The 56,260-nt window shown below is 58.9% G+C and carries 60 protein-coding genes (2 of these 60 only partly in view); 36 read left to right on the top strand and 24 right to left on the bottom strand.

Annotation, left to right across the window (positions count from 1 at the left end; all coding sequences use genetic code 11):
- Positions 1-423: the start of a choice-of-anchor I family protein gene (locus NLU14_RS04055; protein WP_275704896.1), read on the bottom strand. 1,281 nt of this gene lie to the left of the window's left edge; only the first 423 of its 1,704 coding nucleotides appear in the window; it begins with the start codon at positions 421-423; its stop codon lies beyond the left edge, outside the window.
- Between the two features lie 163 nt (positions 424-586).
- Positions 587-1,060 carry a Dps family protein gene (locus NLU14_RS04050; protein WP_275704895.1) on the bottom strand — a complete coding sequence of 158 codons (474 nt, stop codon included), beginning with the start codon at positions 1,058-1,060 and terminating at the stop codon, positions 587-589.
- Positions 1,061-1,282: 222 nt separating this feature from the next.
- On the opposite strand from NLU14_RS04050, the gene NLU14_RS04045 reads away from it, so the two are divergent.
- Positions 1,283-1,582 carry a DUF2061 domain-containing protein gene (locus tag NLU14_RS04045; protein WP_275704894.1) on the top strand — a complete coding sequence of 100 codons (300 nt, stop codon included), beginning with the start codon at positions 1,283-1,285 and terminating at the stop codon, positions 1,580-1,582.
- Here NLU14_RS04045 and NLU14_RS04040 read toward each other — a convergent pair.
- A complete protein-coding gene (locus NLU14_RS04040) occupies positions 1,515-2,957 on the bottom strand; it encodes a dihydrolipoyl dehydrogenase (protein WP_275704893.1) in 1,443 nt (480 codons plus the stop codon). The genes NLU14_RS04045 and NLU14_RS04040 overlap by 68 nt on opposite strands.
- A gap of 174 nt (positions 2,958-3,131) precedes the next feature.
- Here NLU14_RS04040 and NLU14_RS04035 point away from each other — a divergent pair, with 174 nt between their 5' ends.
- The gene (locus NLU14_RS04035) at positions 3,132-3,788 is read left to right on the top strand and encodes a LysE family translocator (protein ID WP_275704892.1); all 657 of its coding nucleotides are present in this window, start codon (positions 3,132-3,134) and stop codon (positions 3,786-3,788) included.
- Positions 3,789-3,951: 163 nt separating this feature from the next.
- Here the strand turns inward: NLU14_RS04035 and NLU14_RS04030 are convergent, their stop codons facing one another.
- Positions 3,952-5,010 (bottom strand): 3-deoxy-7-phosphoheptulonate synthase, encoded by a 1,059-nt coding sequence (locus tag NLU14_RS04030; RefSeq protein WP_275704891.1) that lies wholly within the window; start codon positions 5,008-5,010, stop codon positions 3,952-3,954.
- Between the two features lie 359 nt (positions 5,011-5,369).
- On the opposite strand from NLU14_RS04030, the gene NLU14_RS04025 reads away from it, so the two are divergent.
- The gene (locus NLU14_RS04025; RefSeq protein WP_275704890.1) at positions 5,370-6,155 is read left to right on the top strand and encodes a secretin N-terminal domain-containing protein; all 786 of its coding nucleotides are present in this window, start codon (positions 5,370-5,372) and stop codon (positions 6,153-6,155) included.
- Positions 6,156-6,161: 6 nt separating this feature from the next.
- Here NLU14_RS04025 and NLU14_RS04020 read toward each other — a convergent pair whose 3' ends face one another.
- Positions 6,162-6,668, bottom strand: coding sequence for a DnaJ domain-containing protein (locus NLU14_RS04020; protein WP_275704889.1), 507 nt, complete (start codon positions 6,666-6,668; stop codon positions 6,162-6,164).
- Positions 6,669-6,985: 317 nt separating this feature from the next.
- Here NLU14_RS04020 and NLU14_RS04015 point away from each other — a divergent pair, with 317 nt between their 5' ends.
- From NLU14_RS04015 to NLU14_RS03980, 8 genes are all read left to right on the top strand, one after another.
- Entirely contained in the window at positions 6,986-8,086 is a 1,101-nt protein-coding gene (locus NLU14_RS04015) for an efflux RND transporter periplasmic adaptor subunit (protein ID WP_275704888.1), read from the top strand.
- Positions 8,086-11,169: an efflux RND transporter permease subunit gene (locus tag NLU14_RS04010; protein WP_275704887.1), complete on the top strand. Its 3,084-nt coding sequence runs from the start codon at positions 8,086-8,088 to the stop codon at positions 11,167-11,169. Before NLU14_RS04015 ends, NLU14_RS04010 begins: the two co-directional genes overlap by 1 nt.
- A complete protein-coding gene (locus NLU14_RS04005) occupies positions 11,166-11,489 on the top strand; it encodes a DUF3301 domain-containing protein (RefSeq protein ID WP_275704886.1) in 324 nt (107 codons plus the stop codon). Before NLU14_RS04010 ends, NLU14_RS04005 begins: the two co-directional genes overlap by 4 nt.
- A 118-nt stretch (positions 11,490-11,607) precedes the next feature.
- Positions 11,608-11,988, top strand: coding sequence for a hypothetical protein (locus tag NLU14_RS04000; RefSeq protein WP_275704885.1), 381 nt, complete (start codon positions 11,608-11,610; stop codon positions 11,986-11,988).
- A 28-nt stretch (positions 11,989-12,016) separates the two neighbouring features.
- Positions 12,017-12,316 carry a hypothetical protein gene (locus NLU14_RS03995; RefSeq protein WP_275704884.1) on the top strand — a complete coding sequence of 100 codons (300 nt, stop codon included), beginning with the start codon at positions 12,017-12,019 and terminating at the stop codon, positions 12,314-12,316.
- A 227-nt stretch (positions 12,317-12,543) separates the two neighbouring features.
- Positions 12,544-13,293, top strand: a complete 750-nt coding sequence (locus tag NLU14_RS03990; RefSeq protein WP_275704883.1) for a substrate-binding periplasmic protein — start codon at positions 12,544-12,546, stop codon at positions 13,291-13,293.
- A 94-nt stretch (positions 13,294-13,387) separates the two neighbouring features.
- The gene (locus NLU14_RS03985) at positions 13,388-14,683 is read left to right on the top strand and encodes a pyridoxal phosphate-dependent aminotransferase (protein ID WP_275704882.1); all 1,296 of its coding nucleotides are present in this window, start codon (positions 13,388-13,390) and stop codon (positions 14,681-14,683) included.
- Between the two features lie 50 nt (positions 14,684-14,733).
- Complete coding sequence (locus NLU14_RS03980; protein WP_275704881.1) at positions 14,734-15,558, top strand: inositol monophosphatase family protein; 825 nt, start codon at positions 14,734-14,736, stop codon at positions 15,556-15,558.
- Between the two features lie 81 nt (positions 15,559-15,639).
- Here NLU14_RS03980 and slmA read toward each other — a convergent pair whose 3' ends face one another.
- The 9 genes from slmA to NLU14_RS03935 all read right to left on the bottom strand — a co-directional run bounded on the left by slmA (position 15,640) and on the right by NLU14_RS03935 (position 24,198).
- Positions 15,640-16,236, bottom strand: coding sequence for a nucleoid occlusion factor SlmA (slmA, locus tag NLU14_RS03975; protein ID WP_275704880.1), 597 nt, complete (start codon positions 16,234-16,236; stop codon positions 15,640-15,642).
- Positions 16,237-16,409: 173 nt separating this feature from the next.
- The gene (locus tag NLU14_RS03970; protein WP_275704879.1) at positions 16,410-17,219 is read right to left on the bottom strand and encodes a thiazole synthase; all 810 of its coding nucleotides are present in this window, start codon (positions 17,217-17,219) and stop codon (positions 16,410-16,412) included.
- A 62-nt stretch (positions 17,220-17,281) separates the two neighbouring features.
- Positions 17,282-17,482, bottom strand: coding sequence for a sulfur carrier protein ThiS (gene thiS / locus NLU14_RS03965; RefSeq protein WP_275704878.1), 201 nt, complete (start codon positions 17,480-17,482; stop codon positions 17,282-17,284).
- 27 nt (positions 17,483-17,509) lie between these two features.
- Positions 17,510-17,902 (bottom strand): DUF423 domain-containing protein, encoded by a 393-nt coding sequence (locus NLU14_RS03960; RefSeq protein WP_420845024.1) that lies wholly within the window; start codon positions 17,900-17,902, stop codon positions 17,510-17,512.
- On the bottom strand, positions 17,892-18,692 hold the full coding sequence (locus tag NLU14_RS03955; protein WP_275704876.1) for a symmetrical bis(5'-nucleosyl)-tetraphosphatase: 801 nt from the start codon (positions 18,690-18,692) through the stop codon (positions 17,892-17,894). Before NLU14_RS03955 ends, NLU14_RS03960 begins: the two co-directional genes overlap by 11 nt.
- Positions 18,689-19,519, bottom strand: a complete 831-nt coding sequence (gene rsmA / locus NLU14_RS03950) for a 16S rRNA (adenine(1518)-N(6)/adenine(1519)-N(6))-dimethyltransferase RsmA (RefSeq protein WP_275704875.1) — start codon at positions 19,517-19,519, stop codon at positions 18,689-18,691. The genes NLU14_RS03955 and rsmA overlap by 4 nt, the downstream gene beginning before the upstream one ends.
- Positions 19,516-20,517 carry a 4-hydroxythreonine-4-phosphate dehydrogenase PdxA gene (gene pdxA / locus NLU14_RS03945; RefSeq protein WP_275704874.1) on the bottom strand — a complete coding sequence of 334 codons (1,002 nt, stop codon included), beginning with the start codon at positions 20,515-20,517 and terminating at the stop codon, positions 19,516-19,518. Before pdxA ends, rsmA begins: the two co-directional genes overlap by 4 nt.
- Positions 20,514-21,836, bottom strand: a complete 1,323-nt coding sequence (locus NLU14_RS03940; protein ID WP_275704873.1) for a peptidylprolyl isomerase — start codon at positions 21,834-21,836, stop codon at positions 20,514-20,516. Before NLU14_RS03940 ends, pdxA begins: the two co-directional genes overlap by 4 nt.
- A 64-nt stretch (positions 21,837-21,900) precedes the next feature.
- A complete protein-coding gene (locus NLU14_RS03935; RefSeq protein WP_275705354.1) occupies positions 21,901-24,198 on the bottom strand; it encodes an LPS-assembly protein LptD in 2,298 nt (765 codons plus the stop codon).
- A 310-nt stretch (positions 24,199-24,508) separates the two neighbouring features.
- On the opposite strand from NLU14_RS03935, the gene NLU14_RS03930 reads away from it, so the two are divergent.
- The 4 genes from NLU14_RS03930 (at position 24,509) to NLU14_RS03915 (ending at position 27,376) form a co-directional block, all read left to right on the top strand.
- Positions 24,509-25,546 carry an aminoglycoside phosphotransferase family protein gene (locus NLU14_RS03930; protein ID WP_275704872.1) on the top strand — a complete coding sequence of 346 codons (1,038 nt, stop codon included), beginning with the start codon at positions 24,509-24,511 and terminating at the stop codon, positions 25,544-25,546.
- Positions 25,543-26,235, top strand: a complete 693-nt coding sequence (gene murU, locus NLU14_RS03925; protein WP_275704871.1) for an N-acetylmuramate alpha-1-phosphate uridylyltransferase MurU — start codon at positions 25,543-25,545, stop codon at positions 26,233-26,235. Before NLU14_RS03930 ends, murU begins: the two co-directional genes overlap by 4 nt.
- The gene (locus tag NLU14_RS03920; protein WP_275704869.1) at positions 26,225-26,980 is read left to right on the top strand and encodes a DnaJ domain-containing protein; all 756 of its coding nucleotides are present in this window, start codon (positions 26,225-26,227) and stop codon (positions 26,978-26,980) included. Before murU ends, NLU14_RS03920 begins: the two co-directional genes overlap by 11 nt.
- 108 nt (positions 26,981-27,088) lie before the next feature.
- Complete coding sequence (locus NLU14_RS03915) at positions 27,089-27,376, top strand: type VI secretion system PAAR protein (RefSeq protein WP_275704868.1); 288 nt, start codon at positions 27,089-27,091, stop codon at positions 27,374-27,376.
- Between the two features lie 6 nt (positions 27,377-27,382).
- Here NLU14_RS03915 and NLU14_RS03910 read toward each other — a convergent pair whose 3' ends face one another.
- Complete coding sequence (locus NLU14_RS03910; RefSeq protein ID WP_275704866.1) at positions 27,383-28,408, bottom strand: DUF3530 family protein; 1,026 nt, start codon at positions 28,406-28,408, stop codon at positions 27,383-27,385.
- A gap of 139 nt (positions 28,409-28,547) precedes the next feature.
- Between NLU14_RS03910 and rpe the strand changes: the two genes are divergently transcribed.
- The 6 genes from rpe to trpC all read left to right on the top strand — a co-directional run bounded on the left by rpe (position 28,548) and on the right by trpC (position 34,664).
- A complete protein-coding gene (gene rpe / locus NLU14_RS03905; protein WP_275704865.1) occupies positions 28,548-29,234 on the top strand; it encodes a ribulose-phosphate 3-epimerase in 687 nt (228 codons plus the stop codon).
- Complete coding sequence (locus tag NLU14_RS03900) at positions 29,231-29,920, top strand: phosphoglycolate phosphatase (protein WP_275704864.1); 690 nt, start codon at positions 29,231-29,233, stop codon at positions 29,918-29,920. The genes rpe and NLU14_RS03900 overlap by 4 nt, the downstream gene beginning before the upstream one ends.
- 177 nt (positions 29,921-30,097) lie before the next feature.
- Positions 30,098-31,585, top strand: a complete 1,488-nt coding sequence (gene trpE, locus NLU14_RS03895; protein ID WP_275704863.1) for an anthranilate synthase component I — start codon at positions 30,098-30,100, stop codon at positions 31,583-31,585.
- A 16-nt stretch (positions 31,586-31,601) separates the two neighbouring features.
- Entirely contained in the window at positions 31,602-32,180 is a 579-nt protein-coding gene (locus NLU14_RS03890) for an aminodeoxychorismate/anthranilate synthase component II (protein WP_275704862.1), read from the top strand.
- Positions 32,181-32,660: 480 nt separating this feature from the next.
- Positions 32,661-33,689: an anthranilate phosphoribosyltransferase gene (trpD, locus tag NLU14_RS03885; RefSeq protein ID WP_275704861.1), complete on the top strand. Its 1,029-nt coding sequence runs from the start codon at positions 32,661-32,663 to the stop codon at positions 33,687-33,689.
- Positions 33,690-33,851: 162 nt separating this feature from the next.
- A complete protein-coding gene (trpC, locus tag NLU14_RS03880; protein WP_275704860.1) occupies positions 33,852-34,664 on the top strand; it encodes an indole-3-glycerol phosphate synthase TrpC in 813 nt (270 codons plus the stop codon).
- Between the two features lie 140 nt (positions 34,665-34,804).
- On the opposite strand, the gene NLU14_RS03875 is transcribed toward trpC, so the two are convergent.
- The 4 genes from NLU14_RS03875 to NLU14_RS03860 all read right to left on the bottom strand — a co-directional run bounded on the left by NLU14_RS03875 (position 34,805) and on the right by NLU14_RS03860 (position 37,963).
- A complete protein-coding gene (locus NLU14_RS03875; protein ID WP_275704859.1) occupies positions 34,805-35,413 on the bottom strand; it encodes a DUF4202 domain-containing protein in 609 nt (202 codons plus the stop codon).
- A gap of 4 nt (positions 35,414-35,417) precedes the next feature.
- Complete coding sequence (locus NLU14_RS03870) at positions 35,418-36,035, bottom strand: glutathione S-transferase family protein (protein WP_275704858.1); 618 nt, start codon at positions 36,033-36,035, stop codon at positions 35,418-35,420.
- Positions 36,036-36,125: 90 nt separating this feature from the next.
- Positions 36,126-36,860 carry an alpha/beta fold hydrolase gene (locus NLU14_RS03865; RefSeq protein ID WP_275704857.1) on the bottom strand — a complete coding sequence of 245 codons (735 nt, stop codon included), beginning with the start codon at positions 36,858-36,860 and terminating at the stop codon, positions 36,126-36,128.
- A 2-nt stretch (positions 36,861-36,862) separates the two neighbouring features.
- Entirely contained in the window at positions 36,863-37,963 is a 1,101-nt protein-coding gene (locus NLU14_RS03860; RefSeq protein ID WP_275704856.1) for a M14 family zinc carboxypeptidase, read from the bottom strand.
- A gap of 299 nt (positions 37,964-38,262) precedes the next feature.
- Here NLU14_RS03860 and NLU14_RS03855 point away from each other — a divergent pair, with 299 nt between their 5' ends.
- The 4 genes from NLU14_RS03855 to NLU14_RS03840 all read left to right on the top strand — a co-directional run bounded on the left by NLU14_RS03855 (position 38,263) and on the right by NLU14_RS03840 (position 42,411).
- Complete coding sequence (locus NLU14_RS03855) at positions 38,263-39,231, top strand: ABC transporter substrate-binding protein (protein WP_275704855.1); 969 nt, start codon at positions 38,263-38,265, stop codon at positions 39,229-39,231.
- 107 nt (positions 39,232-39,338) lie between these two features.
- Positions 39,339-40,373, top strand: a complete 1,035-nt coding sequence (locus tag NLU14_RS03850) for an ABC transporter permease (RefSeq protein ID WP_275704854.1) — start codon at positions 39,339-39,341, stop codon at positions 40,371-40,373.
- 11 nt (positions 40,374-40,384) lie between these two features.
- Positions 40,385-41,443, top strand: a complete 1,059-nt coding sequence (locus NLU14_RS03845; RefSeq protein WP_275704853.1) for a quaternary amine ABC transporter ATP-binding protein — start codon at positions 40,385-40,387, stop codon at positions 41,441-41,443.
- A gap of 104 nt (positions 41,444-41,547) precedes the next feature.
- On the top strand, positions 41,548-42,411 hold the full coding sequence (locus NLU14_RS03840) for a substrate-binding periplasmic protein (protein ID WP_275704852.1): 864 nt from the start codon (positions 41,548-41,550) through the stop codon (positions 42,409-42,411).
- On the opposite strand, the gene NLU14_RS03835 is transcribed toward NLU14_RS03840, so the two are convergent.
- Positions 42,386-43,171, bottom strand: a complete 786-nt coding sequence (locus NLU14_RS03835) for an META domain-containing protein (protein WP_275704851.1) — start codon at positions 43,169-43,171, stop codon at positions 42,386-42,388. The two genes, NLU14_RS03840 and NLU14_RS03835, sit on opposite strands and share 26 nt — an antisense overlap.
- A gap of 137 nt (positions 43,172-43,308) precedes the next feature.
- Here NLU14_RS03835 and NLU14_RS03830 point away from each other — a divergent pair, with 137 nt between their 5' ends.
- Positions 43,309-44,046: a glutathione S-transferase family protein gene (locus NLU14_RS03830; protein ID WP_275704850.1), complete on the top strand. Its 738-nt coding sequence runs from the start codon at positions 43,309-43,311 to the stop codon at positions 44,044-44,046.
- Here the strand turns inward: NLU14_RS03830 and NLU14_RS03825 are convergent.
- On the bottom strand, positions 44,036-45,049 hold the full coding sequence (locus NLU14_RS03825) for an AraC family transcriptional regulator (protein WP_275704849.1): 1,014 nt from the start codon (positions 45,047-45,049) through the stop codon (positions 44,036-44,038). The genes NLU14_RS03830 and NLU14_RS03825 overlap by 11 nt on opposite strands.
- Positions 45,050-45,185: 136 nt before the next feature.
- Between NLU14_RS03825 and NLU14_RS03820 the strand changes: the two genes are divergently transcribed.
- The 7 genes from NLU14_RS03820 (at position 45,186) to NLU14_RS03790 (ending at position 51,480) form a co-directional block, all read left to right on the top strand.
- The gene (locus tag NLU14_RS03820) at positions 45,186-46,109 is read left to right on the top strand and encodes a sterol desaturase family protein (protein WP_275704848.1); all 924 of its coding nucleotides are present in this window, start codon (positions 45,186-45,188) and stop codon (positions 46,107-46,109) included.
- A gap of 52 nt (positions 46,110-46,161) precedes the next feature.
- Positions 46,162-47,082, top strand: coding sequence for an alpha/beta fold hydrolase (locus tag NLU14_RS03815; protein ID WP_275704847.1), 921 nt, complete (start codon positions 46,162-46,164; stop codon positions 47,080-47,082).
- 63 nt (positions 47,083-47,145) lie between these two features.
- On the top strand, positions 47,146-47,943 hold the full coding sequence (locus NLU14_RS03810; RefSeq protein ID WP_275704846.1) for an SDR family oxidoreductase: 798 nt from the start codon (positions 47,146-47,148) through the stop codon (positions 47,941-47,943).
- Between the two features lie 9 nt (positions 47,944-47,952).
- Positions 47,953-48,714, top strand: coding sequence for a molybdate ABC transporter substrate-binding protein (modA, locus tag NLU14_RS03805; RefSeq protein WP_275704845.1), 762 nt, complete (start codon positions 47,953-47,955; stop codon positions 48,712-48,714).
- 41 nt (positions 48,715-48,755) lie between these two features.
- A complete protein-coding gene (gene modB, locus NLU14_RS03800) occupies positions 48,756-49,436 on the top strand; it encodes a molybdate ABC transporter permease subunit (RefSeq protein ID WP_275704844.1) in 681 nt (226 codons plus the stop codon).
- Positions 49,433-50,512: a molybdenum ABC transporter ATP-binding protein gene (gene modC, locus NLU14_RS03795; RefSeq protein WP_275704843.1), complete on the top strand. Its 1,080-nt coding sequence runs from the start codon at positions 49,433-49,435 to the stop codon at positions 50,510-50,512. The genes modB and modC overlap by 4 nt, the downstream gene beginning before the upstream one ends.
- 83 nt (positions 50,513-50,595) lie before the next feature.
- A complete protein-coding gene (locus NLU14_RS03790) occupies positions 50,596-51,480 on the top strand; it encodes an alpha/beta fold hydrolase (protein WP_275704842.1) in 885 nt (294 codons plus the stop codon).
- Positions 51,481-51,483: 3 nt separating this feature from the next.
- On the opposite strand, the gene crp is transcribed toward NLU14_RS03790, so the two are convergent.
- The gene (gene crp / locus NLU14_RS03785) at positions 51,484-52,125 is read right to left on the bottom strand and encodes a cAMP-activated global transcriptional regulator CRP (protein WP_007153756.1); all 642 of its coding nucleotides are present in this window, start codon (positions 52,123-52,125) and stop codon (positions 51,484-51,486) included.
- A 236-nt stretch (positions 52,126-52,361) separates the two neighbouring features.
- On the opposite strand from crp, the gene NLU14_RS03780 reads away from it, so the two are divergent.
- The 3 genes from NLU14_RS03780 (at position 52,362) to NLU14_RS03770 (ending at position 54,773) form a co-directional block, all read left to right on the top strand.
- Entirely contained in the window at positions 52,362-52,784 is a 423-nt protein-coding gene (locus NLU14_RS03780) for an OsmC family protein (RefSeq protein ID WP_275704841.1), read from the top strand.
- A gap of 202 nt (positions 52,785-52,986) precedes the next feature.
- A complete protein-coding gene (gene speD, locus NLU14_RS03775) occupies positions 52,987-53,778 on the top strand; it encodes an adenosylmethionine decarboxylase (protein ID WP_275704840.1) in 792 nt (263 codons plus the stop codon).
- Positions 53,779-53,915: 137 nt separating this feature from the next.
- A complete protein-coding gene (locus tag NLU14_RS03770; RefSeq protein ID WP_275704839.1) occupies positions 53,916-54,773 on the top strand; it encodes a pirin family protein in 858 nt (285 codons plus the stop codon).
- A gap of 19 nt (positions 54,774-54,792) precedes the next feature.
- Here the strand turns inward: NLU14_RS03770 and NLU14_RS03765 are convergent, their stop codons facing one another.
- Together NLU14_RS03765 and NLU14_RS03760 are read right to left on the bottom strand one after the other, a co-directional pair.
- Complete coding sequence (locus NLU14_RS03765) at positions 54,793-55,659, bottom strand: phosphoribulokinase (protein WP_275704838.1); 867 nt, start codon at positions 55,657-55,659, stop codon at positions 54,793-54,795.
- Positions 55,660-55,678: 19 nt separating this feature from the next.
- On the bottom strand, positions 55,679-56,260 hold the final stretch of the coding sequence (locus NLU14_RS03760) for a DUF1631 family protein (protein WP_275704837.1). The gene runs 3,168 nt beyond the window's last position; the window shows 582 of its 3,750 coding nt (coding positions 3,169-3,750); its start codon lies beyond the right edge, outside the window; the stop codon is at positions 55,679-55,681.

Genomic DNA, 56,260 nt, shown 5'->3' with positions numbered 1-56,260 from the left:
CAGGTCGGTACTGTTATAGAACACCACCTTGCCGTTGTCCTGTTTGACGTTCGCTTCAATCGCAACCGCCACGAGGTCGTCGTAGATTGCCACACTGTTTGCAGAAGCCCCTTCGGCAGTGGCATCAATGGTACTCAATTTGACCGGCATCTCCGGGCCCTGAATGTCCAGAACATCCACTGTGGAGTCGTTGGCATTGATGACAAACAGGCGCTGGTTGGCCGGGTCGTGAGCTACGATTTCAGCTGCGCTCTCATCGAAAGCACCGCTTTCATAGGTGCCGAGAACATTCAGCTCGATCAAAGTCTGGCTGGTACCGGGCGTACCCGCACTGCCATCGTCGCCGTCGTCACCATCACAGGCAGTCAGGCCGAGAGCGGACGTTAGAATTGCTGCGGTAAGGAGTGATTTCCGAAATTCCATGCTTGCCTCTTCTTCTGTCGTTACACGTGTGGTTGTCAACGACACTTTATGGAGAAGAGGTGACAGAAATGCGTCACTTTGAAGTCAGGCATGTTTAACGAGTATTTCACGGGCAAAAAATGGCGACCTGAAGGTCGCCATTTCTTCACAGAGGCTGCCGTCCTTACTGCCCCAGATAGCTCCGGTACATCCACACCGTTTTTTCTTGCTGTGAGATGTAGTCACTCATCAGCGCCACGGTACCTTCGTCGTCAGCCTCGCCAGCCAGGTGCAACAATTCACGTTGCTTACCGATCAGCTTGGCGAAGCTTTCAACGATGTTTTCCACCGCGTCCTTGCCGTCGGCGACGTCCTTGCGCTCAGGGACTTCGGATTTCTCGATATAAGTGCTGTAGGCGTGCGCCGGGCGGTGCCCCAGTGTCAGTACCCGCTCTGCGATCTCGTCGATTTTCAGTAGCAGGTCGTCATAGAGCTCCTCGAACTTGGCATGCAGCTCGAAGAAATTATCGCCCTTGATGTTCCAGTGATAGCCACGGACGTTCATGTAGAAGATCTGGTAATTGGAGAGAAGATCGTTCAACGCGCCCGCCAGTTTCTGGGTCTTTTCAGTGTCCAAACCAATGAAGTTCTTGCTCATAACATGTCTCCTTGACAGTTATCTGAATGTACTAATTACAGTTTAACCAGGGATCATCAATAGATAAAGATTAGTTATTTAATCTTTACGATAGCTATCAGCAATCAAAATTTCCACCAATCAATAGCTGATTACTATCGAAATTCTTCATACAATTTATTTAACAACGATTATCAATTGCGGTTGAATGAAGCCTTAGTCATAACACACACGGAGCTGAGCATGAGTACCCTGAAGATGTTTCTCCATGACCATGGTTCAAAGGGTGACAACTCGTTGCTAAAGACGATCACATTTGCCATCACGCACTTCATCGTGGCATTTACCGTTGCTTATCTCCTGACCGGCGACATCCTGATAGGAAGCCTGATTGCCATGGTCGAACCGGCCATTAACACCGTCGCCTATTTCTTCCATGAAAAGATATGGGCGCGCAGGCAGCAGATTGCAAGGGCTAGCCGCCTGGACCACAATCGAGGCATTGCTCAATCGGTTGTGGGCCAATATCCAGTTTGCGATTGAGATCACGCAGGGCGGTGCGCACGCCTTCCTCAATCACCGGGTGGTAGAAGGGCATATCCAGCATTTCGCTCACCGTCATGTGCCTCTGCAGTGCCCAGGCCAGCAGGTGGCCAATATGCTCTGCTGCGGGGCCAAACATTTCCGCTCCCAGGAACAGGCCGCTCCCCCGCTCGCCGTATACATGGAGCAAGCCCTTATTGGCACCAATGACGCGGCTTCTGCCCTGCTCTTCAAACGAGACTTCGCCAACGGCATAACCTCCCTTGCACCGCTCATTGACCTCCTTGAGGGTCATGCCTACGGTGGCGATCTGCGGATCGGTAAACACAATGCCCAGCGGCACCCTGCGCAGTCCGGCCCGCACATCGGGGAATCGAGCGGCATTGTCGCCGGCAATACGCCCCTCGTCGGCTGCTTCATGAAGCAGCGGTATCTCGTTGTTGGCGTCCCCGGCGATGAAGATATGGCTGTCACCGCACTGGAGCGTGTAACGGTCGAACAATGGCGAACCATGGTCGTCCTGGGTAATGTCCGCATTCTGGATATCCAGGCTATCCACATTCGGGCGTCGACCAGTCGCTGCCAGCACGTAATCGAAGGTTTCCGTGACATCACCACGGTCGGGGTCCTTAAAGCGAATATTGACGCCGTCATCGGTTCTTTCCACAGACCGTACTTTGGAGTCCGCGTCCAGGGGGAACTCCTCATTAAAGGTTTTCAGTGCGTAGTGACGGATAGCCTCCTCCTGGAGCGGGCCAACGCCGCCGTTGACACCGAACATGCGCACACGTACACCCAGCCGGCTGAGCGCCTGCCCAAGCTCAAGGCCAATAATGCCGGGACCAAACACCGCAACGGAACCTGGCAGGTCCTCCCACTCGAAGATGTCATCATTCACCACCAGCCTGTCCTTGGCGTCCTTGAGAAAACCAGGGATGTTCGGCCGGGAACCCGTGGCAATGACCACCCGGGCGGCGGCGACTTCCACGTTATCGCCCACTACGATGCGATGGGGCGACAGGAACCGGGCCTGGCCGCGGATGCGATGCGCCTCCGGGAAGCCTTCCACCGCCTCCAGCACGAAACTCACAAACCGGTCGCGTTCCTTGCGAACCCGCTCCATGACCGCCTTGCCGTCAATGCGGATATCGCCGGGGTGGACACCAAAAGTCGGCGCCTTGTGCAGGTGATGAGCGCTGTCTGCCGCCGCAATCAAAAGCTTGCTGGGCATACAGCCGACCCTGGCACAGGTCGTCCCGTAGGCACCTCCCTCGATCATCACCACATTCTCTATATGCTTTCGGGCAGCGCGATAGGCGCCCATGCCAGCCGTACCAGCTCCGATGACAGCAACATCCACCTTGCGTTTTTCCACGTCTACAACTCCTGGCCCGCCTGTAATTTTCATGGTTCTGCCTGAGTATAGGAGTGAATTCAGGGAACGGTTCAGTTCCAGATTAAAGAAATAGTTGCATACAGCACAGGACTTTTTAAACCACTCCTTCTAGACTGACGTCCTGCCCCGCAGCTTCCCCGGAGACCCACAGGCATGCACAACTACTGGCCAGAATTCATAACCGTCGCCCTCGTCCACTTCCTGGCCGTTGCCAGCCCCGGCCCCGACTTCGCCGTGATGCTCCGCCAGGCCATGTGTCAAAGCCGCCGCAATGCTCTGTTAACTGCCTTTGGCATCGGCACGGGCATACTCATTCATGTGGGCTATTCCCTGCTCGGCATCGGCCTGATCATCCAGCAGTCCCTGGTGCTGTTTAGCATTCTCAAGGTTGTCGGCGCCCTGTACCTCACCTGGATTGCAATACAGTGTCTGCGCTCGAAAGCCGGAGGCGTTCATGTGGAGACCGCGAATGGAGAGCAGCAATCCGGGCTGGCAGCCTTTCGACTGGGCTTTCTTACCAACACCCTGAACCCGAAGGCGACACTGTTCTTCGTTTCACTCTTTTCTGTGATTATCAGCCCGGGCACCCCGATTGCCATCCAGTCCGCCTACGGAATCTACATGGCGGTAGCAACGGGCCTATGGTTTATGGCGGTAGCGGTGTTTTTCACACTGCCTCAGATTCGCAAGGGTTTTAACCGATTTGGTTACTGGCTGGACAGATTGATGGGAGGCGTGTTGCTGTTGCTTGCCGGGCAGTTGCTGTTCTCAACGGTTTCCGGAGAAGGAAGCATTCAGGGAAAAGAATAAGCTGTAGAACTCCGGGAAAACCGACCAAGCTTTGGGCGCCGGTCTGTAGGCCTCTTCCAGAACCCTGGAGCGCCAGGGATGGCGCGACCGAGCCCTACAGGGACGTATTTACGGGCGTGTTCTGGAAGAGGCCTACGGACCGGTGCATGCACCAGAGTCTGTTTCACAGGCCTCGCAACAATTCTTCCGTTTGCTTCCAGCCAATACAGGGATCCGTCAAGGAACACCCGTAAATCAGATCGTCGCTGTCATTCTGGCGGCCCTCTTCCAGAAAGCTTTCCAGCATCAAGCCGACAATACTCGCATTACCAGCACGCTTCTGGCTCATCACTTCCCTCGCAATCTCCAGCTGTCGCGACGACTGCTTCTGCGCATTGTCATGGCTGCAATCGACCATGACCGAGGCGGAAACGCCCGCATCAGATAAGTCTTCTATTGCTTCACCGATACTTTCCTCATCGTAGTTAGTGATGCCCCGTCCGCCGCGCAGTACAAGATGAGTATCGGGATTGCCTTCCGTTGTAATCATCGCTGGCATGCCAGTACTGCTGACACCAAAGCGATGATGAGAATGAGCCGCTGATTTCATGGCGTTGATAGCCACGCCAATACTGCCGTCGGTGCCGTTCTTGAATCCCGTTGGCATCGGCAGGCCACTGACCATTTCACGGTGAATCTGGGACTCGGTGGTGCGCGCGCCAATGGCGGTCCAGCTCACCAGGTCGCCGAGATAGTCCATGGCGAAGGGGCTGAGGGCTTCGGTGGCCAATGGCAGGCCCATGTCTGAAAGATTCAACAGCAGGCGCCGGGAACGCAGCAAGCCTTCGTTGAGGTCACCGGTGCCGGTGCGCTCGGGATCGTAGAGTAGGCCTTTCCATCCTACGGTGGTACGGGGTTTTTCGAGGTAGGCACGCATCACAATCAGGAAACGGTCACTGACGTCGTCCGCCAGCTTTTTCAACTTTTCACCATACTCCAGAGCAGCCACTTCATCGTGTATGGAGCAGGGGCCAATCACCACCAGCGTTCTGGCGTCCTCACCGTGCAGCACCCGGCGAATGGCATCCCGGTGTTGGCGAATCCGTGCCTGCACATGGGCGGATACTGGCAGGCTGGCCCGAAGCTCCTCCGGCGTGGGCAGCGGCACTTCCCGGATTACCGGCCCGGCTCCTGGTGGCTGGCTGGTTTCGTTCAGTGTCTCGATGTTCAGCGACATGTTCATGGTCAGTGTTCCCGTTTCCCTGTGTCAGAATCAAAAAAGCCCCGGCTGGGCTACCAGTCGGGGCTTTTTGAGTCCGGTGGCAGCCTGGGTTCCTGCCGGGCTGCCTTCCTCGTTATTCGGTCGATGAAGATCTTATGGGCGGCCCGGGCTCTGGCTAAAATAGCCATAACCAAACCACCAAAAAAACACAGCAGCGACCGCCGCCATCGGTTTTTCACCGAAAGCTTGCAGAACATTCAATTGACAGGTCGTGTGTGTCGTCTTCATGCTTTCCAATATATATCCCCGGTTTCCGGCTTTGCAACCCGTAAATCCGGATTTTTGCAGAATTTGCGGTCACACGCGCCGCGGAGTCATCCATGCGTACCACTGACGTCCGACCTTTTATAGTCTTTTTATCGCTGGTGTTGCTGCTCTTTTCCGGTTTTGTTGCGGCAGTGCCAGAGGCTCGCACCTACCAGATGGGGCAGCGCTCCGCGGACAGTGTTGCCCGACAGATTCGTGAACTGTATCCCGAGGGGCAGGTATCCATTACCGCCCGGGGCCAGCAGATGGTTGTGCGTGGTGAGCCGGATGTGCTGGATGAGATCGGCATGCTGGTGGAAACCATGGATGTGGCGCCAGCGCAGATGCGTATTACCGTCCGCTCCCGCAGCAATGTCGATGCAAAAAGTGGCGGGGGCGGTGTGTCAATCAACAACAATCAGGTCAGTGTCCAGGCTGAACGCAAGGTCACCACCACACGCCGCAATCAGGAGCGCACATTGATTGTGCAGGACGGGCAGTCCGCACACATCACATCCGGTCAGGTCCGTACCGTCCCCGTCGTCATCCGCGGCGGCCGCAATCCGGCCGCTTTTCTGGACCAGATCGAAACCCGAAGTGGTTTTCTGGTCAGCCCACAGGTTATCTCCGATCAGGCCATCGAGTTGAACATTGTCTCTTTCGAGGAAGAGCCGGAAGGTAACCTGCCTGGCTACGAAACCGAAGCACTGATGACGATTCGCCGGGTGGAGCCCGGTCAATGGGTGGAGCTTGGCAGCACCCGCCAGCGTAGGGCAGGCGAGCAATCCGGTATCACCTACCAGACGGGTGGCAACAGCCGCGAGAACCAGACGTTTGAAGTGAGGGTAGAGGTACTCTGATGCCGATCAGGCCCGTTTTTTGAGTAGCACGCTTTTGGCCTCGTTGATCTTGGCCGCCAGATAGTCATTGCCACCCCGATCCGGGTGGAGTTTCTGAATCAGCCGCCGGTGTGCCTGGATGATATCGTCTTCAGCACAATCCCGGGCAACACCCAGAATCTCGCAGGCTTCCTTTAGGGACATATTGCCTGAACTGGTTGCTGTCTGACGTTGGTCACCAGCGTTTTCCTGATAGCCGCCATCGCGATTCCCGGGCTGCCCGAACACCCGGCCGATCACGGGAGCAAATTTGAGTAGCGCTGGCAACTTCCTCAAAAGAGGCAACAGGGCGGCAACGGCCGCAGTCAGCACATGCACTCGTCCGGTCAGCACCATAAAAAGGAGCAACGCGGCACCTGCCACCAGAAGAATTTTCCAGGTGGCGGCCTTTTTCTTTTCAGGGGTTAACACACCCCACTGTTTCAGGATAATGAATACGGCAACGGTCAGGGCAATACCGAGAATCCAGTGCATTCGCCAATCCTTATTGATGCCGGGTTCGTATTCCTGTCACGAACCTGTGGCAGATTTGCACAAGGCGATGCCTCGGGAGGCGGGTTTCAAAGGGTCGGCACCCGGTCCCGAGAGCGCAGTAATTATACGCATTTTCACTGACAAATCAGTGACAGCGCCCCTTAGGCTTGTATAGGATGCTATTCTTTATGGTTTATTGACGAGACCTAGGCAACACAGCCCCGGCGCGCCGGACAACTCCGTCCCTAAACAGGGATCAGGAGCCTGCAAAGCTAACACGACTACCTGTAACGGACATACGACCCAGGACCTGAATTATGCGCACTGCCTCCCGCTTCCTGATTGTAATCATCTTTCTCGGCGTCGTGCTTGGCGGCATCTTTGGTTACAAATTCTATCAATTTGGCCAGATGCAAGAACAGATGTCCCAGCCCCAGCCGCCCACACAAATCTCCGCAACCAAAGCTCGCACCGAAAGCTGGAGACCCGCGATCAAGGCAGTGGGCAGCGTCGAAGCTGTGAACGGCATTGAGGTGGCGAATGAAGTTCCTGGCGTCATTGAAGATATCAACTTTGAATCCGGCGACGAGATAAAGCAAGGCGATGTGCTGATTCGCCTGAACGCGGAGATCGACGAAGCGGCGTTGCGTACCCGCCGGGCCGAAGCGCAACTGGCGGAGCAGGAATTCCAGCGGGTATCCGATTTGCTTCCAAAGCGGGCTGTTTCCCAGTCTCAGTATGACGAAGCCAAGGCTAACTTTGATGCGGCCAGGGCACGGGTGAACGAGGCCGAGGCGCAACTGAGCAAAAAGGTTATCCGGGCGCCGTTCGACGGCACCCTCGGTATCAGGATGGTGGACCAGGGCGAGTATATTGCCACTGGAACTCCGATTGTAGAGGTCAACATGCTGGACCCGATTTACGTTGACTACACCCTGTCTGAAAAGGATCTGCCGAAAGTGGCGACAGGCTACCCGGTGGTAGCCACCGTGGCGGCTGTTCCTGAGCAGACATTTGAAGGCAAGGTCAGCGCCATTAATACCTCGGTCAACCCCGAAACCCGCACCGTTCGGATTCGCGCCACCCTCGACAACCCTGAAAACCAATTGCGCCCCGGTATGTTCGCAACGATCCAGACCCTGCAACCGAACGACAACAAGGTAGTCACAGTGCCGCGCACGGCGATTTCCTACAACACCTATGGCGACTTTGTGTTCGTGGTAGAAGAGAACGACAACGGCGATTTGACTGTCAATCGCCGCACCATCACCACCGGGGAAACCCGTGATACCCGTGCGGCTGTGCTCTCCGGCCTGGAGGCAGGTGAAACAGTGGTTTCCAAGGGGCTGCTTCGTCTGAGCGCCGGCCAGAAGGTCGAGATCCAGAAAGACGAGCAACCGCAGGAGGCGTCTGAGTAATGCGATTCACCGACATTTTTATCCACCGCCCGGTCCTTGCGACGGTGGTCAGCCTGCTCATACTCCTGCTGGGCGCCCGGGCTGCCATGGAAATGGAAATCCGGCAGTACCCGGAACTGGAAAGCACCACGGTAACCGTGACCACGGCGTACCCAGGTGCCAGTTCGGACCTGATCAAGGGCTTCATCACCACGCCCCTGCAACAGGCGATTGCCGAAGCCAGTGGCATTGACTACCTGACCTCCACCAGCTCCCAGGGCACCTCCACCATTGAAGCCAAGATGGAGCTGAACTACGACGCCAACGCAGCGCTTGCGGAAATCCAAGCCAAGGTGGCCAGCCAGCGTAACGTTCTACCCGCTGAGGCCCAGGATCCGGTCATCACGTCCACCACCGGGGACTCTACGGCGCTGATGTACATCGCCTTTTACAGTGAGGAACTGGCGGTTCCGCAGATCACCGACTATCTGACCCGGGTGGTACAGCCCAAACTCCAGGCGCTGTCCGGTGTCGGCAAGGCAGACCTGCTGGGCCGGACGTTTGCCTTGCGGGTATGGCTGGATCCGGAGCGACTGGCAGCCGTGGACATGACGCCCCAGGAGGTGATCGCCAAGCTCCGCGCCAACAACTACCAGGCCGCGGTTGGCAACACCAAGGGCACCTACACCGAAATCAGCATGACCAGCGACACCGACGTTGCCGATCCGGACAAGTTTCGTAATCTGGTGGTCAAGCAGTTCGAAGGCTCCCAGATCCGCCTGCAGGACATCGCCCGGGTTGAACTGGGCTCCCAGACCTATGACCAGTTGGCGCTGTACAAAGGCCAACCGGCTACGTACGTAGCCATCGAACTGGCACCGGGCGCCAACCCTCTGACCGTGGCCGGGCTGGTGAAAGCCGAGCTGCCAGGCATCCGCAGCCAACTGCCGTCGGGTCTGAAAGCACGCCTGGCCTATGACGCCTCGGACTTTATCGAAGACTCCATCAACGAGGTCATCAAGACCCTGTTGGAAGCCCTGGTGATTGTACTGGTGGTGGTGTTCCTGTGTCTGGGCTCCATGCGGGCGGCCATCGTGCCCTCGGTGGCAGTGCCCCTATCCCTGATCGGTGGCGCTTTCATCATGCTGGCGTTTGGTTTCTCGCTGAACCTGCTGACCCTGCTATCCATGGTGCTGGCCATCGGCCTCGTGGTGGATGACGCCATCATTGTGGTGGAAAACGTCCACCGCCACATTGAGGAAGGTGAATCCCGTTTCCAGGCTGCCATTAACGGTGCCCGGGAAATGGCCGTACCCATTATCGCCATGACCACCACCCTGGTGGCGGTGTATGCCCCGATCGGCTTTATGGGCGGCCTGGTCGGCTCCCTGTTCACCGAGTTTGCCTTCACCCTGGCAGGGGCTGTGGTGATCTCAGGCATCGTCGCCCTGACCCTGTCACCGATGCTGTCGGGCATGGTGCTCAAACCCCATGGCAACCCGGGCCGGTTCGAGCAGTTGGTGGAGCGAACCTTTAACGGATTGTCAGGCGCCTACAAGTCTGCTCTGTCCTCGCTGATGCAGACCAAGTCCGTGGTGGTGTTCTTTGCGGTGGTGGTGTTGGGCTCGATCTATTTCATGGTGATGATGAGCCAGAGCGAGCTGGCCCCGACGGAAGACCAGGGTATCCTGTTCTACCAGGGGCTCGGGCCGCAGACATCGACCCTGAAGTACCTCCAGGAACATGGCGACGAAGTCCAGAACCGCATGTCTACCGTGCCGGGCTACGAAGAAGACTTCATGATCATCGGCATTACCAGCCCGAACGCCGTCTTTGGTGGCTTCAAGATGGCACCCTGGAGCGAGCGTGAGACGTCCCAATTTGAAGTACAGCCCTTGCTGGCCGCCGAGCTGAGCAAGGTGACCGGCCTGCAAACGGCAGTGTTCCCCCGTCCGTCCCTGCCTGGTTCTGGTGGCGGCCTGCCATTCCAGTTCGTGATCACCACCGGCAACAGTTACGAACAACTGGACCAGGTGGCGGATCAGTTGCTGGGCAAAGCCATGGGCAGTGGCAACTTCATGTTCCTGCAGAAATCCATCAACTTCGACCGGCCCATTACCCGCATCAAAGTGGATCGGGATCGCGTCGCGGACCTGGGCCTGTCCATGCAGGACATCGGCCAGACCCTGTCGAGCATGCTCGGTGGCGGTTATATCAACCGCTTCAATATGGAAGGCCGGTCGTACCAGGTGATTCCCCAGGTCGATCAGCAATACCGGCTGGATGAGCAGAAGCTGAACGAATATCAGATCCGCGCCGATAACGGTGAACTGGTGCCGCTCGGCAGCGTGGTCAGCTTCACTCACGACGTCGAGCCATCCAACCGGACCCAGTTCAACCAGTTGAACTCCCTGACACTGCAAGGGGTTGTCATGCCAGGGGTGGCCGCGGGTACCGCCATGGATTACATGGAGAAGACCGCGGAGGAGGTGTTCCCCCAGGGCTTCAGTTACGATTACACCGGCCAGAGCCGGCAGTTGGCCACCCAGGGCAGCGCCCTGATGGTGACCTTCTTCCTGTCGCTGCTGGTTATCTACCTGGTGCTGGCGGCCCAGTTCGAGAGCTGGCGGGATCCGTTTATCATTCTGGTCTCGGTGCCCATGTCGGTGGCCGGTGCCATGGCGTTCATCGTGCTCGGCTTCGCCACCATGAACATCTACACCCAGGTGGGCCTGATCACGCTGATCGGGGTGGTCTCCAAGAACGGCATCCTGATTGTTGAGTTCGCCAACCAGTTGCAGAAGGAGCGCGGGCTGAACAAGGTCGAGGCAGTGATTGAAGCCGCCGCCATCCGTTTGCGGCCCATCATCATGACCTCCCTGGCCCTGATCTTTGCCATGGTGCCACTGCTGATTGCCATCGGCCCCGGCGCGGAAAGCCGTTTCGCCATTGGCCTGACCATCAGTGCGGGCCTCGGTATCGGCACCCTGTTCACCATTTTCGTATTGCCCGCCTTCTATATTCTGCTGGGTCGTGACCACCACGGCTCCGCTGCGGAGGCATACGGCAATGGTGACAATGGAACGACGGCTCACGCCCAGTGACTCTGGGAACGCTGTTCTGGCTGTTCGTGGCCGGCTTCGCCACCTGGTATTGGTGGCGGGCCAAGGCCATCAAGGACTTTGTGCTAGAGGCTGCCAGAAACTACTGCAAGAAAATGGATGTCATGCTGCTGGACGACGCCGTTTACCTCCGCGGCTTGTGGTTCAAGCGCGATGACAATGGCCGCATACGGGTGTGGCGCCGTTTCCTGTTTGACTTCACGTCAACGGGTGACGAGCGCTACGTCGGCCGCATCATCATGCTGGGCCAACGTATCATCCATATGGAACTCGAACCCCACCGTTTCGGCCCGGACTTCTAGCTTCCGTATACATAACCCCATTTCCACGACAGACTCCCTCCCCCAAATGGGCGATTCTTACTCCTGCCCCAATCACAAATAATCCCCAACGCATTGGCGACAAAAAGCTACCCAGAAGGTGGCGGACGCAGCGCGGGGAATCATTCCTCCCGGCAGCTATGTGGAGGGAGGCGCTGGCACCAACGAGGACGTGTGGACCAACTGGACGGATATCACCGATCCGTTTCCGGGTGTCACCTCACTGGCCTTCGGCAATGAACCAAATGATGGCCTGGTCGGCGAATGTTCCACCAAGATGGGTAACGTGATCGGCACCCACTACGACATGAACCATGTGGACGCCATCAACCACCTGTTTGGCGCTCGTTCCTGGCGAACTAATCCGGTCTCGCTCTATCGCAGCCAAGCCAACCGCCTGAAGAATCGCGGGCTGTTGTTACCCTCGTTTCCCAGGCTGGATTCATCGCCCGGTTCTTGTGGGACCGGTGCCGGGCAATGATGGCCTTTGCCTGGGCAGGATACGGATCATGAACAACAAAGACAGACTGAACGCAAAAGCCATGCCCCCTGAAAAGATTGAGGAGGCACCGGCAACCTATCAAACACCGGAAAGTCTTAGCAAAGAACCATTCGCCAAGTCCCTTGCGGGAACCAATATCGACGGCAGCCTTCGGGCCGGCGGATTCCGGCAACGGGCGCATTTCCTGGATCGCCAGATGCGCAATGCCTCGAAGCTGCAGGCTGAGCAGGAAAATCATCGCAAGACCCGTCTCATCACGGTAGCCAGCCCCACTGTGTGCCTGGCAGGCCATGCAACTGGTTGCTGAAACCTGTCGCGAGCAGTCGTACCACCCAGGGGTCGAGGTAAAGGCGCACAGGCCTGGCACCGGTAGCCCGATCTTCTCAAGCTCGGCAAACAGGGAGATGAAAACAGAAACCGACCGTTTGCTGTTTAACACTTTTGAAGCAGGCTATCAGAGGGGCCGTGCAGCAACGCTGGCGAATCGCTATACTTGGTTAATGAAACCTTTCCCGAGTTTGGATCATGACACTGATGTCTAGACGTTTTTTGGCACCTTTACTCTCAGTGTTGATACCGGTCCTGGCCCATGCCGAGCTTCCCGTCCTGAAGGTTGTCACCTCAGACTACCCGCCTTACCAGTATCTGGAAGACGGTAAAGTCAAAGGTACCCACACAGAGATCTTACGCAACGTATTGTCGAAAATGGGGTATCACCCCGACATACGGATTGTGCCCTGGGCCCGGGCCGAAGCCAGCACCCGTGCCGGATCGTCCGACATGATCTACTCCCTGACCCATTCGCAGGACCGGGCTCGTCACTACTACTTTACCGATCCCATCAGCGAGGCACGCGACGTATTTTTCAAGCTTTCCGGCCGCGACCTTCAATGGCAGGAACTGGACGACCTGGCGGGCCTGCGGATCGGACTGTCCGCCTCCTACAGTTACGACCCGACATTCATGGACTGGCTGGCTGCCGGCAATGCCCGGGTTGTACCGATCAGTCAGGAGTCCCCCGAACTCACGGGGCTCAGAATGACGGCCTATGGCAGGATCGACCTGTTTATCTGCGAAGAAACCGTGTGCCGCCACCTGATTGACAAGCACATCGCAACCCATCCTGAACTTGAAAATGTAGTGGCGATGCCGGAAACCGTTGGTTCAGTGAGAGGGTTCAGGGCAGCGTTTTCCCGGCGGCACCCGGAAGGCGAAGAACTCCGCGACGAATTCAACCGGGTGCTGAGCGAGCTGAAATCCGGCGCTTCCAGCCAGCGTCCGTGAGCTGCCTGCGGCAATCACCTACCGACGAAAACCCACAGGCACCCAAAGGTTTCCTATACTGCGGTTTGAACCCCTCAACCAACAGACCGGAACCATGGACATCCAGACTGATCATCGCTACGCCATTAACCTTAACGTACGGGGCATCCAGCCCTCCGCTACGCTGCGCATCAACGAACTCAGCAATCAGCTCCGCTCCGAAGGGCGCGATATTATCAAACTGGGGCTGGGCCAATCGCCGTTCCCGGTACCCGAGCGGGTGGTCGAGGCGCTGCGGGAGCACGCCCATGAAAAGGACTATCTCCCGGTAAAGGGTCTGAAGTCACTACGGGAGGCCATTGCCGGCTATATCAACCGCAGTGAGCGCATGCGATTTACCTGGGAGGACGTGCTGATCGGCCCGGGCTCCAAGGAACTGCTGTTCATGCTGCAACTGGCCTATTACGGCGACCTGCTGATTCCCCGCCCGAGTTGGGTTTCCTATGCGCCCCAGGCCCGAATCATTGGCCGCTCGGTGCACTGGCTGCCCACCCATGCGGAAAACAACTGGCAACTGACAGCGGAAGAGCTCGACATCATCTGCCGCGACGACCCGTCACGCCCGCGCATACTGATCATGAACTACCCGTCCAACCCCACCGGCTGCACCTACACGGATGATCAGTTGCTTGCCATCGCCAACGTCGCCCGCAAGTACAAGCTGATCCTGCTGTCGGACGAGATCTATGGCGAAGTCCACTTTGAGGGCCGGCACAAGTCCATTGCCCGCTATTACCCCGAAGGCACCATCATCAGTACCGGCCTCAGCAAATGGGCCGGCGCCGGTGGCTGGCGCCTGGGCACGTTTATTTTCCCGTCGGAACTGCGGCCACTGCAGGACGCCATGGCCATTATCGCCAGCGAAACCTACACCGCCACCAGCGCACCGATCCAGCACGCCGCCATTGCCGCGTTTACCGGTGGCGACGACCTGGAGGAGTATCTGAAGCAGTCGCGCCGGGTATTGAAAGTGGTGGGTGAATACCTGCACCGCCGGCTCACGGAAATGGGCGCCGTGGTGCAAAAGCCGGAGGGCGCCTTCTACCTGTTCCCGGATTTCTCCAACTTCCGCGAGGCTCTCGCCCGTCGCGACATCAAGACCAGCCAGGCCCTTTGTCAGTCGCTGCTGGAAAACACCGGTGTGGCCATCCTGCCAGCCAGTGATTTCGGCTTCGTGCCGGACCACCTGGCTGCGCGCCTGGCCTTCGTCGACTTCGACGGTGCCGAAGCCCTGAAGCTGGCAGGAAACGACTATTCCGGACAGGACCTGGACGACGACTTCGTCAAACAGGCCTGCCCACGGCTGGTAAAGGCCATGGACAAGATGGAACAGTGGTTCACCGGCCTGTAACCAGAGCATGTTAGACTGGTGCCCTCATTTGATGATTGGAGGGCACCACCTTGTCTGACCCTGAAGCCATTGCCACCATTGCGGATTTCACCGAAGACCTGGCCCTGAAGGCCGGCGAACTGGTCAAACGCGAACGTGACCAGAACACCCTCCGCACGAACTACAAGCAACAGACAGAACTGGTCACCCATGCCGACGTAATGGCGGATGAAATGATCACCGGGGCGATTCGCGAGCGCTTCCCCGGTCATCGCATCCTTTCCGAAGAAACCATGCCGGATCTGAGCCAGGCTGAAGAACTGGACACCCCGCTGTGGATCATCGACCCCATCGACGGTACCGTGAATTACGCCTATGGCCACCCGCAGGTGGCGGTGTCCATTGCTTACGCAGAGAAAGGACGGGTCCAGGTAGGCGTGGTGCATGCGCCGTTTTCCGGCGAAACCTTCCGTGCCACACGGGGTGCTGGCGCCACACTGAATGGCAACCCCATCAAACACAGCGCCGCCACGGTGCCCAGGAATTCCCTGTTTGCCACCGGTTTCCCCTATACCAAGGACAGCCTGGAACCGCTGCTAAACCGACTTGGGGCCATGATTCACAACTGCCGGGACCTGCGCCGCATCGGCTCCGCGGCACTGGACATTTGCTGGGTGGCCTGTGGCCGACTGGATATCTACTACGAGAACGTCAGCCCCTGGGATTTCGCGGCCGCACGGCTGATTGCGCTGGAAGCCGGCGCAACAGCCGGGCATTTCAGTGAGGTGCCGGATGGCTATCCGGCCGATCTGTGGGGGCGGGATATCCTGATTTCGGCGCCGGCGGTATGGGAACCGGTGCGGGAAATTCTACGGAAGGCCTCCGGCTATAAATGATTAAAACGTAGAACCGTAGGTCGGATTAGGCAAAGCCGTAATCCGACAAACCAGTTCGAACGATGGCACATAATTGTCGGATTACGGGCGGCTGCCCCAGACTGCTTCGGCCACGAGCCCCCAGGCCTCATCGAAATCACTGGACGGCAACCGGGCAAACGAAGACCGGATAAACCGCTGCACCCTGCCCTCGACAAACACCAGCACAAAATCCGCGCCCCGGGCCGAACTGGTCCGTGGCCGCAAGCCCTGACGAATCTCACCCTCTTTCAGTGCCTGCCGCACCTGGGTTTCCAGGCGTTCGAAAAACTGCGAGGCGCGCTTGCGCAGGGCGTCATTTTCGCCCATCAGCGCATCTCCGGTCAGAACCGTGCACAGCCCCGGATTGCGTTCGGCAAACACCAGCACCAGATGCACCAGTTGTTGCAGGCGAACGCGAACGTCTTCCTGTTCCTGCAGGATAACCTGGCAACGAGAAAACACCGCTTCTTCGGCAAACTCGATCAGCGCCTCGAACATCTTTCGCTTACTGGGGAAATGCCGGTATAAGGCCGCCTCTGTAACCCCGACGGATTTAGCCAGGCCGGCGGTGGTGATACGTGCTCCCGGATCTTTCTCCAGAAGCTCTACGAGGGCATGAAGAATCGCTTCACGGCGACTGATTTTTTGTTCTGTCATGACAGGACTGCAGCGCTCTGTTTATTTGCGGAATTTGGGTACAGGCGGGCGCGTCCATTCGGGACCGTAAAAACAGGGACGTTTTTTACGAGCCTACAGGAACGCATTCACGGCGTGTCCCGAATGGACGCGCCCGCCTGTACTGGCACCATCAGCTGAAATTCTGGACCAGATCAGAAGAAAGTACCATCAATGGGGGAAGACGCACTGGCATAGAGCTTCTTGGGCATACGGCCCGCCAGGTAGGCATCGCGGCCGGACTCAATAGCAAGGCGCATGGCTTTGGCCATGCGAATAGGGTCCTGGGCCTGGGCGATGGCGGTGTTCATAAGCACACCGTCACAACCGAGCTCCATCGCCAATGTCGCATCAGACGCAGTGCCAACACCCGCATCCACCAGTACCGGTACGTTGGCGTTTTCGACAATCAGGCGGATGTTGTAACGGTTCTGGATACCCAGGCCGGAGCCAATGGGTGCACCCAGGGGCATGATGGCGATACAGCCCATTTCTTCAAGACGCTTGGCCAGCAAGGGGTCGTCGGAACAATACACCATTACCTGGAAACCATCCCGGATCAGCTCTTCCGCTGCCACCAGGGTTTCGGTCATGTTCGGATACAGCGTCTTTTCCTCGCCTAACACTTCCAGTTTGACCAGGTTGTGGCCATCCAGCAGTTCACGGGCCAGCTTGCAGGTACGCACGGCGTCCTTCGCGGTGTAACAGCCAGCGGTGTTCGGCAACATGGTATAGCGCTCCGGAGATACCGCATCCAGCAGGCTGGGCTCATCCGGGTTCTGGCCAAGGTTGGTGCGCCGTACGGCAAAGGTGACGATCTCCGCACCACTGGCCTCGATCGCGTGGCCGGTTTCGGCCATGTCCCGATACTTGCCGGTACCTACCAACAGGCGGGACTGATAAACCCGGCCGGCAATCTCAAGCGGCTTATCTTCGGGAAGTGATCTTTCGGAACTGTCACTCATGCTGAATACCTGAACTCGTCAATGAAATCGTGAATAAACGGTCGCTACCGGAAAAAACGGCATCAACCACCACCAATGGCGTGAACCACCTCTACCCTGTCGCCCTCGCTCAGGCTGAAATCAGGGTGCTGGCTGCGGGGAACGATGTCTTCGTTCACTTCCACGGCAAAGCGCTTGCCAACCAGCGCCATGCGTTCTATCAGTACCGCAACGGTGGCTTCTTCTGGAAGCTCCATGGCGTCACCATTGACCTGAACCTGCATAACCTTACCTGCCTTGAAGAACTGTCTCTAACGTCTGAATCCCGCGATTGCGACCAGTACCCAACCCACCATGAAACCAATGCCGCCAACCGGAGTTACCGGCCCCACCCAGCGAATGTCCGTCAGTACCAGCAAATACAGGCTGCCACTGAACAACAGGATGCCGGCGACAAAAAAACCGGTTGCGATACCGAGCAGGCGCCGTGACACGCCTGCAACCGGTAGGATCGCAACCAGGATTAACGCCAGTGAGTGGTATATCTGATATGTGACGGCGGTCTGGAAAACTTCAAGGCCCCGCCCGTCAATCACACCGCGCAAGCCATGGGCCCCGAAGGCTCCGGCCATCACCGCCAGGAGTGCAAACAGGGCACCGCCCACCAGGGGCGCGCGCAGGAGTTCTACGTGTCTAGCAGTCACAATGGATCTTTTCTCCGGTGTCGAGATTCATCAGGGTGAGCTTACCGCCCCAGACGCAACCAGTATCCAGCCCGAAGTACCGCGTGCTTTCGGTCTGGCCTTCGAGGGCCGCCCAATGGCCGAATACAACGCGTACATCATCGTTGCGCGGAAAGCGAAACCAGGGAGCAAACCCGTCCGGAGCCGATGCAGCCGCCTCCTTGGCGGCAAGCTCCAGGGTACCGTCCTCGGCAATAAAGCGCATGCGGGTGAAATAATTGGTGATGACCCGCCAGCGGTCCATACCGGCAAGTTGCGGATCCCAGCGCTCAGGCTGGTTGCCGTACATGTGGGCGAAGTAGTCCGGCGCACCCGGCCCGCGAATAACCTCTTCCACTTCCCGGCTATAACTGACCGCCTGCTCCACCGTCCAGATATGAGGCAGGCCGGCATGGACCATAACCAGGTTGCGATCAGCGTCGTGGATACACAGGTTCTGTTGCCTCAGCCAGTCGAACAGGTGCCCATGATCCGGCGCTTCGAGAATGTCGGAAAGGGTATCCTTGTTCTTGAGGGCATGGCCTCCAAGGGCCACGGCCAGCAGGTGTAAATCGTGATTGCCAAGCACCACCACCGCGGAGCTACCCAGGCTCTCAACGTAGCGCAGGGTTTCCAGGGAGGACGGGCCACGGTTGATCAGGTCACCGGCCACCCAGAGCCGGTCCCGTGACGGAGAGAAATCCACCTTCGCGAGTACGTCCAGAAGGCGTTCATAGCAGCCCTGAATGTCGCCGATGGCGTAATCAGTCATTGCTTACTTACCTCGTCGGCACTGTGACTTTCGGGTTTGCTGCCCGCCAGCAGGTCAGCGATGGCAACATAGTCCACCAGGCCGAGGTTCTCCGGGCGCAGTCCGTCGTTGATGCCGATGCTGTTGAGTTGCTCCACCGAGACCATGCTGGCCAGGGCCTTTCTCAGCGTCTTGCGGCGGGCGCTGAAGGCGGTCCGTACCACCGCCTGCAACAGTTTGTAGTCTTTCGCCGGGTGCGGCAACGCCTTGTGGGGCACCAGTCGAACGATGGCGGAATCCACTTTTGGTGCCGGGCGGAAGGCTCCCGACCCCACCTCAAACAGCGGCTGCACGCGGCAGAAGTACTGGGCCATGATACCCAGTCGGCCGTAGTTGTTGTCGCCGGGCACCGCCGCCAGCCGCTGCACCACTTCTTTCTGCAGCATGAAGTGCATGTCCTGCACCACGCCGGAGTGACCCAGCAGGTGGAAAATCAGCGGGGTGGAAATATTGTACGGCAGGTTGCCGATGATTCTCAGGGGCTTCTCGTCCACCAACTGACCAAAATCAAACTTCAGGGCATCGGCTTCGTGGATGCGGAAGTTGGGGTAATTGAAGAACTTGGTCCTGAGCACAGGGATCAGATCCCGATCCAGCTCAACCACCTGGAGGTTGGGGTTTACGGCAAGCATTTCTTCGGTGAGGGCACCAAGGCCCGGGCCGATCTCCACAAGGGCATCATCCGGCTTGGGATGGATGGCGCGGATGATGCGCTCGATCACCCCAGGGTCGTGGAGGAAGTTCTGGCCAAAACGTTTTCTGGCCTGGTGGCCGTGCTTATTGCTCACTCGTTGCTGTCTCTTTTTGCTGATCTTGCCATTTGCTCGCCCACCCTGATTGCTGTTTGCAGGCTGCCTGCATCCGCCTTGCCGGTGCCGGCCAGGTCCAGGGCGGTACCATGGTCAACGGAGGTGCGGACGATGGGAAGGCCGAGGGTTATGTTTACAGCCCGGCCAAAACCCTGAAACTTGAGTACCGGCAGGCCCTGATCGTGGTACATGGCCAAAACGGCGTCGGCGTTGTCCAGCCAGTGCGGAGTGAACAGGGTGTCTGCCGGTAAGGGGCCGGTCAGGTTGATGCCTTCCTGACGGAGTTTGTCCAGGGTGGGTTCTATCACTTCGATTTCTTCCCGGCCCAGATGCCCGCCTTCGCCGGCGTGGGGATTGAGGCCGGCGACGAGGATTCTGGGGTGGTCGATGCCGAAGAATTTGCGCAAATCAGTGTCGAGGATACGGGTAACCTGAGCCAGGCGTTCCGGAGTGATAGCGGCGGAGACGTCCTTCAGGGGCAAGTGAGTGGTAACCAATGCGACCCGGAGTTCGTCGGTGGCCAGCATCATGACCACCCGCTCAACGCCGCAGAGTTCCTGCAGGAACTCGGTGTGGCCGCTGAAGGCAATGCCTGCGTTGTTGATGACGCCCTTGTGGACCGGCGCGGTGACCATGCCGTCAAAAATGCCGTCCAGGCAGCCCTGGGCAGCGGTGCGCAGGGTTTCCAGTACGTAGGCACTGTTTGCCGGGTCGAGCCGGCCCGCATCGGTAGACGCCAGGCCATCAATGGTCATAACGGAAAGCCGGCCCGCTTCAGTCGCGGCCTGCGCTCCCGGCGCCCAGTCTTCCAGTGTCACCTCCAGCCCCAGCTGTTTTGCCTGCACCTGTAACAGCCGCTTACAGGCCACCACCACAATACCGGGCTGGCGCTTCTCCAGGGCCAGTTGCAGGCAGAGCTCGGGGCCAATGCCCGCAGGTTCGCCCGCTGTTAATGCAAGGGTGACCGGCCGTGTCATGACTCGTTGCTTGCTCCGTAGCCGCTCTTGAATTCCACAAACGCCTCGTCGCGGATTTCCCTCAGCCAGTTCTGCAGCTCGGTATCAAACTTGCGACGGTAGATGGCCTGCCGTGCCTCGGACTCCCTGACTTCGCCACTGATGTCCTGCTGACGACGGTCCTGAACTTCCAGTATGTGCCAGCCGAACTGGGAGCGGAACGGGCCTTTGATCTCGCCCACCTCGGCTTCCATCATGGCCTGCTCGAATTCCGGCACCATCTGCCCGGGGCTGACCCAGCCAAGGTTCCCGCCATCAGAGCCGGAAACAGGGTCGTCCGAGTGCTCCCTGGCTATGGCCGCGAAATCGGCACCGTTCTTGATTTGCCGGTAGAGCTCGCGAATGGTTTCTTCGGCCTGGGCTTCCGACACGGTTTCTGATGTGCGAACCAGTATGTGACGGACTTTCGACTGTTCGATAACCTGCGCTTTGTCACCGCCGCGACGGTCCATCACCATCACCAGATGGAAACCGCTGTTGTTCCGCAGCACGGGTGATACCGTTCCGGGCTCCAGATCCGGCACCACATCGGCAACCAGTGATGGCAACTGGTTTTCAGCACGCCAACCCATGTTGCCCCCATCGAGGGCATTGCTGGCATCGGACTCGGCGACAGCAACCGATCTGAAATCCCGGCCCTCCGCGATTTCTTCGCGCAATGTCTCTACTTTCTCGCGGGCAGCGCTGACCTCTTCCTCGTCGTTAAAGTCGTCCACTTCGATGAGGATATGGGCAAGTTCGTATTCCGCGTTGCTGCGACCCTGACCCGCCGTGGCCTCAAGATAATTCTCTACTTCCCGATCCGTTACCCGCACCCGGTTGCCAACCTGCCGTTGCTGTACCCGGCTGGTGATCATTTCGTTGCGGATCTGCTCCCGCGCCTCGCGATAGGTAACGCCTTCCTGGGCCAATTGTTCCTCAAACTGGGCCAGGGTCATGTTGTTGCGCTGGGCAATGGAGGCCATGGTTTCGTTCAGCTCGTTGTCGCTGATGCGCATACCGGCCCTGTCTGCCATTTGTAGCTGGATCGACTCGCTGATCAGTTGCTCCAGCACCCGGTCCTCCAGAATATCCCGGGGTGGCAAGCCGGTTCCCTGTGCCTGCAGGCGACCGGTAATGGTGCTGATTCGTGCTTCCAGCTCGGACTGCAGAATAACGTCGTCATTGACGACCGCCACCACCTGGTCGAGGAGTTTGCGGTCGGCCTGCGCAGTTGCGGAAACCATCACAACCATCAGTGCCAATAGTGTTTGTGCGCAATGGCGAAGGTTCGCCTTCATAGTCACCTCTGTATGGAAAAATACTGCCTGTCACCCCGGCACCCGATGCCTGAACCATCAGGCATCAGCGGCCACCGAAACGGCGACGTTCCCTTTCGTCAAAGCCATAGATGGCCTCGGATATCTGGTCGGACGATCCGCCACTGCCTCCCAGCCCCTTGAGCTGGATCTGGAACAGCATGCGACTCTCGAGTTCTTCGTCGTCCGTCAGGTAATTCTGGTGCACCAACTGCACGCTCCAGCAACAATTATTGTATTCCAGCCCGGCCAGGGAACCGACGGTGCGGTCGAGCTGTGAATCGTATACCCAGCGGCCGATCAGACTAACACGGTCTGTGACAGGAAAAACGCCCCCGATATCCGACTGTTCAAATTCATTTCGCCGGTAGGTGTGGCCCACGCTGGCCAGGTAACGGTAATCGTCGGAGTGGAAAACCAGTTGGCTGCGACCTTCCTGGGTCTTGCTGGTATCCGGTTCCCACAGACCGGAGGTACGGATTTCCAGACCGTTCACCGGGCGCAGAACCATTTCGCCGGCGAGCGGGGAGTCACTGGCATCCGAGGCGCCCTCACCATCCAGAGTTACCTCGCGGTCATCATAGTAGTGAACCTGGCCGATGCTGAAGCGGGCGCGCTCAGCGCCGGTCAGCAGGTCGTTAAAGCGGCTGGTCAAGGCCACGGTCAGTTGATTGCTGTCGCCCACCCGGTCACCGCCGCTGAACCGATTGCGCTGGAAAAGCTGGTCGAAACTGAACGAACGGATGGCAGTATCAAAGTCCGGAATGTAGGACTGGTCAGCGTCCGCGTCAGCCCAGGCATAGTAAAGCCTGGGCTCCAGGGTCTGGTTATAGGGGATGTCAAACACACTGGACTGGCGGTCGAAATACAGCCCGGAATCCCACTCCGCAACCGGCACGGTGCGATCGAAACCTGGGTCACGCGCGGTGTAGTCTTCCAGTTCATAACGGGTGTAATCAACGCTCACGGAAGGCCTGGCGTAACCCCAGAGCGCCCGCATCGGCAGCGCGAGTTCGGGAATGGCCCGCAGGCGCTGGCCGTTGGCCCGGTCGAACCCGGTCAGGTCGGCGTTGTCACGGTAGAAATAGGTGTACTGGCTTTCCAGCGACATTTCCGCCAGGCCTGCGTCAGTGGTGGCGCCGTACACCACTTCCGGCAACTGGGAATAGGGAACATTTTCGTCGGCAATGAAATCGCTGAGGGTCTGGTAACCACTGAGGTAGGTCTCGAAATACTGGGATGAATCCCGGTATCGAACACCACCGCGGCGGCGCAGGTGAGTCTCGCGATTGATCTCGAGATTCCGGTTGAGATCGCTGAGGTAGTCGTCATCGCTGACCACGGAATAATCGCCATAACCGGTCCAGCCATAGCCGAAGGCCGCGCGGGTACTGAAGTCCAGGCCCCAGCGTTCTCCATCTTCACCCGGGAACTCCCGCTCATACTCCGAATCGTTGCCGGCGTAGCCTATCTGCAATACCGACTCGCCCAAACTGCTGAGATAGCGCCCCTCAGCCTCGGTGAACAGCCCGCGCCCATGGATATATTGCGGCGTGACAGTGGCGTCGTAATGTGGTGCCAGGTTGAGGTAGTAGGGCACCGACAGGAAGGCTCCGCTACCGGCATTGGAAGTCCCGAAAGATGGGTAAAGGAAGCCGGTCTTGCGACGGTCATCAATGGGGAAGCTGGCGTAGGGCCAGTAAAACACCGGGATATCACTGATCTCGAGGCGCACGTGCTTGGCCGTGCCCACACCTTCACCCTGATCCAGGTGGATGTCCGAGGCCACAATGGACCAGTCGTTGTTGTTCGGGGCGCAGGTGGTCAATGAGCCCTGCCGGATCCGCACCTGGTCTTCCGCCGTGCGGGAAAGTTGCCCGGCAGAGCCACGCATTTCCGGGCCGTGCAGAAGGAAGGTCGCGGTATTGATGTCCACCCGGCCGCTGTTAACGTCATAGTCAGCGCGCTCGCCGGTCAACAGGAAGCCGTCACCACGGCTGGTCATCGGGCCCTTGATGGCCACTGCCCCGGTGGCCTGGTTGTAGCGGGCTTCAGAGCCCGTAACCCTGAAGCCCGACTGCTGCAGGCGAACGTCCCCTCGCAGGAACAGTTCATTGTCCACTTCATACCGGGCATTGAGCCCGCTGGCCTGCAGGGGCGCCTGGCCAGCATCCGCCGCCGGGTCATTAGTGCCCTCCGGCACAGCGGAAGGCAGGTAACCCCCTTCACAGAAATCCGGCAGGGAGCGACGAACATCGTCAGGCAGTTCCGATTTCGGCCGCCAGTCAATCTCGGCAGCCGACGGCGCTGCCTGGGCGAAAATCTCTGGCGTCGCCACCACCATGGAGCAACCCGCAACGGACGCAAGCAGCCGCGTTATACGGTGCCGCAACCGGGGTGTTGGCTTTCGCAGCTTCCTTGATGGGGCTGGCACGATGAGCGGGTTCCTGTCCAGAATGGATTCGCGGCTTTCGGAGACTATTCAACAGCGGCCTAGTTTACACGGCGCTCTTTGCCTTGTTAACGGAAACCGGTCATTGCTGCAAAACCGATTTACCGTCTCTATACTGATCTGCTAACTTTCGGCCATGAGCCCGCAGGTTCATTTCAGCCAAGACACCTATAAATTCTGAGCCAGGAAACCAGCCAATCCCATGGATACCCGCCTGACAATGCTCACCCAGTGGGTCAGAGACCTTCCCGGTTTTGACCAGGCAACACCCGAGCCGGTATCCGGGGACGCAAGCTTTCGCCGTTATTTCCGCGTCAGCGGTGATCCGCATGGTACCGGTTCACAGCCCTACATTGTGATGGACGCACCTCCGGAGCACGAAGACTGTCAGCCTTTTGTGGCCATTGCCCATCACTGGCGCAGCCTGGATATCGCCGTGCCGGATGTTGTCCATGAGGATCTGACCCGGGGGTTCCTGTTGCTGGAAGACTTCGGTGACACCCTGATGCTCGGCGCGCTCAATCAAAGCAATGCTGACCAACTGTACGGCGCGGCCATGGACGAGCTGGTGCGCATACAGCAGGCGGGGGACACTTCGGATTATCCGCTGCCAGCCTACGACACCGCCCTCCTGGATCGCGAAATGGCCCTGTTTCCCGACTGGCTGCTGACCCGGAAACTGGGGCTGGCCCTTTCCAACGGCGAACGCGCACTGCTGGACACCACATTTGCTTTCCTGCGGGAAAGCGCCCTCGCACAGCCGGACGTGGCGGTACACCGCGACTACCACTCCCGCAACCTGCTGGTGCGCCCCGGCACCGACAGGCCCGGTGTGATCGACTTCCAGGATGCCGTGCGCGGCCCGATCACCTATGACCTGGTGTCACTGCTTAAAGACTGCTACATCCGCTGGCCCGAGGCACGCATCAGCCAGTGGGCCGAGCACTTCCGGGTACTCAGTGCCGAAGCCGGCCTGCACAAGTCGGACCGGGATACCTTCCGCCAATGGCTGGAACTCATGGGCATGCAACGCCACCTGAAAGCAGCGGGCATCTTTGCCAGGCTGGCGATCCGGGACGGAAAGACCGGGTTCCTGAAGGACGTTCCCCGCACGGTCGGCTACCTGGTGGAGGCCAGCAGCAGACAGGCCGCCCTGCGCCACTTCCATGAGTGGCTGACCGACACCGTAGTGCCCGCCATAGAAGAACAGATAGGCCCAGTGGAGACATCCGGCCAGTGAAAGCCATGATCCTCGCGGCCGGCAAGGGCGAGCGCATGCGGCCGCTGACACTGACAACCCCGAAGCCGCTCCTTCCCGCCGGCGGCAAGCCGCTGATCGTGCACCACCTGGAACGGCTGAAGGCAGCCGGTTTCCGGCAACTGGTGATCAACCACGCCTGGCTGGGCAAGCAGATTGAGGAGGAACTGGGCAATGGCGACGCCTTCGGACTGTCCATCGAGTACTCACGGGAAAACGAACCGCTGGAAACCGCGGGCGGCATAGTGCACGCCCTTCCCCTGCTGACTCGCGCCGGCGATGACTGGTTCGTGGTGATCAACGGCGATATCTGGTGCGACTTCAATCCGGCACAACTGACCCCGCCCGACAATGCCGACGCCCTGCTGGTAATGACCGGGAACCCGGAACACCATCCGGCTGGCGATTTCTGCCTGCACCCGGACGGCACGGTGACCGAAGGTGGGCCGGATATGTTGACCTTTACCGGTATCAGCCTGCTTAATCGCAACCTGTTTGAAGGGTTGGTACCGGGCGCCCGGAAACTGGCCCCCATCCTGCGTAAGGCTATGTCCCGGAAACGCGTGAGAGGCCTGCACCACACCGGCGCCTGGATGGACATCGGTACTCCGGAACGGCTTCGGGAGCTGGATCGGAAGCTCAGGGACGAGGGGTTGAGCCATGACTTCTGATTCCAGGGACAACAGCCTTCCCGCACGCATGGAGGCCGAATTCAGCGAACTGCTCGGGGAACTGTCGGCCTGCGGCCACCAGGCAAATGAGCTATTGGTAAGAACCCGGCTGCCGCGCTGGTGCCGCCGGAGCCTGTTCTTTTTCCTGGGCTACATTGCCAAGTCGGAAGGCCGGGTGACGGAAAAAGACATCGGTTTTGCTGAAACCCTGATGAAGGCGCTGAAACTGTCCGGTCGCCAGCGCCGCAAGGCCATTGGCAGCTTCCGTAAGGGCAAGTCCGCCGAGCGCATCCCCGCCCTGAAAGCCCTGGGATTGAAGCTGACCCACAGGCTCTGGCCTTCCCCCGCGCTGCGTGTTGCTATCTGCCTTTGCCATGCGGCGCAGTTGCAGGGTCGCCCCGAAAAACCCAGACGCTATCGCTGCGAAGACGCCATCGACCAGATGGGCCTGCCGATCCGTGTCAGCGATGACATTCTTGAAAGCTACGCCTGCAAGGTCTGGATCACCGAACCGGAAAGCCAGCCCCGACCCTCCACCTTCGAGCAGGCCTGTCAGCTCCTCGGTGTTACCCGACGCGACAGCCGGGAGGTTATCAAGCGGGCCTATCGCAAGAAAGTATCGGAGTGCCATCCCGACAAACTGGCGCAGCAGAAGCTAAGCCCCGCTGAACTGGCCCGGGCCAAGGACCGGCTGCTGAGATACCAGCAAGCGTGGGAACTGATCAGCCAGCGCCTTTCGGTTTGAATCCAACGTTTTGAATTCGGAGTCAAGCTTGCTAGACTCCGCAGACACGATTCAAAAGCAGGCTCAAGGACCAGCGGCCTGCAAGACCCACTGAAAAGGAGCATTCCCATGGGCAAGAAACTCGTCCTCCTCGGAGACATCGGAACCGACCACAACGGTTTTCCTCCTACCCCGGTGATTACCGGCAGCGCCACCGTACTGCTGGACGGCAAACCCGTCGCCCGGCTCGGCGACCAGCTCGCCATGCATTCCAAACCCAAGCATCCCCCGCATCCCCGTGCCATTGTCGCAGGCAGCCCGACGGTGATGATCGAAGGCAAACCGGCAGCACTGACTGGCGATGCCATCAGTTGTGGCGGTGTGGTTATCGGGTCATCCAGTGCCGTGGGTGGCTAAGCCCTCCTAACGGTCGGGCTCAAGCCAGGCCGAGATGCGATTAGCCAGGGCTGGCGCCTCTCGGGGCTCCGGCTGCGAGGACATTGCTACCGGCTGCCGGGAATAACCCGCAACCTCGGCGCGCTTCAATGCAGCCTCGCGCTGTCGTGGTGACCGGGTACCGGTGCCGCCAGATTCCGGCGGCCGGCGAGAACTGTGCAACTCCAGCACCTTCAGTGTTCCAGCCCCGGCAAGCCATTCAGCCAGAGCCCTTGAATCACCCTGGTCGAATTCCGGCGCAATCCAGATCAACGCCGACACATCGCCGCTACCCGTTGCAGCGGCCATCCGCGTCACGTGGCCCGCCGCCCGGCCGATGCCGGCGACCGCTATCCGGCCATAGCCACGATCGACCAGATTGCTGACCGCCACTGCCAGGGATTTCTGGACCCGGGTTCGATACTGGTTCGCCAGCTCCTCCACATCCACGCTGTCCATCACATCAATCATCACTGACTCGCTCTCGTCCGCAGGCTCGTTGCCGGTTTCTTCGGCTTGCGACCCAGGCAACTCCGCCTCTTCCGGAATGGCACGTGCCTGTAGCCTTCGCGCTTGCTGGATCGCATAGGGCGGCGCCTCCAGCCCCAGTGTCATTACTGCCCAGCCATCCCGCGCCATGGGCTGGCGCAGAGCGCGGGCCAGCCCCGACGCCGGAGACTGCCCCTCATTGGCAAGGACCAGCAGAGCTCCTTTCGCCGGCGTACTGGCTTCCGGCTCAAACAGGGCCAGTACCCGGTCCTCTTCCGGTGGCTCCAGCCACACGGCCGCCTCTGGCCAGTTTCTGGCAATCGACCCCGAATCAAGGCCGGTTGATATCATCGCCCTTTCAACGGCCGCCGCGGCAGGCTTTTCACTTTCCTGGCCAGCCGTTTCCGCGTTTTTGTCCCGCGCGTCTTCCGGCGCCTGCGCCAATGCGGACGAGAGCCCGAAAACCGCCATGCTGGCCAGGATTACCAGGAAACGCATCACCGGTTTTTCAAACCATTTGCTCACAGGCTGTCACTCTTTCCGTGCGAAAAATCACCATCAAGCTGGTAGACTAGCAGTTTTTGCGGCCCAGCAGCCTTTTGTAGAGGGAACCGCTGTACGCGCCATCATCGAGACCATTATCAATACGTTCAAGAGAGCCGTCATGAACCCTTACCAGATTGCCCCGTCCATCCTGTCTGCCGATTTTGCCCGACTGGGCGAGGAAGTCGATAATGTACTGGCCGCAGGCGCCGACATTGTCCATTTCGACGTGATGGACAACCACTACGTACCCAACCTCACCATCGGCCCCATGGTCTGCGAAGCCTTACGCAAGCACGGCGTTACCGCACCCATCGACGTGCACTTGATGGTATCCCCGGTGGACGACCTGATCCGCATGTTTATCGATGCCGGCGCCAGCTACATCACCTTCCACCCGGAAGCGTCGAACCACATTGACCGCTCCCTGCAACTGATTCGCGAAGGCGGCTGCAAGGCCGGCCTGGTGTTCAACCCGGCCACTCCGCTGCACTACATCGACCATGTAATGGACAAGCTGGACATGATCCTGCTGATGTCCGTGAACCCCGGTTTTGGCGGCCAGAAATTCATTCCCGGCACCCTCGACAAGCTGCGTGAAGCCCGCAAACGCATTGATGCCAGTGGCCGCAATATTCGCCTGGAAATCGACGGTGGCGTGAAAACCGACAACATCCGCGAGATCGCCGAAGCCGGTGCCGACACCTTTGTAGCCGGCTCCGCCATCTTCAACACCGACGACTACAAGGCCACCATCGACAGGATGCGAGCAGAACTGGAAATGGCCCGAAAAGGCCTGAACCAATGAGTCTGGCGGGCCTGTTCAGCCAGCGCTGGCCGGGGGTTGCCCTGTTCGACCTGGACGGCACCCTGGTAGACAGCGCCCCCGACCTGGCGGCGGCCATCGACGCCATGCTGGAACAATTGGGGCGCCGTAAAGCCGGCATCGACAATGTGCGCCAGTGGGTGGGCAATGGCGCCAGTGTGCTGGTTCGCCGCTCCCTGGCAGGCCAGGCGGACTGGGAGCCAGCCAGCCCAAAGGACGACGCCCTGTTCAACGATGCCATGGCCATGTTCTACCACGCCTATGAAAACCTAAACGGCCAACACTCGGTACTCTTTGACGGTGTCGAAGAGTGCCTGGCCAGGCTGGCGGATTATGGCTGCCGCATGGGCATTGTCACCAACAAGCCGGAACAGTTCGTGGCGCCGCTGTTGGAGCAGATGGGCATCGAGCACTGGTTCGATATCAGCATCGGCGGTGACACCCTTCCGGTACGCAAGCCGGACCCGCAACCGTTGATCCACGCCATGACAGAACTCGGCGGCACCCGGGGCACCACGGTGATGGTGGGGGACTCGGTCACCGACATCAGCGCCGCCCTGGCTGCAGGCATACCGTCGGTGGCGGTACGCTACGGCTACAATTACGGCGCACCGGTGGATTCGCTGGGAGCGGACGCAGTTGTTGATTCCCTGGCCCAGCTTTTGTAATCTCACAGGATATTGATTTGAAACCTTCAATTCGGGAGATTCCTGCCGTGCAGGGACTGAGTCTGATTACAGCGCAGGGCATACTGACAACCCGCGCAACACGATGGTGGCGATGGCGCATCGGCTGAATGCCGCCCGAAAGTCCACCATACAGATCAGATTTCAGGAATCGTTACCATGACACCCGAGCAATTCGCCGAGCTCGCCAAGGCCGGCTTTAATCGTATCCCCGTCTATCGCGAAGTCCTCGCCGACCTGGACACGCCCCTGAGCACCTATTTCAAGCTGGCCAGTGGCCCCTATTCCTACCTGTTCGAGTCCGTCCAGGGCGGCGAAAAATGGGGCCGCTACTCCATCATCGGCCTGCCCAGCCGTGAAATTCTCAAGGTTTACGACCACAACATCACCATCACCCGCGACGGTAAGGTGGTAGAGGAAACCACGGCGGACGATCCGCTTACGTTTGTCGAAGAATACCAGGCCCGCTTCAACGCGCCGGACCTGGACGACCTGCCCCGCTTCAACGGTGGCCTGGTGGGCTATTTCGGCTACGACACCGTGCGCTACATTGAAAAGCGTCTGCGCAGGAGCTGTCCCCCGGACAAGATCGGCACGCCCGACATTCTGCTGATGGTGTCTGATGAAGTGGTGGTGTTCGACAACCTGCGCGGCAAACTGCACCTGATCGTTCACGCCGATCCCAACCGGGAGGGCGCCTACGAGGAAGCACTGCAACGCATCGATGACCTGGAATCGCGCCTGCACCGGCAAACCGCCAACGCGCCCCGCACCCCGGAGCACCTGCGCGGCAAGACGGTGGACGAGAGCGACTTCATCTCCGGCTTCAACCAGGAAAAATTCGAAGCAGCCGTGGGCAGGATCAAGGAATACGTGCTGGATGGTGACGTGATGCAGACCGTCATCTCCCAGCGCATGTCCATCCCGTTCGAGGCACCACCCCTGAACCTGTACCGTTCACTGCGGGTGCTGAACCCTTCCCCCTACATGTATTTCCTGGACCTGGACGACTTCCATATTGTCGGCTCGTCACCGGAAATCCTGGCACGGGTGGAAGACGAGGAAGTCACCGTGCGGCCCATCGCCGGCACCCGCAAACGCGGCGCCACCGATGCCGAGGACAGGGCCCTGGAAGCCGAACTGCTGGCGGACCCCAAGGAGATTGCCGAGCACCTGATGCTGATCGACCTGGGCCGCAACGACGCCGGCCGGGTATCGGAAACCGGTACCGTGAAACTGACCGACAAGATGATCGTGGAGCGCTACTCCCACGTCATGCACATTGTCTCCAACGTGACCGGTCGCCTGAAGGAGAACACGAGTTGCCTGGATGTCTTGCGGGCCACCCTGCCCGCCGGCACCCTGAGCGGCGCCCCCAAGATCCGCGCCATGGAAATCATCGACGAGCTGGAGCCGGTGAAACGGGGTGTCTACGGCGGCGCCGTGGGCTACCTGTCGTTCAACGGCAACATGGACACCGCCATTGCCATCCGCACGGCCGTGATCAAGGACAACACCCTGCACATCCAGGCCGGTGCCGGCGTGGTGGCGGACTCGGTGCCCCGCCTCGAGTGGAAGGAAACCATGAACAAGGGCCGCGCGATCTTCCGCGCTGTCGCCATGACCTACAACGATTTCGACCACTGAGGCGGAGGATAAGATTATGTTGCTGATGATCGATAACTACGATTCCTTCACCTACAACGTGGTGCAATACCTGGCGGAGCTGGGTGCGGATGTTCATGTGTACCGCAACGACGAAATCACGGTAGAGGAAATCGAGGCCCTGAAGCCGGAGCGCCTGGTAATCTCCCCTGGGCCTTGTACGCCCAACGAAGCGGGCATTTCCATGGCCGCCATCCGCCATTTTGCCGGCAAGCTGCCCATCCTGGGCGTATGCCTGGGGCACCAGGCCATCGGGCAGGTGTACGGCGGCGATGTCATCCGCGCCGGGCGTGTAATGCATGGCAAGGTGTCACCAGTGTTTCACAAGGACGAAGGCGTGTTCCGTGGTCTGAGCAATCCGCTGAAGGCGACCCGCTACCATAGCCTGGTGATCGACAAGGAAACGCTGCCGGATTGTCTGGAGGTGACTGCCTGGACCCGGAATGATGACGGCTCTGTTGAGGAAATCATGGGCGTTCGGCACAAGACGTTGCCCATCGAAGGCGTACAGTTCCATCCAGAGTCTATTATGACTGAGCAGGGGCACGAGTTGTTGCGGAACTTTCTGCGGAGTTAGTTTTGTTGGGTGGCCTCTGGGGCCTGGTTCTGATTCCGGGCAGTGAGGGGGAGAGGGTTCCCCAAACACGCCTCAAGACGTCCCTGTACGGCTCGGGCTCCGCCATCCATGGCTCCGCACGGTTTTGGGAACCCTCTCCCCCTCACTGCCCTCTTGGCAGGCTGTTCCAGCGTGTTCTCCACGCGGAGCTGGAAAAGCGAAAATGAGCTCTGGGGTGCCAAGCACTGGATAAGCCCTCACCGAGGCTTAAAAGGAGATGGCTGGGGTGGCCACTTCACAAAACGTGCGGAGCCATGGATGGCGGAGCCCGAGCCGCACAAGGATGTCTTGAGGCGCTTTTGGGAAGTGGCCACCCCAGCCATCGACCAAACACCCTAGCTAGAGGGCCGACCCAACAACAGACCCTACACCCGACAAGAACTTGCTAAGCTAGACACAAACACAGAAGACAAGAAGCAGACCAACCCAAGGGGCCCACGAATGGACATGAAAGAAGCACTCAACCGCATTGCCTCGAACCTGGACCTGTCCACCGAGGAAATGAAGGACGTTATGCGCATCGTCATGAAGGGCGAAGCCACCGATGCGCAGATCGGAGCTTTTCTGATGGGCCTGCGCCTGAAGAGTGAGACCATCGACGAGATCACCGGTGCCACCGAAGTCATGCGCGAGTTGGCAACCGGGGTAACGGTCAACGCCGAGCCACTGGTGGACATCGTCGGCACTGGTGGCGACGGGGCCAACCTGTTTAACGTATCCACCGCCGCCTCGTTTGTGGTGGCAGCGGCGGGCGGTTTTGTCGCCAAACATGGCAACCGCGCTGTGTCCTCCAAAAGTGGCAGCGCCGATCTGCTCGAGAAGCTGGGCATCAACCTGCAGATGGCTCCCGAGGAAGTTGCCCGCTGCGTGGAACAGATCGGTGTGGGCTTCATGTTCGCACCGGCCCATCATGGCGCCATGAAACACGCCATCGGCCCGCGCAAGGAACTGGGTTGCCGTACGATCTTCAACATCCTCGGCCCCATGACCAACCCGGCCAGTGTCAAGCGCCAGTTGATCGGTGTGTTCACCAAGGAACTGTGCCGCCCTATGGCGGAGGTTCTGTACCGCCTGGGCGCCGAACATATCATGGTTGTGCATTCCAAAGACGGCCTGGACGAGATCAGCCTGGCCAGCTCCACGCACGTGGCTGAGCTGAAAAACGGCGAGGTCACCGAGTACGACATCACCCCGGAAGATCTGGGCATCAAGAGCCAGGCTCTGGTCGGACTGACCGTGGATACTGCCGAGGATTCACTGAAACTGATCCGCGCCGCCTTCGGCCGTGGTCACGACGAAATGGCCGAAAAGGCCCGTGACCTGATCGCCCTGAATGCCGGCGCGGCTATTTATGTGGCGGGCCTGGCGAAGACACCGGCTGAGGGCGTAGAGATGGCACTGGACGCCATGGGCTCCGGCCTTGCCGCCGGCAAGATGTCTGAGTTGGCTGACTTTTCGCAGTGCTTCTAATACCGGCCTGCCAGCGTTGCAGCCGGACGATCCGGTGGGGAGGCCCTTCCAAAACACGCCCGTGAATACATCCCTGTAGGGCTTGACGTCAGCCATCCATGGCTGACGACAGTTTTGGAAGGGCCTCCCCACCGGCTCTCGCACACTTTTTACGGGCTTGATATGACTGACAGACATTTGGATAAGACTCCTACCATTCTGAGGAAAATCGTTGACCGGAAGTGGGAGGAAATTGATGAACGCAAGCGCAAGATTTCTATTGGCGACCTGAAAGCCATGGCTGGCGACCAGCCGCCAGCACGGGGTTTTGCGGACGCCTTACGCCATCGCGTCGAACAACGGACGCCAGCGGTCATTGCCGAGATAAAAAAAGCTTCCCCCAGCAAAGGCATTCTCCGCGATCCGTTTGTTCCTGAAGCTATCGCCGAAAGCTACGAGAAAGGCGGTGCCGCCTGCCTGTCAGTGCTCACTGACAAGGACTTCTTCCAGGGCCATGAGGACTTCCTGAGAGCCGCCCGCAACGCCTGTAGCCTGCCGGTGATCCGCAAGGACTTCATGGTAGCGCCGTATCAGGTCTACGAAAGCCGGGCCATTGGCGCCGACTGCATCCTGCTGATCGCCGCCTGCCTGACCAGGGACCAGATGCAGGAACTGGAAGGCATAGCCCATGAAATCGGGTTGGACGTTCTGGTGGAAGTGCACGATGGCGAGGAACTCGACGACGCCCTCACCCTGTCTACGCCGCTAGTGGGTATCAACAACCGCAACCTGCACACCTTTGATGTCTCGCTGGACACCACCTTCGACCTGCACGAGCGAATTTCCTCAGAGCGGCTAACCATTACCGAAAGCGGCATCATGACCCGGGCCGATGTGGAGACCATGACCGACTGCGGCATCTATGGCTTTCTCGTTGGCGAATCCTTTATGAGATCCGAAGATCCTGGAATGAAACTGCGGGAGATGTTTTTTTAGATAGCTAACTCTCAAAGCCGGACCAAGTGAGCGGACACGTCGGGCCAAAATCGTGCGGAGCCATGGATGGCGGAGCCGAGCGTACAGGGAAGTATTCACAGCGTATTTTGGCCCGACGTGTCCGCTCACTTGAGCACCCATCAATCCGAGGCTAGAGCCTCCTGCAACAACGCCAGCAAGTGCGCCGGCATGCCTTCAGCCAACTTCAGGGCAGCCTCATGCCCCCGCGGAGACATCTTGCCCCAGGTACGGCGAACAATGCGCAGCCATTTTTCCCGGTCGTAGTCGGCCTTCTGTTCATAGAACTCCGCAAAATAGCGCTCCAGGAACACCATACAGGCCACATCTTCCAATAACTGGGTATCCTCGTCCTTACGCAACTCCCGCTTGGTGAGGACGGTTTCGACCCGCTCACACTCTTCTTGCGGGTAACCGCACTCCGCCATGATCTCCGCCGCCCGGCGACCATGCATCCGGCCACAGGCCTGGCGCCATTCATAATAGGCCTTACGGCCTTCCGGAAAATCGCTGCGGGGTATGGTCCAGCGCTCTATGTGCTGGGCCCGGCAGGCAATCTGCATGCGCTCCGAGGGTTGCGACTCGAGCTCGAACAGCCAGCGCGTCATGTGCTGGCTGTAGGCATACTCCTTGGGCAAGAGCTGCCCGTTGACCTCCTCGATATTGGGGTCGGCCCGGTTGGCGGCATCGATTTTTTCCAGGGCACAGGCCAGTTGGGTCGGTTGTGTCATTGGCTCATACCTGGGCGGATGGGCGTTGCTTGATGCGATCGTACCAGGCCTGGAGGATAGATTGTTCCGGCTTGATGCGGATGTCCACCACGCGCGCAAAGGCCACCGTAGTAAAGGCGTTGATATCGGCTGCGGTAAACCGATCGCAACAGATGTATTCCCTGCCCTCCAGATGCTTGTTGAGGAAGTGCATGAATTTTTCCACGGTGGTACGGCATTCCTCGCCCCACTCCTTGATCGGATTCATGCGGTCCTTGAAGTAGCCGCTGGTATGCTGGAAACACATGCCGGTGGGCAGGAAAAAGGAAAATTCGATCCAGCGCAGCCATTGCTCTACCTGGGCCTTCTCGAGTGGTGTATCTCCCAGCAGCGTGGGCGCGTCCGGATAGCTTTCCTCGAAATAGCGGCAAATGGCCATGGTTTCGGAGATGCAGGTGCCGTCATCCAGCTCCATCACCGGCACTTTTTTCATGGGGTTTTTGGCGGCGTATTCCGGAGTCAGGTTCTCGCCTTTCTGGAGGTCAATCTCGACAAACTCGGCTTTGTCCAGCAAGCCCTTTTCGGACATGAACATGCGAACCCGGCGGGGATTCGGGGCGGTTTTGGTTTCGAGAATTCTCATTGTTATTGGCTCCATACATCATCATGGGTGGACGGTCGTAAATCGTATAGAAGACTGACGCGGAACAACGGTTGCGTCAAGCAACCGCAATCACTCGGGTAACCAGTTTTTTATCTGGTGGATAATCCACTCCGGGTCGTCCAGAGGCAGGTCATGGCCGGCTGAGGGATGGACTTTCAGCGTCCATTGCCAGCGTTGCTCAAGCACTTCGCTGCAGGTCCAGTGTACAATCCGGTCGCCCCGGCTCGCCAACAGGAGCGCATCCGGCAGTGGCCGCTGAGGCAGGGGCTTGAAGGATGCGGCCGATTTCAATTGGGCGTAGGCATTGCCAATGCCGACCGGCCGCTGGCGCTGAATGCTGTACCAGTGTTTCGTGGTGTCGAGGCTGACCGGCCGGTTACAGGTCAGCCGCAGGATATCCGCCTCGCGATCAAACAGTTCACGACGGGCCAGCAGGCGCGCAATGCGGGGCCAGGCACCCGGCCTCATCCTGCGCCAGGGTGGGCTGAACCCGGAACTGGTGTTGATCAGCACCAGGTTCTGGATTTCACCCTCAGGCGCATGCTGGGACCAGTCCAGGGCCACCATGCCCCCCATGGACAACCCCAACAGGCTGTAAGGTGCCGGAATATGGCTTACGCTGTGGCGGACCTTGTCGCGGATGGCCGCAATATTGTCAGGGCTGGGGTCCTTGTAATGCACTCCCGTTCCAGGGAGGTCAACCAGGTGAAACCGATGGCCCGGAAAGGCCTCTTCCAGCATGCGGGGAAATGCTCCCCAGTGAGACTGTTCCCGGGTCAGTCCTCGTAACAGAATCCAATGCATCGTCAGTGATGGTCCCTGTACCAATGGGCGATGGCGGCTTCTCTGAGCATGGACTCCTCATCCGCTCGCGGCAACCAGTTTTCGTGATTTGCGGCGGCGCTGACCAGGAAATCGATAAAGGTCAGGTGGCTTCGCAGCACCCTGCGATGTCGGTGTGGAACCAGCGGATTGAAAAAGCCATCCAGACGCAGCAGCTGTCGCGGGCGTTTCTTGATCCAGCGCCAGGAGCCCAGCTCCAGTGTAAGGGGAATGAACGCTCCCTCACCACTGCGGTTTATTCTTTTGTAAAAATAATCCCACAGATCACCGTGGGTCAGATAGTGGCGGGACTGGGGCTCGAAGCGATAATTGTGCTCCGGCCATGCCTGTTCCCAAATCAGTTTCAGAGCCATCACCGACGCAATCCGCCGCATGGGGCGGCGGCGATAAGCATAGGGAAACCAGATCTGGTCCTGCCAGCCAAAGCCTGAATGACAGTCCAGCGCAACACTGAAGGGCCGGCCAGGCAACAGTTCCGAGATCACCGACTCCAGTGCCTGGTTCTCCGCTTCCATGCCCTGTTCCGGATCGCCAATGAACCAAGGCAGGCGTGGAGAGAATCGCTGCCCGCCCAGCAGGAAGGCACTGCGGTCCTGGGCTGTGATGGGTGCGTTGCGCATCAGATCGACCCCGTTGGGATTGCTGCGCTGATTCAGGTACATGCCGCCCGGGTTGAGTATCGGCAACAGGGTAACCCGAACCTTCTTCAGCAAAGCCTGAAGGTGCCCGTCCCACGAAATACGGGCCAGCAGGTTGCGTAGCCAGGCCATCACCACCTCACTCCCGATGCGTTCGAGCCCATGTACGCCACCCACCAGTAAAACCACTGGTGCGTCAGGCGAGTCGCTACCCAGATCGACCCGGTAGATCGGCAGGTCTATTTCTTTCAGCGCAACCCGCGCAAGCGTATCCACGGAAACCTGCCCCGGGGCTTCCGCCAGCAGACGTTCCAGGCGAACCATCTCCGGCAGAAAGGTTCGAAGCAGGTGCCGTTGACGGCTGTCCCGCCGGGACTGTTCGGCCGGCACGGCAGAATGGGGGGTCAGTTCGCGCAATTCAGTCATGGAGTTCTCCGGTCTCAGACAACCCTTCAAACTACCGCTGAATTGCTTCAGTTCGTTGACAGTGGGAGCGGAAATGCAGAAAAGCATATACATTTCTTGGCGACATTTTTACATGAATGGCTTGTAACTCACGCTCAGGGCGTTACTCTTGAATATACGTAGTAGCCGAGGTCAACGCATTTGTCTTGCCCTTTGAATGCGCAGTATCAACAAGGCGTTTTCACTTCTCGAGAGGTCTTCCGGACCACTCCAGCGGATCTTTTTCCGCGTATTTCCAAAACCCATAAGGAGAACCAATCATGCGAAAGCTAACGCCAGTCGCGCTGCTTTGCGCGATGTCCGTTCCTGCACTTGCCCAGGCCGACTGCGGTGAAGTCTCAATCACCGAGATGGGCTGGGCTTCCAACGCCGTCGTGACCGGCGTCGCCAAGTTCCTCATGGAACAGGGTTATGGATGCGATGTAACGGTCGTTCCTTCCGATACAGTTCCGGCCGTGACGTCCGTTGCCGAAAACGGTGAACCGGATATCGTGACCGAACTGTGGCTCAACTCTGCCGGCGAGGCTTACCTGGAACTGGAAGAACAGGGCAAGATCGAGCGCGTGGCCGAAGTACTGGATCCGGGCGGTGTTGAAGGCTGGTGGATTCCGACTTACCTGGCCGAGAAGCACCCGGAGTTGACCACCATCGAAGGGGTCATGGAAAATCCCGAGCTGGTGGGAAGCCGCTTTAACAATTGTCCGAGTGGATGGGGATGCCGCGTAGTCAGTGACAACCTGATCGACGCTCTCGATCTGGAAAGCTCCGGCATTGAAGTGTTCAACCATGGTTCCGGTGAGACCCTGGCCTCGTCCATGGCTTCGGCGGTTCAGTCGAAAGAGCCCTGGTTCGGCTACTACTGGGGACCGACAGTGCCGCTTGGCAAGTACGACATGACCCGCGTTGACCTGGGTGAGTACAAGCCTGAGGTCCACACCCGCAACCAGACACAGAATGTGGAAAATCCGGGCGTTTCGGAGTTCCCGGCGGCCACGATCCTCACATCCGTGACCACCGACTTCAAAGAGCGTGAGCCGGAAGTGGCAGAGATGCTCAGCCACATGACATTCAAGACGTCCACCATGAGCCAACTGTTGGCCTGGATGGATTCCAATAACGCCTCTGCAGAAGAAGCGGCGGTGTATTTCTTGAATAATAACAGCGACGAGTGGTCAACCTGGCTGAACGACTCAGCCAAAGAACGCCTGGCTACAGTATTGGGAGATTAACCTCCTACCTACCCTGACAAGGTCGGGCATCCCGGCCCTGTCAGCTCCGATACCGGAGAACTCGAACGAGCTTCAACCACTTGAATGCGACGGGGAACCGACCACCCATGGCCACCTACGATTTCATATTTTCATCACTGGGGCTGACAGATTGGTGCGCAGAAGGCCAAAGTGACGCGCCCATGTCGATGGAGTCGCTATTGCAGAGAACCAAGGGAACGGGCGGCGAACCCGAATCTCTCTGGGATACCCCTTTTCCCTCCATGGACGCACTCAACGAATCCTGCGCGGCTTTTCCGCAATCCCGGGATCTGACAAAGGGTCTTGAAGAGGGCTTCCTGTCCATAAAAGACAGTTTGAGCGTTGTTCTGGATCCTTTGACCCAGCCTCTTAGCTGGGCTTTGGACGGCACTCTCTACGGCATGCTGAATGCTCCCTGGTGGATTGTCATACCACTGTTGCTCGCCGTGGTTTTCTTTGTCACAAAGTCCTGGAAACTGGTCGGTTTTGTCGCGGGAAGCCTGTTTCTGCTGGCCTTCATCGACTACTACCGATACGCAATGGAGACGCTGTCAATCATCTTTGTCTGCGCCTTCATCTGCGTGCTGTTTGGCGTGCCCATCGGTATAGCCATGTCCCGCAGCGACATGATGCAACGCCTGACCATTCCCGTGCTCGACATGCTGCAGACACTGCCACCCTTTGTGTATTTGATCCCGCTGATTTTCCTGTTCAGCGTAACCGAGTCCAAACTGTACGGTATTGCCATCATCCTCTACGCCATCGTTCCGGTAATCCGCCTTACCAATCTGGGCATCCGTCTGGTGGACAAGGACGTGATCGAGGCCGCTGACGCCTTTGGCATGACCAGCCAACAAAAGCTCTTCAAGGTCCAGATCCCCCTGGCACTACCCAACATCATGGCCGGGGTGAACCAGACCATCATGATGAGCCTGGCCATGGTTGTCATCGCCTCCCTGGTATCAGCACCGGGGCTCGGGGTTCTGGTACTCCAGGGCATCCGCAACCTGGAGCTGGGTGTCGGGCTGGTTGCCGGCCTTGGCATCGTAATTCTGGCGGTGATCCTTGACCGGGTAACCAAGGCCTCACTGGCGCGTATCAACGCCTCACAGAAACAGTAAGGGAGCAAATTGTGGACCGGGATATCAAGATTTCCATCCGGAACCTCTACAAGATTTTCGGCCCCATCCCCGACGTTGCCCTCGCGTATGTGCGCAGGGGCATGGGGAAAGCGGAGCTGCTGGAAAAGCACAACCATGTGCTTGGCCTCCAGGATATCAACGTGGACATTCATGAAGGCGAAATCACCGTCATAATGGGACTGTCCGGTTCCGGCAAGTCCACCCTCATTCGTCACCTCAACCGGTTGATTGAACCCACGGCCGGCGAAATCAAGGTAGACGGCAAAAACGTTCTCGATTACGACGAAAACAGATTGAGAAACTTACGCCGGGAACATATGTCGATGGTCTTCCAGAAGTTTGCCCTGCTCCCCCACAAGACCGTGCTGGAAAACGCCGGCATGGCTCTGCTGGTTCGGGGCTACACAGTGCAGGACTTTGAGGGAGAAGCAAAGAAATGGCTTGCCCGGGTGGGTCTGGAAGGCAATGAAAACCAATATCCACATCAGCTTTCAGGTGGCATGCAACAGCGCGTGGGTATCGCCCGGGCGCTGGCATCAAACTCCCCCGTTATGCTGATGGATGAGGCCTTCTCGGCACTGGACCCGCTAATTCGCTCCGACATGCAGGATCTGCTGTTGGAACTGCAGGACGAACTCAAGAAAACCGTCGTGTTCATCACCCATGACCTGGACGAGGCACTGAAGCTGGCGGATCACCTGGTTATCCTCAAGGAGGGGCATATCGTCCAACAGGGTGAGCCCCAGGAAATTCTGATGCATCCCAATGATCCATACATCACCGACTTCATCAGCGACATCAACCGCGCCCGTGTTCTCAGGGCTCATTCCGTGATGAAGAAAACCACCGAGCCTCCCACCGACTGCGCCGGAGACATTTCGGACCGAGACAACCTCGAATCGGTCATCGCACGGTCGGAGGGTGACACCAACCTCACCTACCGGGTAGTCAGGAAAGGCAAGCAGGTGGGCGTCCTCGACATGAAGGAGCTCGTCAAAGCACTAGTACCGATCGAGTCCGCGGAAGGTGAGACCCGTAGTCGCTACTGAATAATGTCTGCCGGAACGACGGGTGACAGTTGGATGACAGCGCTGTTGATTAGCGACTATGATTAAAGGGTCGCCGTAGCTTCGCGGTGCCCAAGACAATGATCATGCCCAGATTGGCATTAGCGTTCGTTGCCGTACTTCTGCTGTACGGCTGCTCCCCTCCTGATAACGACAGTGCACCGTCAGCCAGTGCTCCGGAGGTTTCCGCCGATCAGGACCTTTCTGACGCTGTTTCCAGCGATACCACACAGCCACGAACGATTATTATTGCCGCCGACCCCTGGTGCCCCCACAACTGTGAAGCGGGAAGCGATCACGAGGGGTACATGGTGGATATAGCCCGCGAGGTCCTGGGTGAGGCCGGCTACACCGTGGAGTACGTCAACATAAGCTGGGCCAGGGCACTTCAGATGACAAGGGAAGGCCAACTGGACGCCGTTGTCGGTGCATTCATCACCGATGCTCCGGATTTCGTGTTCCCGGATACACCCCAGGGGCGTTCCATCATTGCTCTGTTCACCCACCCGGATAATCGCTGGACCTACAACGGACTGGACTCCCTGGCCAACCAGAAGCTGCTGGTGATCAACGGTTACTCCTACACCAGTGAACTGGATCGTTACATTGAAGAACACCAGGCCAATCAGGACAGGATCTGGGTGATCTCCGGCCCTTCCCCACTGGATCGTGCGATCTATCTGCTGGACCAGGACCGTACCGACATTTTTGTCGAAGATGTCTACGTAATGGCCTGGTGGGCCAGCAATAGCAATGGCGCCATAAACCCGCCCCGTCAGGCGGGGCTGATCAGCGAAAGTGAAGCGTTTGTGGCATTTTCCCCGGAACGGGAAGATGCAGCAGAACTGGCAGAACTGCTTTCGAAAGGGACCCGACAACTTTTAGCCAGTGGCCGGGTCCAGGAGATTCTGGACAATTACGGGCTCAGTCCGTGGCCTGAAACGCCCTGATCAGGCGCCCGTCACCTGTACTCAACACCAGTTCACCGCGCCTGCCAATATCGAAGCGCTGAACCTCTCCCAGTAGTGACAGGAACCGATTTTCCTGGTTCATCAGCGCCGGTGCACAGGCTTTCTTTGTGGACGCCATCCGGGTAAACCCGATGCCTTCACCGGTCAGGTTCCAACCACCGCTGAATTGATTGCAGGAAGCACGCCCCGCCACGCGATTATCTTCCTGGAAGTTCAGAGTAACCCGGGAACTGTCGATAATGCCGCGGCCACCGATGTCTTCAACGACCCATTCCGTCCCCCGAAGTAACTGCTCGGGATCACCCCCGCAGCCCCGAAATTCCTCGCCGTTTATGGACAGGCGCACCTGGCGTGGATAGGGCATGCCACTCATGGAATCGCGGCAAAGCTGGGCCGCGGCCTTGAGTGATACCCGGATGCCATCGCCTTCGGCCTCAAACGTGCGTGCCGTGGCGCTTCGCTCTGTCACCTCATAGCGCAGGGCAACCGTCTCCTCGTCCATCCGCTCCAGCACCAGTTGTCCCGGCTCCAGGATCACCCGCCAGAACGGCTCGTTCCCCCTGGCGACAAACGGCTTTTTAACATCACCTGGAGCAAAACACAGGGGCAGCTTCAGATCGCAGGCGGCGGTACCAGCAGCCTGATTTTCGTTATTGCTGTCGTCGGCGGTGGACGCGCAGCCAGCCAGCAGCCCAATGACTGCCAGCGTCAGCGGAAGTAATGCAGCGATTCCTTTCATTGTCTGTTCCTCATTCCATGTGATTCCGTTTTCAAAAATTGTTGTGTCGCCCGCCGATTTTAAAGCAGAGCCGTTACCATTTCCCACGTTAAAGCATTACGCTTAGGCCATAAAAACTCCCGGGAGCACCCTACGTCATGGCGATAAAACTCTACCAGTTTGCAATTTCACATTACTGCGAAAAGGTTCGCTGGGCGCTGGATTACAAAGGGCTGAGCTACGAGGCCATCAGCCTTCTGCCCGGCCAGCACGTCAACACCATCCGCAAACTGACCGGTAAGGACTCGTCGGTGCCGGTGCTGGACCACGACGGCCACCGGACCCAGGGATCGAAAGCGATCATCGACTACCTGGACGATACGTTTCCCGAGAACCCGCTGACACCGGCCGACCCGCAAGCCCGTGAAACAGCCTTGGCCTGGGAGCAACGACTGGACGACGAGGCCGGCCCGGCGGTGCGTTGTTACTCTTACCACCACTTCCTGAAGCGCCCCAAGGTGGTTGTCCCCATGCTGGCAGCGGGCACCCCCTTCTACAATCGGATTCTGCTGAAACTGGCCTTCAGCCGCGTGGACGAGATTATGCGCAAGTGGATGAAGATCAATGAGAAGACGGCGGAGCGATCGCGGGAAACCATGGAAGCCTATCTCACCGAACTGGCCGACGCCTACCAGCAAAAGCCCTTTCTTGCCGGTGACAGCTTTTCCCGTGCCGACCTCGCCGCCGCTGCGCTGTTCGCCCCCATGTTCCAGCCGGAACAGTACCCGGTACCCTGGCCCAAGCCGGCGAAAATTCCCAAGGATATCCAGGTCTGGCTGGAGCAGTGGCAGCCGCAGATCCAGCCGCTGGCGAAGATCTACGCCACTAATCGCTGAGCCATTGGCGCCGCTCCCTGCCGGGAGAATTGCCGGTCCAGCGGCGATAGGCCCGGGTAAAGGCACTCTGCTCGGAGAAGCCCAGCAAAAGTGCAATGTCGGTCAGTGTCAGTGATGGATCCTCGAGGTACTGCCGGGCCAGTTGCTCGCGGCTGCGGTCCAGCCACTGTTGCCAGCTTAGCCGGTGCCGGGTCAGCCGCCGCTGCAGTGTGCGCGGTGACATGTGCATGGCGCTGGCCGCACGCTTGAGCGTGGGTTCGCCGTCAGAAAGCAGCTTCAGTAACACCTGTTGCAACTGGCGGTCGGTACCGGAGCCCTCTCCTGAACTTTCAGGCAATGCCCGCAACAATGCCCGGGCCTGCCGGTCCAGCAGCTCCCGCAACGTCGGGTCTCTCCTGGGCATGGGCAGGCTGAGGCAATGCAGCGGAAAACGCACCCGTACGTGGCTGTCGTTCCAGGTGACCGGGCAGCCGAAGAAGGCTTCATACGCCCTCGCGGATTTCGCATCAGCGTGCTCCAGGAAACTCACCGCCGAAGGTGGAGGTGGCTGGTCGATCTGGCGCCGCATGAAGGTCACCAATGCTGCTATCGCTGTTCCATCCGCCTGTTGGCCCAGTTCGTTGTCCGAGGGTGGCCAGCGCATCTCGGCCTGGTCGCCGACAACCTCGATCTCCGCAAGGCTGGCGCCGTAGAACAGGGTTTCGTATCGCTGATAGGCCAGCATGGCTTCACCGAGGGTATCGGACGCCAGCACCAGATAACCCAACACACCCACATGGGCCGGGAGGACACAGGCGCCAACCTCCAGCTCCGGGGCCACACGGCCTGGAACCAGTGCCATCCCTTGCGCCAGCAGATCCCGCCACACCGGTACCGGCACGCTGTCCTGGGCAGACCAACGCGCCAGCGCCATCCGTAACGGGCCCGCATCCAGCCCCTCCCGGTCCAGCCAGTCGGACAACAACCCGGTCCAGGCACCGGTTACCCGCATTACCCTGGCCACTGTTCACTCTTTATCACTTACTAAGCCTCCACTGTCATTGGCGTCGATAATCAATACTGTGGCGTTAATTGTCAATTTTTTCACTGCCCATCGGAGCAAAATATACGCACACCAACAACCACAATACGGTTAGACCATGGCTTTGATGGACATGATGATGGCAGTTCTTGAAGGCAGCGGGCTGTTGCCACTCTGGAACGCCCTGGCTCCCCGGCTGGCCCTGGATGAACGCCAACTGATCTTCGTGGTGGCCACACCGGTGTTTATTGCAGTGACCCTCTGGGAATACCTCCGCATTCACCATGACCCCACGCGGATGAATGTGCCGGAAGCCATACGCAACTTTGCCCTGGGGGCCGGATACCAGTTCACCGAACTGCTGTTCGCCGGCCTGATTGCCTTTCCCGTTTATGCGTTCCTCTACCACCACCGGATCCTGGACCTGGAACTGAATTGGGCAACAGGTTTCCTGACGTTCCTGGGAGTGGACTTCTGCTTCTACTGGATGCACCGCTCCAGCCATCGTGTACGCTGGTTCTGGGCCGCCCATGTGGTGCACCATTCCTCGGAACGCATGAATTTCTCCACCGCCATGCGCCAGAACGCCACCAACATTTTCAACGGCATGTGGCTGTTCTACGTGCCCCTGGCGTTGATCGGGTTCAACCCGGTGTGGATCGGCATTGCCTACGCGCTGTCGTTGGTCTACCAGTTCTTTATCCACACCACCGTTATCGGCAAACTGCCTCCCTGGTTGGAAGGGGTGTTCAATACCCCCAGCCACCACCGGGTCCACCATGGCCGCAACCCCGGCTATATCGACCGCAACTATGGCGGTACACTGATCATCTGGGACCGGCTGTTCGGCACCTTCGTGGCGGAGGATGAACAGGCCCCGCCGGAATACGGCATTACCCGACCGGTGCGCTCCAACAACCTGCTGGTACTGTGGACCCACGAATACGTGGACCTGTTCCGGGCCATGGCCAGACCTGGCTCGCCGCTGTCCCGTTTGAAGCACCTGTGGAAACCACCGGAATGGGACAGGAACGAAGAGTAATTTCCCGCTAGACTCCGGTAAACCACAACAACCACGCCCGGACCCAACCAACATGGACCTGCAGGAAAGCTTCATCAACAGCCCCGATCACCACCGGATTCCATTACTGTCCTGGGCTCCGCAAACCCCGACGGCCGTCCTCGTGATTGCCCACGGTATGGCCGAACATGCCGCCCGCTATCAGCCACTCGCCCAGTGGCTGAACCAGCATCAGGTGGCTGTGATTGCCGTCCAGCACCGTGGCCATGGGCCGCACTGCCCTGATGCCGATCTTGGCCACTATGCCGATAAACGGGGCTGGCAGAAGGTGGTCGACGACCTGCAACAGGTGGTTGTCCATGCCAGGAAACAGTATCCCGACCTTCCACTTACGCTGTTCGGGCACAGCATGGGCTCGTTTATTGCCCAGGCGTTCACCCAGAAATACGGCGACCAGATCGACAACCTGATCCTCTGCGCCACCAATCGCGTCGACAAACCGAAACTACGGGCTTCTCTGGTACTGGTAAGGTCCATAAAGGCACTGCGCGGAAAACGGCATCGTAGCCGGCTGATCGATAACATGACCTTCGGCACCTTCAACAAGGCCTTTGTCCCCAACCGCACCAGCCACGACTGGCTGAGCCGTGACCCACAACAGGTGGACCGCTACCTGAAGGACCCGCTGTGCGGCTTTTCCTGCACGGCCGGCCTCTGGTCCGATTTTATCGGCGGCATGCTGGACATCAACCCGAGAGTATGGCGAAAGGACCTTCCGGTGCACCTGTTGGCGGGGAGCTGTGACCCGGTCGGAGAGATGGGGCGGGGTTTCAGCCGGCACGTGACCAACCTGCGGGCTGCCGGTGTAAAGGTCGCCTCCGAACGGCTATTTGAGGGAGCCCGCCACGAGCTGGTGAACGAAACCAACGCTGACGAAGTCTGGCACCATATCCTTAACTGCCTGCGACCGGAGACGCATTCTGTCACTGAATAACATGACGCTGACCAGCCCGGGGCGCTAAGATCACTGCCATTCAACAACAACCGGAGTGAGCCCATGTTTACCAACAGAGTGGTCTGGATAACCGGTGCCTCATCGGGCATCGGCGAGGCACTGGCCGTAAGGTTTGCCCGCAAAAATGCAAAAGTTGTGCTTTCGGCCCGCCGCCAGGCAGAACTGGAGCGGGTCAGCCAGCGCTGTATTGACGCCGGTGCAGCCCCGGAGAACATGCTGGTATTGCCCCTGGATGTCACCGACCTGCCCTCACTTCCGCTGGCTGCCGATAACGTCATCACGCAGTTTGGCCAGATCGACCTTTTGATCAACAATGCCGGTCTCTCTCAGCGTTCACTGTGCAAGGACACCGATCTTTCCGTCTACCAGAAGTTGCTGGATGTGGATGTGATGGGACAGATCGCACTGACCAAGGCGGTCCTCCCCCATATGCTGGAACGCCAGTCCGGCCACCTTGCCGTGACCGCCAGTGTTGCCGGCAAGGTTGGCGTGCCACTGCGTACTGGCTACTGCGCCGCCAAGCATGCGGTGATGGGGTTCTTCGACGCGTTGCGGGCGGAAGTGGAGGATGAGGGCATCCAGGTATCCACCATCGTGCCCGGATTCATTCGCACGGACATTGCCCGCAATGCGCTGGCCGCAGACGGCTCGGCCTTCGGCAAAGAGGATGACAACATCATCGGCGGCATGGACGTGACCGAATGTGCCGACATGATTGTTGCCGCACTGGCGAAGGGCAAACGGGAGATTCCTGTCGGCAAGGGCAAGGAAATGGCCGCCCTGTGGGTCAAGCGCGTTGCGCCCGAGATGATGTTTAAACTGGCTCGCAAACAGGACTGACTACCGTCGATGAAGGTCATCATCCGCCTATCGTTAACCATGACTCTGTTCATGAACGCCGGATTGGCGACGGCAGGAGAGGTCAGGCTGGCCATTGCCGCCAATTTCCATGATACGGCCGAGCGCCTTGCCGCACAGTTTGAAGACACGACAGGCCACAGCACCCGAATCAGTTACGGCTCCACCGGCAAGCTTTACGCCCAGATCCGTCACGGCGCGCCGTTCGATGCCTTTCTCGCAGCCGACCAAGCGCGACCTCAACGGGTGGAACAGGATGGCTTAGCGGTGCCTGGCTCCCGCTTCACCTATGCCGTGGGAAAACTCGTGCTCTGGAGCCCGGACCCGGCAGCGTTCAACGATCCGGAAGATTACCTGCGTTCCGGAGAATTCAGGCACCTGGCCATTGCCAATCCCAGAACCGCCCCCTATGGCCTGGCGGCCCGACAAACACTGGAGCGCCTTGGGCTCTGGGCAAATCTGGAAAACCGGCTGGTGAGAGGCGAATCCATATCCCAGGCTTTTCAGTTTGTAGCCACCGGTAATGCCAGCGCAGGTTTTGTGGCACTGGCCCAGACCCGTGATGACCATGACGGTGGCGCTTTCTGGGAAGTGCCGGCTAGCCATCACGAACCGATCGCACAGCAGGCCGTCCTGCTGGAACGGGGCAGGAACAACGAAGCCGCCAGGGCCTGGCTGGATTTCCTCCGCAGCCGCGAAGCACAGGACATCATTCGCCAATACGGCTACGATATCGGGGATGCGCCTGAATAACCGGCTGATCCGCCGCCCCGGCCACACACCATGGAGTATCAATGAGCCCGGAATGGCAAACCGTCTGGCTGACCCTCAAGCTCGCCGGTATCACCACAGCCCTGCTGCTGGTTATCGGCACCCCCATTGCGTGGTGGCTTGCCCGCAGCAGCCACTGGCTCAGGCAACCGGTAGCGGCTATCGTGGCATTGCCCCTGGTGCTGCCCCCCACGGTTCTGGGGTTCTACCTGCTGCTACTGATGGGCCCGGAAGGCATCGTGGGCACGCTGACGGAAACCCTCGGGCTGGGCACCCTGCCCTTCACCTTTGCCGGGCTGGTGGTGGCGTCGGTGATCTATTCACTGCCCTTTACGGTGCAGCCCCTGCAGAATGTGTTCTCCACCGTCAACGAACGGATGCTGGAAGTCGCTGCCACCCTGCGCGCCTCTCCCCTGGACCGGTTCTTCTCGGTGGTGATCCCCCTGGCACGCCCCGGCTTCCTGACCGCGGCGGTACTGACCTTCGCCCATACCCTGGGTGAGTTCGGCGTAGTGTTGATGATCGGTGGCAATATTCCCGGCGAGACCCGGTTACTGTCGGTGGCCATTTACGATCATGTGGAGACCCTGGAGTACGGCAAGGCCCACCTGCTGGCCGGAGGCATGCTGGTGTTCTCATTCCTGGTGTTGCTGGCGCTCTACCTGATCAACGGTCGGCTGAACAGCGGGAACCTGAAGCCATGACCGATACCGGAATTCTTGCCCGCTTTAACACCGGTTTCGACGATTTCCGCCTGGAGGTGGACCTGCGACTGCCAGGGACTGGTGTCACGGCACTGTTCGGCCACTCCGGTTGCGGGAAAACCACACTGCTGCGCTGCATTGCCGGCCTGCAGCCCTGCGCCGGACGGCTGTCGGTCAACGGCGATGTCTGGCAGGACGACACCGCCAGCCTGCCAGTGCATAAACGGCCCCTGGCCTATGTGTTCCAGGAAACCAGCCTGTTTCCCCACCTGTCGGTGAACGGCAACCTGAAGTTCGGCTACCGCCGCACACCAGTGCAACAGCGCCGGATTCACCCACAACAGGTTATTGACTGGCTCGGGCTCGCCCATCTGCTGGGCCGCACGCCGGAACGGCTCTCGGGAGGTGAACGCCAGCGCGTGGCCATTGGCCGGGCCCTGCTGACCAGCCCCAGGCTGCTGCTGATGGACGAACCCCTGTCAGCGCTGGACCAGGCCAGCAAACGGGAAATTCTGCCATACCTCGAAACCCTGCGGGATACTCTGGACATCCCCATTGTCTACGTGTCCCATTCCGCCGCCGAGGTAGCCCGACTTGCGGACTACATCGTCATGATGGACCGGGGCCGGGTGCTCGCCCAGGGCGGCCTCCAGGAGACACTGGCCCGCCCCGACCAGCCCTTCGCCCTGGAACACGATGCGGCGGTGATTGTTCCGGCGATTATCCGCGAACGGGATGACCAGTGGCACCTCTGCCGGGCGGAGTTCGAAGGCGGCAGCCTGTGGTTCCGTGATGACCGCCAGCCCGAAACCGGCACCGCCGTCAGGCTGCAGATCCTGGCCCGGGATGTGAGCATTGCGCTGGCGGCCAACCATGACCAGAGTTTCCAGAACCTGCTGCCGGCACGTGTGACAGACATGGCGGCAGAGCAGCGCCCAGGCATGACCACGGTTCGCCTGCATGCAGGCCAGACCGCCTTCCTCTCCCGCATTACCAGCCGCGCGGTGCACCAGCTTGGCCTTGCCCCGGGCATGGCCGTGTGCCTGCAGATCAAGAGTGTGGCCATCGTCGAATAGGCCAATCATCTGGCCCGTCCGGCACGGGCCACACCCACTACTCTGACGTTACTCTGGAGCCCGGACCAAGAAGGAGAACCGGCATGCCAGAAACCCAGCAGTGGGTCAGCAATAACGGGGTGGACCTGTACGTGGTGACAGAGGGCGACCCGGCCAGGCCGGCACTGGTGCTTGTGCATGGCTACCCCGACAACCATTCGGTGTGGGATGCCGTGACCCGGCACCTGGTCAGCCGCTACTTTGTCATACGCTACGATGTGCGGGGTGCCGGGCGGTCCTCGTCGCCACCACGCACACGGGATTACCGGATCCGGTACCTGGCGTCCGACCTGGCCTGCGTGGTGGATGCCATTATTCCCGGCCAGTCATTTCACCTGGCGGCCCACGACTGGGGTTCCATTCAAAGCTGGGAATCGGTCACGGCCACACCCCTGTCGTCCAGGGTGTTGTCCTACACCACCATTTCCGGGCCCTGCCTGGATCACGTTGCCACCTGGATCCGCAGCAACCTGTCGTCCAGTGGGAAAGCGGGCAGGCAGAAGGTTTTCCAGCAACTGGCCAGTTCCTGGTATGTCTTCCTGTTCCAGTTGCCACTGTTGCCGGAAACCCTTTGGCGGGTCGGGCTGGACAGACTCTGGCCCACCTACCTGGCACGCCGGGAGCAGGTTGTTGAAGTGTCCCATAACCGGTACCAGAAAAAAGACGGTTGCCACGGCACCAAACTCTACCGGGCCAATTTCCTGCCCCGGCTCCTCAGCCCGCAACCAAGGCACGCCCAATGCCCGGTGCAACTCATCGTACCGGGACAGGACAACTATGTGGGAAAACAGCTCTCGGAAAACCTGGAACAGTGGACAGGTACACTGGTAAGAAAGGAAATTAATGCGCCACACTGGGTTGTGTTGACGCATCCGCAGCAAGTTGCGAGGTGGATCGATGAGTTTGCCCGCAACCCGCGGGCAACCTGACAGCTAGCGGGTACCGTATACCACCATGGTCTTGCCCTTGACCCGTACCAGGCCCTGATCTTCCAGGGTCTTCAGCACCCGGCCGACCATTTCACGGGAGCAGCCCACGATGCGGCCGATCTCCTGACGGGTAATCTTGATCTGCATGCCATCCGGGTGGGTCATGGCGTCCGGTTCCTTGCAGAGATCCAACAGGGTACGGGCAACACGGCCCGTCACATCCAGGAATGCCAGGTCGCCCACCTTGCGGGTGGTCTGGCGCAGGCGAGAGGCCATCTGCTCACCGATAAAATACAACACCCTGGGGTCCTGCTGGGCGATTTCGCGGAATTTTGTATAGCTGATTTCAGCAACTTCGCACTCGGTCTTGGCTTTCACCCAGGCGCTGCGTGAGTCCATGTTGTCGAATAGCCCCATCTCACCGAAGAAATCCCCGGCATTCAGGTAGGCCATGATCATCTCGCGGCCGTCGTCGTCCTCAATAATGACGGTAACGGAGCCCTTGACGATGTAAAACAGGGAATCGCTTTTATCCCCGGCATAGATAATGGTGCTTTTGGCGGGGTAACGCCGGCGATGGCATTGTGATAAAAAATAGTCCAGATGCTTGGTCTTCTGCTCAACCGGCTTGACGATAGTGGCCATAGTGCGAGTCATGCCTCCTTAGTACTGGCGGGATCCCGATGTTTTTATTGACCCTGCTTTCCCTGCGGGTTTATTCATTATGAGCGCAACTTATAACAAGAAGCCCTCGTTTCGGCAACCTGAAACAGTATAGACCAGATCAGAATACCTGCTTTTCACCAGGCTGCCGGGCAATCCCGGATATGCTAGCATCGCTGCCAGGTTTACGTTATATCCCATCCGGAGTACGAGAGTAGATGAAAGCAACCATTGACTGGACCGGCGACGCCAGCTTCAGGGCAACCAGTGGCAGCGGCCACGCCATACAGATGGACGGGCCGCCCGACCACGGCGGTAAAGACCTGGGGCCGCGCCCCATGGAAATGATGTTGATGGGGCTGGGCGGCTGCTCCTCCTTTGATGTCATGAGCATCCTGCAGAAAAGTCGCCAGGACGTTACCGCCTGCCATGCCGAGCTGGAAGCGGAGCGGGCTGATGCGGTGCCGGCGGTATTCACCCGCATCCACCTGCATTTTGTGGTGACCGGCAGGAGCCTGAAGGAAAACCTGGTGAAGCGAGCTGTGAGCCTCTCGGCGGAGAAATACTGCTCGGCGTCCATCATGCTGGAAAAGGCGGGCGTGGCGATCACCCACAGCCATGAAATCCGCGACACGGCCTGAACCTGGGCGGGGAAATTACGGATGCTACAATATTGCGGTGAACTCTACCCAAATTGAGGGTCGGTGTGCATAATACGCACCCTTCTCCGCCGGTCTGCGCAAAAGGTAAACAACCCGGTCAGTTATCGGTGGCGGCCTTGGTGGCATGCATCAGAAGACATGACCACTGACATTCATCTCCATACACGTGGGGGGGCTGAACATGGAAACCAAACTACAGTTGCATGGTTTCAATAACCTGACCAAATCACTGAGCTTCAACATCTACGACATCTGTTATGCGCAGACCGAAGAGCAACGTGAAGCCTACATTGACTACATCGACGAGATGTACAACGCCGAGCGCCTGACCCAGATCCTCACCGACGTGGTCAAGATCATCGGCGCCAACGTGCTCAATATTGCACGCCAGGACTACGAGCCCCATGGCGCTTCCGTCACCATGCTGATTGCCGAGCACGAACTCAGCAATGGCGAGCCTGACAACGAAGAATCACCGGGCCCACTGCCGGATGCCATCGTGGCTCATCTGGACAAGAGCCACGTAACCGTTCACACCTATCCGGAAAGCCACCCTTACGAGGGCATCAGCACCTTCCGGGCGGATATCGACGTGTCTACCTGCGGCCTGATCTCGCCGTTGAAGGTCCTGAACTACCTGATCCACAGTTTCGATTCCGATGTGGTTACCGTGGACTATCGTGTACGCGGCTTTACCCGTGATGTGGACGGCACCAAGCACTACATCGACCACGACATCAACTCGATCCAGAACTATCTGACCGAAGACACCCAGAACGCCTACCAGATGATTGACGTCAACGTGTACCAGGAAAACCTGTTTCACACCAAGATGATGCTCAAGAACTTCAACCTGGATAACTATGTGTTCGGGGTCAATGCCAGTGATCTGGACCCGGAAGAAGCCCGCTCCATCGAAGAACGGCTTAAGCGGGAAATGCTGGAAATGTTCTACTCCCGCAATCTGGAATAGCCCGCCCCGGGTCCGGTGATGCCGAGTCGTCGCCGGACCTTCAGTTTTTTTGATGTCACCTTCCAGAATTCTCCGGTTTATTTCCAGGTCCCAGAGGGCGTCTAATAGACGGTATACCCTTTGAGGAGGAATAAGCCATGTCCCTGCGATCCGTAAAACAGACCATCCCCGCCCTGGAGACATCCGATGGCGCCGGTGTACGCATCAAACGCTCCCTGGGGCAACATCAGAACATCCGCCTTGACCCGTTCCTGATGCTGGATGAATTCGGCTCCGACCAGCCACAGGATTATATTGCCGGCTTTCCCTCCCATCCCCACCGCGGGTTCGAGACGGTCACTTACATGATCGAAGGCCATATGCTTCACGAAGACCATATGGGCAATCGCGGCAACCTGAAAAACGGCGGTGTGCAGTGGATGACCGCCGGGCGCGGCATTGTCCACTCGGAAATGCCCCAGCAGGAATCCGGGCAGATGCGCGGCTTCCAGCTCTGGCTCAACCTGCCCGCCGCGGAGAAAATGAAACCCGCCGGTTACCGTGATATCCAGCCCGAGGAAATACCGGCCATCACCGTGGACGGCGGGCTGGTGAAGTTGATTGCTGGCACGGTAACGGTTGACGGACAGGAACATCATGGTGCAGTTACCGGAGGCAGCACCCTGCCCCTGTACGCCGACATTCACCTGGCGCCGGGAAAGGAAGCCCTGATGCCGGTCCACCCGGAACTGGACGGCATGCTTTACCTTTATGAAGGCGACGCTGCGCTGGTGTCGGACCAGGGCTCCGAGGCCCTCAAGCTCTCGGCAGCCAGCATCCTTTCAACCGGTGACAGTGTCCGGGTCGGCGCAGGTGAAAGCGGCGCCCGCCTGCTGTTGATTGCCGGTAAGCCAATCGGTGAACCGGTGGTGCAGTACGGCCCATTCGTGATGAACAGCCGTGAGGAGATCGAGCAGACCCTCCGGGACTATCGCGATGGCCGCCTGACGGCCTGATGCAGCCCCTGACCCCACATCAGGCAAAAGGCTTGTGGGCCATCAGCTCCTGCACCAGTGGGCGCATGATCAGGTCCATGGCCAACGCCAGCTTGGTCCCCGGAATGACCAGGGTGTCATACCGGGACAGGCTGCTGCCACCGATCATCTGCAGCAGGTAAGGGAAGTCCACCTCCGACGGATCCCGAAACCGGATCACGATCAGGCTTTCGTCTTCCGTTGGTACATCGCGGACAACAAAGGGATTGGAGGTGTCCACCAGGGGAATGCGCTGGAAGTTGACGTGAGTGTGGGCAAACTGCGGGACGATGTCGTGCACGTAGTCGTCCATGCGGTTAACGATGGTCTGGACCACGGCGTCCTGGGAATACCCACGCTTGTTGGTGTCCCGATGGATTTTCTGGATCCACTCCAGGTTGACGATCGGCACCACACCCACCAGCAAGTCCACGTACTGGGCAATGTTGTAGGCATCGCTGACCACCCCGCCATGAAGCCCCTCGTAGAAGAGCAGCTCGGTTTCCGGTGCCAATGGCCCCCAGGGTGTGAAGGTACCGGGCTTGTGGCCCGCCTCGATCAGTTTCCTGTCTTCGTCGTGAACGTACTCGCGGAATTGCCCGTTGCCGGTGTGCCCGTAGTCGTAGAACAGCGCTTCCAGCTTGTCGATGTGGTTCGCTGCCAGCGCAAAGTGGTTGCGTTCACCAAACTGGCCCTTGGCGGCAAGGCGGGCCATCTGCTCGCGATTATAACGATGGAAGCTGTCGCCGCTGACCATCGCGGCACGGAGACCCTCGCTGGCAAACAGGCGACTGAAGATTTCGCCCGTGGTGGTGGTTCCGGCGCCGGACGAGCCGGTAACCGCGATAATCGGATGACGTTTTGACATAACAGGGAGGTCCGGAAAGTCAGTCCAGGCTGGTCAGCAGCCGCGGCTTTTCGATAATGAAACCCTGAGCATAATCCACACCCAGACCTGTCAGCATATCGAGAACCACGCGGGTTTCAACCTGCGAGGCAATCACTTCCCGTTTCATGTAGTGGGCCATGTCCACCATCGACTTCACCATGGCCTGATCCGTTTCACTGGTGTCCAGTTGATTGGTGAAGGCGCTGTCCAGCTTGATGAAGTCCACCGGCAGGCTGCGCATGAACTGGAACGACATGGGCCCGCTGCCGAAATTACCGAGGCAGAACCGGCACCCCAACTCCTTCATTTCCTCGATAAACTCGGAAATACCCTGAATGTCATTGATCGCTGAGGCCTCGGTTATTTCAAACCACAGGCGCTCGATGGGAGCATCTTTCTGGCTCAGCTTGTCGTAGATGAACTCCATCAGCAACTGATCGTTCAGGGAATGGCCCGAGAGATTGATACAGATACCGCCCATGTGTTCCGGATCCGGTGCCTTGTCGCGTAGCCAGTCCAGCATATGGCCCACCACCCAGCGATCCACCGCCTGCATACGGTCATAGCGCTCCGCCATTCG

This window comes from Marinobacter iranensis (assembly GCF_029207565.1).
GTDB lineage: Bacteria > Pseudomonadota > Gammaproteobacteria > Pseudomonadales > Oleiphilaceae > Marinobacter > Marinobacter iranensis.
Note: the sequence above shows the minus strand (reverse complement) of the source record. Positions and strands in the feature narration are given on the sequence as shown.

Bases quoted from the DNA above. Each gene is read 5' to 3' on its own strand.
- NLU14_RS03985 (WP_275704882.1), top strand. From the start codon at position 13,388: ATGGACATCCAGACTGATCATCGCTACGCCATTAACCTTAACGTACGG.
- modC (WP_275704843.1), top strand. From the start codon at position 49,433: ATGACCGATACCGGAATTCTTGCCCGCTTTAACACCGGTTTCGACGAT.
- NLU14_RS03820 (WP_275704848.1), top strand. From the start codon at position 45,186: ATGGCTTTGATGGACATGATGATGGCAGTTCTTGAAGGCAGCGGGCTG.
- NLU14_RS03865 (WP_275704857.1), bottom strand. From the start codon at position 36,860: ATGCATTGGATTCTGTTACGAGGACTGACCCGGGAACAGTCTCACTGG.
- NLU14_RS03780 (WP_275704841.1), top strand. From the start codon at position 52,362: ATGAAAGCAACCATTGACTGGACCGGCGACGCCAGCTTCAGGGCAACC.
- NLU14_RS03835 (WP_275704851.1), bottom strand. From the start codon at position 43,171: ATGAAAGGAATCGCTGCATTACTTCCGCTGACGCTGGCAGTCATTGGG.
- NLU14_RS03990 (WP_275704883.1), top strand. From the start codon at position 12,544: ATGTCTAGACGTTTTTTGGCACCTTTACTCTCAGTGTTGATACCGGTC.
- NLU14_RS03915 (WP_275704868.1), top strand. From the start codon at position 27,089: ATGGGCAAGAAACTCGTCCTCCTCGGAGACATCGGAACCGACCACAAC.
- NLU14_RS03930 (WP_275704872.1), top strand. From the start codon at position 24,509: ATGGATACCCGCCTGACAATGCTCACCCAGTGGGTCAGAGACCTTCCC.
- NLU14_RS04015 (WP_275704888.1), top strand. From the start codon at position 6,986: ATGCGCACTGCCTCCCGCTTCCTGATTGTAATCATCTTTCTCGGCGTC.
- NLU14_RS03995 (WP_275704884.1), top strand. From the start codon at position 12,017: ATGAACAACAAAGACAGACTGAACGCAAAAGCCATGCCCCCTGAAAAG.
- slmA (WP_275704880.1), bottom strand. From the start codon at position 16,236: ATGACAGAACAAAAAATCAGTCGCCGTGAAGCGATTCTTCATGCCCTC.
- NLU14_RS04050 (WP_275704895.1), bottom strand. From the start codon at position 1,060: ATGAGCAAGAACTTCATTGGTTTGGACACTGAAAAGACCCAGAAACTG.
- NLU14_RS03855 (WP_275704855.1), top strand. From the start codon at position 38,263: ATGCGAAAGCTAACGCCAGTCGCGCTGCTTTGCGCGATGTCCGTTCCT.
- NLU14_RS03870 (WP_275704858.1), bottom strand. From the start codon at position 36,035: ATGAGAATTCTCGAAACCAAAACCGCCCCGAATCCCCGCCGGGTTCGC.
- crp (WP_007153756.1), bottom strand. From the start codon at position 52,125: ATGGCCACTATCGTCAAGCCGGTTGAGCAGAAGACCAAGCATCTGGAC.
- rpe (WP_275704865.1), top strand. From the start codon at position 28,548: ATGAACCCTTACCAGATTGCCCCGTCCATCCTGTCTGCCGATTTTGCC.
- NLU14_RS04030 (WP_275704891.1), bottom strand. From the start codon at position 5,010: ATGAACATGTCGCTGAACATCGAGACACTGAACGAAACCAGCCAGCCA.
- NLU14_RS03970 (WP_275704879.1), bottom strand. From the start codon at position 17,219: ATGAGTGACAGTTCCGAAAGATCACTTCCCGAAGATAAGCCGCTTGAG.
- NLU14_RS04035 (WP_275704892.1), top strand. From the start codon at position 3,132: ATGCACAACTACTGGCCAGAATTCATAACCGTCGCCCTCGTCCACTTC.
- NLU14_RS03890 (WP_275704862.1), top strand. From the start codon at position 31,602: ATGTTGCTGATGATCGATAACTACGATTCCTTCACCTACAACGTGGTG.
- NLU14_RS03955 (WP_275704876.1), bottom strand. From the start codon at position 18,692: ATGACTGATTACGCCATCGGCGACATTCAGGGCTGCTATGAACGCCTT.
- NLU14_RS03850 (WP_275704854.1), top strand. From the start codon at position 39,339: ATGGCCACCTACGATTTCATATTTTCATCACTGGGGCTGACAGATTGG.
- NLU14_RS03770 (WP_275704839.1), top strand. From the start codon at position 53,916: ATGTCCCTGCGATCCGTAAAACAGACCATCCCCGCCCTGGAGACATCC.
- modA (WP_275704845.1), top strand. From the start codon at position 47,953: ATGAAGGTCATCATCCGCCTATCGTTAACCATGACTCTGTTCATGAAC.
- NLU14_RS04025 (WP_275704890.1), top strand. From the start codon at position 5,370: ATGCGTACCACTGACGTCCGACCTTTTATAGTCTTTTTATCGCTGGTG.
- NLU14_RS03765 (WP_275704838.1), bottom strand. From the start codon at position 55,659: ATGTCAAAACGTCATCCGATTATCGCGGTTACCGGCTCGTCCGGCGCC.
- thiS (WP_275704878.1), bottom strand. From the start codon at position 17,482: ATGCAGGTTCAGGTCAATGGTGACGCCATGGAGCTTCCAGAAGAAGCC.
- NLU14_RS03840 (WP_275704852.1), top strand. From the start codon at position 41,548: ATGCCCAGATTGGCATTAGCGTTCGTTGCCGTACTTCTGCTGTACGGC.
- NLU14_RS04045 (WP_275704894.1), top strand. From the start codon at position 1,283: ATGAGTACCCTGAAGATGTTTCTCCATGACCATGGTTCAAAGGGTGAC.
- NLU14_RS03900 (WP_275704864.1), top strand. From the start codon at position 29,231: ATGAGTCTGGCGGGCCTGTTCAGCCAGCGCTGGCCGGGGGTTGCCCTG.
- NLU14_RS04010 (WP_275704887.1), top strand. From the start codon at position 8,086: ATGCGATTCACCGACATTTTTATCCACCGCCCGGTCCTTGCGACGGTG.
- NLU14_RS03920 (WP_275704869.1), top strand. From the start codon at position 26,225: ATGACTTCTGATTCCAGGGACAACAGCCTTCCCGCACGCATGGAGGCC.
- NLU14_RS03830 (WP_275704850.1), top strand. From the start codon at position 43,309: ATGGCGATAAAACTCTACCAGTTTGCAATTTCACATTACTGCGAAAAG.
- NLU14_RS03875 (WP_275704859.1), bottom strand. From the start codon at position 35,413: ATGACACAACCGACCCAACTGGCCTGTGCCCTGGAAAAAATCGATGCC.
- NLU14_RS03810 (WP_275704846.1), top strand. From the start codon at position 47,146: ATGTTTACCAACAGAGTGGTCTGGATAACCGGTGCCTCATCGGGCATC.
- NLU14_RS03815 (WP_275704847.1), top strand. From the start codon at position 46,162: ATGGACCTGCAGGAAAGCTTCATCAACAGCCCCGATCACCACCGGATT.
- modB (WP_275704844.1), top strand. From the start codon at position 48,756: ATGAGCCCGGAATGGCAAACCGTCTGGCTGACCCTCAAGCTCGCCGGT.
- NLU14_RS03860 (WP_275704856.1), bottom strand. From the start codon at position 37,963: ATGACTGAATTGCGCGAACTGACCCCCCATTCTGCCGTGCCGGCCGAA.
- pdxA (WP_275704874.1), bottom strand. From the start codon at position 20,517: ATGACACGGCCGGTCACCCTTGCATTAACAGCGGGCGAACCTGCGGGC.
- NLU14_RS03790 (WP_275704842.1), top strand. From the start codon at position 50,596: ATGCCAGAAACCCAGCAGTGGGTCAGCAATAACGGGGTGGACCTGTAC.
- NLU14_RS03935 (WP_275705354.1), bottom strand. From the start codon at position 24,198: ATGGTGGTGGCGACGCCAGAGATTTTCGCCCAGGCAGCGCCGTCGGCT.
- trpE (WP_275704863.1), top strand. From the start codon at position 30,098: ATGACACCCGAGCAATTCGCCGAGCTCGCCAAGGCCGGCTTTAATCGT.
- NLU14_RS03940 (WP_275704873.1), bottom strand. From the start codon at position 21,836: ATGAAGGCGAACCTTCGCCATTGCGCACAAACACTATTGGCACTGATG.
- NLU14_RS04020 (WP_275704889.1), bottom strand. From the start codon at position 6,668: ATGCACTGGATTCTCGGTATTGCCCTGACCGTTGCCGTATTCATTATC.
- trpD (WP_275704861.1), top strand. From the start codon at position 32,661: ATGGACATGAAAGAAGCACTCAACCGCATTGCCTCGAACCTGGACCTG.
- speD (WP_275704840.1), top strand. From the start codon at position 52,987: ATGGAAACCAAACTACAGTTGCATGGTTTCAATAACCTGACCAAATCA.
- trpC (WP_275704860.1), top strand. From the start codon at position 33,852: ATGACTGACAGACATTTGGATAAGACTCCTACCATTCTGAGGAAAATC.